The sequence below is a fragment of the Chromobacterium sp. Panama genome, from assembly GCF_003052555.1.
GTDB lineage: Bacteria > Pseudomonadota > Gammaproteobacteria > Burkholderiales > Chromobacteriaceae > Chromobacterium.
The window spans coordinates 4,528,119-4,585,789 of sequence record NZ_QARX01000001.1 but is presented as its reverse complement, the minus strand read 5'-3'; the positions used below and the strand labels follow the sequence as shown (position 1 = coordinate 4,585,789).

At 61.9% G+C, this 57,671-nt stretch carries 40 protein-coding genes (2 of these 40 cut by a window edge); 22 read left to right on the top strand and 18 right to left on the bottom strand.

The window, feature by feature from the left end:
* The 7 genes from DB032_RS20580 to rpmH form a co-directional block, all read right to left on the bottom strand.
* On the bottom strand, positions 1 to 525 hold the beginning of the coding sequence (locus tag DB032_RS20580; RefSeq protein ID WP_199225951.1) for an XRE family transcriptional regulator. It extends 546 nt beyond the left edge of the window; the window shows 525 of its 1,071 coding nt (coding positions 1-525); the start codon lies at positions 523 to 525; the stop codon falls past the left edge of the window.
* Between the two features lie 380 nt (positions 526 to 905).
* On the bottom strand, positions 906 to 2,111 hold the full coding sequence (locus tag DB032_RS20575) for a tyrosine-type recombinase/integrase (RefSeq protein WP_107801095.1): 1,206 nt from the start codon (positions 2,109 to 2,111) through the stop codon (positions 906 to 908).
* 445 nt (positions 2,112 to 2,556) lie between these two features.
* Complete coding sequence (gene mnmE, locus DB032_RS20570; protein WP_019102217.1) at positions 2,557 to 3,909, bottom strand: tRNA uridine-5-carboxymethylaminomethyl(34) synthesis GTPase MnmE; 1,353 nt, start codon at positions 3,907 to 3,909, stop codon at positions 2,557 to 2,559.
* 124 nt (positions 3,910 to 4,033) lie between these two features.
* A complete protein-coding gene (yidC, locus tag DB032_RS20565) occupies positions 4,034 to 5,686 on the bottom strand; it encodes a membrane protein insertase YidC (protein ID WP_107801094.1) in 1,653 nt (550 codons plus the stop codon).
* A 21-nt stretch (positions 5,687 to 5,707) separates the two neighbouring features.
* Positions 5,708 to 5,917 (bottom strand): membrane protein insertion efficiency factor YidD, encoded by a 210-nt coding sequence (gene yidD, locus DB032_RS20560; RefSeq protein WP_107801093.1) that lies wholly within the window; start codon positions 5,915 to 5,917, stop codon positions 5,708 to 5,710.
* Complete coding sequence (gene rnpA / locus DB032_RS20555) at positions 5,893 to 6,258, bottom strand: ribonuclease P protein component (protein WP_039753648.1); 366 nt, start codon at positions 6,256 to 6,258, stop codon at positions 5,893 to 5,895. Before rnpA ends, yidD begins: the two co-directional genes overlap by 25 nt.
* Before the next feature lie 4 nt (positions 6,259 to 6,262).
* Positions 6,263 to 6,397, bottom strand: a complete 135-nt coding sequence (gene rpmH / locus DB032_RS20550; protein ID WP_048408088.1) for a 50S ribosomal protein L34 — start codon at positions 6,395 to 6,397, stop codon at positions 6,263 to 6,265.
* Between the two features lie 457 nt (positions 6,398 to 6,854).
* On the opposite strand from rpmH, the gene dnaA reads away from it, so the two are divergent.
* The 12 genes from dnaA to DB032_RS20490 all read left to right on the top strand — a co-directional run bounded on the left by dnaA (position 6,855) and on the right by DB032_RS20490 (position 26,900).
* Positions 6,855 to 8,249 (top strand): chromosomal replication initiator protein DnaA, encoded by a 1,395-nt coding sequence (gene dnaA / locus DB032_RS20545; protein ID WP_107801092.1) that lies wholly within the window; start codon positions 6,855 to 6,857, stop codon positions 8,247 to 8,249.
* A 54-nt stretch (positions 8,250 to 8,303) separates the two neighbouring features.
* On the top strand, positions 8,304 to 9,413 hold the full coding sequence (gene dnaN, locus DB032_RS20540; protein WP_048408090.1) for a DNA polymerase III subunit beta: 1,110 nt from the start codon (positions 8,304 to 8,306) through the stop codon (positions 9,411 to 9,413).
* A 148-nt stretch (positions 9,414 to 9,561) separates the two neighbouring features.
* Complete coding sequence (gene gyrB, locus DB032_RS20535) at positions 9,562 to 11,952, top strand: DNA topoisomerase (ATP-hydrolyzing) subunit B (RefSeq protein ID WP_107801091.1); 2,391 nt, start codon at positions 9,562 to 9,564, stop codon at positions 11,950 to 11,952.
* Between the two features lie 214 nt (positions 11,953 to 12,166).
* Positions 12,167 to 13,507 carry a DNA cytosine methyltransferase gene (locus tag DB032_RS20530; RefSeq protein ID WP_107801090.1) on the top strand — a complete coding sequence of 447 codons (1,341 nt, stop codon included), beginning with the start codon at positions 12,167 to 12,169 and terminating at the stop codon, positions 13,505 to 13,507.
* Positions 13,508 to 13,509: 2 nt separating this feature from the next.
* Positions 13,510 to 15,072 (top strand): ATP-binding protein, encoded by a 1,563-nt coding sequence (locus tag DB032_RS20525; protein WP_199225950.1) that lies wholly within the window; start codon positions 13,510 to 13,512, stop codon positions 15,070 to 15,072.
* On the top strand, positions 15,069 to 17,330 hold the full coding sequence (locus DB032_RS20520; protein WP_107801089.1) for a Z1 domain-containing protein: 2,262 nt from the start codon (positions 15,069 to 15,071) through the stop codon (positions 17,328 to 17,330). Before DB032_RS20525 ends, DB032_RS20520 begins: the two co-directional genes overlap by 4 nt.
* A complete protein-coding gene (locus DB032_RS20515) occupies positions 17,327 to 18,328 on the top strand; it encodes a PD-(D/E)XK motif protein (protein WP_107801088.1) in 1,002 nt (333 codons plus the stop codon). The genes DB032_RS20520 and DB032_RS20515 overlap by 4 nt, the downstream gene beginning before the upstream one ends.
* 144 nt (positions 18,329 to 18,472) lie before the next feature.
* Complete coding sequence (locus DB032_RS20510; protein WP_107801087.1) at positions 18,473 to 21,316, top strand: type VI secretion system Vgr family protein; 2,844 nt, start codon at positions 18,473 to 18,475, stop codon at positions 21,314 to 21,316.
* Positions 21,317 to 21,321: 5 nt separating this feature from the next.
* Positions 21,322 to 22,554, top strand: a complete 1,233-nt coding sequence (locus tag DB032_RS20505) for a VRR-NUC domain-containing protein (protein WP_107801086.1) — start codon at positions 21,322 to 21,324, stop codon at positions 22,552 to 22,554.
* Positions 22,555 to 22,576: 22 nt separating this feature from the next.
* Positions 22,577 to 23,773 (top strand): DUF3396 domain-containing protein, encoded by a 1,197-nt coding sequence (locus tag DB032_RS20500; RefSeq protein ID WP_158274381.1) that lies wholly within the window; start codon positions 22,577 to 22,579, stop codon positions 23,771 to 23,773.
* Between the two features lie 81 nt (positions 23,774 to 23,854).
* Positions 23,855 to 26,293, top strand: coding sequence for a DUF3396 domain-containing protein (locus DB032_RS20495; RefSeq protein WP_107801084.1), 2,439 nt, complete (start codon positions 23,855 to 23,857; stop codon positions 26,291 to 26,293).
* Between the two features lie 130 nt (positions 26,294 to 26,423).
* The gene (locus DB032_RS20490; protein ID WP_146176754.1) at positions 26,424 to 26,900 is read left to right on the top strand and encodes a hypothetical protein; all 477 of its coding nucleotides are present in this window, start codon (positions 26,424 to 26,426) and stop codon (positions 26,898 to 26,900) included.
* Positions 26,901 to 26,961: 61 nt separating this feature from the next.
* Here DB032_RS20490 and DB032_RS20485 read toward each other — a convergent pair whose 3' ends face one another.
* The 3 genes from DB032_RS20485 to DB032_RS20475 form a co-directional block, all read right to left on the bottom strand.
* The gene (locus tag DB032_RS20485; protein ID WP_107801082.1) at positions 26,962 to 27,288 is read right to left on the bottom strand and encodes a hypothetical protein; all 327 of its coding nucleotides are present in this window, start codon (positions 27,286 to 27,288) and stop codon (positions 26,962 to 26,964) included.
* Positions 27,289 to 27,870: 582 nt separating this feature from the next.
* The gene (locus DB032_RS20480) at positions 27,871 to 29,034 is read right to left on the bottom strand and encodes a histidine decarboxylase (RefSeq protein ID WP_107801081.1); all 1,164 of its coding nucleotides are present in this window, start codon (positions 29,032 to 29,034) and stop codon (positions 27,871 to 27,873) included.
* A gap of 442 nt (positions 29,035 to 29,476) precedes the next feature.
* Entirely contained in the window at positions 29,477 to 29,773 is a 297-nt protein-coding gene (locus tag DB032_RS20475; protein ID WP_107801080.1) for a phosphopantetheine-binding protein, read from the bottom strand.
* Between the two features lie 124 nt (positions 29,774 to 29,897).
* Here DB032_RS20475 and DB032_RS20470 point away from each other — a divergent pair, with 124 nt between their 5' ends.
* Both DB032_RS20470 and basC read left to right on the top strand, forming a co-directional pair.
* A complete protein-coding gene (locus tag DB032_RS20470) occupies positions 29,898 to 34,280 on the top strand; it encodes an amino acid adenylation domain-containing protein (RefSeq protein WP_107801079.1) in 4,383 nt (1,460 codons plus the stop codon).
* A gap of 463 nt (positions 34,281 to 34,743) precedes the next feature.
* Positions 34,744 to 36,060 (top strand): putative histamine N-monooxygenase, encoded by a 1,317-nt coding sequence (gene basC / locus DB032_RS20465; protein ID WP_233246752.1) that lies wholly within the window; start codon positions 34,744 to 34,746, stop codon positions 36,058 to 36,060.
* Between the two features lie 1,265 nt (positions 36,061 to 37,325).
* Here basC and DB032_RS20460 read toward each other — a convergent pair.
* Positions 37,326 to 39,482 (bottom strand): condensation domain-containing protein, encoded by a 2,157-nt coding sequence (locus tag DB032_RS20460; RefSeq protein WP_107801077.1) that lies wholly within the window; start codon positions 39,480 to 39,482, stop codon positions 37,326 to 37,328.
* 361 nt (positions 39,483 to 39,843) lie between these two features.
* Here DB032_RS20460 and DB032_RS20455 point away from each other — a divergent pair, with 361 nt between their 5' ends.
* From DB032_RS20455 to DB032_RS20420, 8 genes are all read left to right on the top strand, one after another.
* Positions 39,844 to 40,413, top strand: a complete 570-nt coding sequence (locus DB032_RS20455) for a sigma factor-like helix-turn-helix DNA-binding protein (protein WP_107801076.1) — start codon at positions 39,844 to 39,846, stop codon at positions 40,411 to 40,413.
* On the top strand, positions 40,410 to 42,209 hold the full coding sequence (locus DB032_RS20450; protein WP_107801075.1) for an ABC transporter ATP-binding protein: 1,800 nt from the start codon (positions 40,410 to 40,412) through the stop codon (positions 42,207 to 42,209). Before DB032_RS20455 ends, DB032_RS20450 begins: the two co-directional genes overlap by 4 nt.
* The gene (locus DB032_RS20445; protein WP_107801074.1) at positions 42,203 to 43,972 is read left to right on the top strand and encodes an ABC transporter ATP-binding protein; all 1,770 of its coding nucleotides are present in this window, start codon (positions 42,203 to 42,205) and stop codon (positions 43,970 to 43,972) included. Before DB032_RS20450 ends, DB032_RS20445 begins: the two co-directional genes overlap by 7 nt.
* On the top strand, positions 43,969 to 44,913 hold the full coding sequence (locus DB032_RS20440) for an ABC transporter permease (protein ID WP_043592528.1): 945 nt from the start codon (positions 43,969 to 43,971) through the stop codon (positions 44,911 to 44,913). Before DB032_RS20445 ends, DB032_RS20440 begins: the two co-directional genes overlap by 4 nt.
* Positions 44,910 to 45,860 carry an iron chelate uptake ABC transporter family permease subunit gene (locus DB032_RS20435; protein WP_107801073.1) on the top strand — a complete coding sequence of 317 codons (951 nt, stop codon included), beginning with the start codon at positions 44,910 to 44,912 and terminating at the stop codon, positions 45,858 to 45,860. The genes DB032_RS20440 and DB032_RS20435 overlap by 4 nt, the downstream gene beginning before the upstream one ends.
* Positions 45,857 to 46,639, top strand: a complete 783-nt coding sequence (locus DB032_RS20430) for an ABC transporter ATP-binding protein (RefSeq protein WP_107801072.1) — start codon at positions 45,857 to 45,859, stop codon at positions 46,637 to 46,639. Before DB032_RS20435 ends, DB032_RS20430 begins: the two co-directional genes overlap by 4 nt.
* On the top strand, positions 46,636 to 47,628 hold the full coding sequence (locus DB032_RS20425; RefSeq protein WP_107801071.1) for a siderophore ABC transporter substrate-binding protein: 993 nt from the start codon (positions 46,636 to 46,638) through the stop codon (positions 47,626 to 47,628). The genes DB032_RS20430 and DB032_RS20425 overlap by 4 nt, the downstream gene beginning before the upstream one ends.
* Before the next feature lie 603 nt (positions 47,629 to 48,231).
* Positions 48,232 to 50,466, top strand: coding sequence for a TonB-dependent siderophore receptor (locus tag DB032_RS20420; protein WP_107801070.1), 2,235 nt, complete (start codon positions 48,232 to 48,234; stop codon positions 50,464 to 50,466).
* Between the two features lie 89 nt (positions 50,467 to 50,555).
* Here DB032_RS20420 and DB032_RS20415 read toward each other — a convergent pair whose 3' ends face one another.
* The 7 genes from DB032_RS20415 to DB032_RS20385 all read right to left on the bottom strand — a co-directional run.
* Positions 50,556 to 50,870, bottom strand: a complete 315-nt coding sequence (locus DB032_RS20415; RefSeq protein WP_107801069.1) for a hypothetical protein — start codon at positions 50,868 to 50,870, stop codon at positions 50,556 to 50,558.
* A 416-nt stretch (positions 50,871 to 51,286) separates the two neighbouring features.
* Positions 51,287 to 52,279 carry a fimbrial protein gene (locus tag DB032_RS20410; protein ID WP_158274380.1) on the bottom strand — a complete coding sequence of 331 codons (993 nt, stop codon included), beginning with the start codon at positions 52,277 to 52,279 and terminating at the stop codon, positions 51,287 to 51,289.
* Positions 52,280 to 52,455: 176 nt separating this feature from the next.
* Complete coding sequence (locus DB032_RS20405; RefSeq protein ID WP_107801067.1) at positions 52,456 to 54,870, bottom strand: fimbria/pilus outer membrane usher protein; 2,415 nt, start codon at positions 54,868 to 54,870, stop codon at positions 52,456 to 52,458.
* A gap of 23 nt (positions 54,871 to 54,893) precedes the next feature.
* The gene (locus DB032_RS20400) at positions 54,894 to 55,625 is read right to left on the bottom strand and encodes a molecular chaperone (protein ID WP_107801066.1); all 732 of its coding nucleotides are present in this window, start codon (positions 55,623 to 55,625) and stop codon (positions 54,894 to 54,896) included.
* A gap of 64 nt (positions 55,626 to 55,689) precedes the next feature.
* On the bottom strand, positions 55,690 to 56,265 hold the full coding sequence (locus tag DB032_RS20395) for a fimbrial protein (RefSeq protein WP_107801065.1): 576 nt from the start codon (positions 56,263 to 56,265) through the stop codon (positions 55,690 to 55,692).
* 319 nt (positions 56,266 to 56,584) lie between these two features.
* Positions 56,585 to 57,181 carry a TolC family protein gene (locus DB032_RS20390; RefSeq protein WP_107801064.1) on the bottom strand — a complete coding sequence of 199 codons (597 nt, stop codon included), beginning with the start codon at positions 57,179 to 57,181 and terminating at the stop codon, positions 56,585 to 56,587.
* Positions 57,174 to 57,671 carry the final stretch of an efflux RND transporter permease subunit gene (locus tag DB032_RS20385; RefSeq protein WP_107801063.1) on the bottom strand. Its footprint extends 2,649 nt past the window's final position, so 498 of the gene's 3,147 nt are visible here — the last part of the coding sequence; the start codon falls outside the window, past its right edge; it ends in the stop codon at positions 57,174 to 57,176. Before DB032_RS20385 ends, DB032_RS20390 begins: the two co-directional genes overlap by 8 nt.

Below are 57,671 nucleotides of genomic sequence, written 5' to 3'. Positions count from 1 at the left end.
TGCAATGGCAAATCCTCTGAATTCTTTAACACTAAGAATACGTCTAGTATTACTTCCAACCATACTGCTACGCATCACTAAAATGCCTAAGGCTTCTATTCTACGTAGCAGATCATTAAAATATGTATCCCACCTACCCCTATCAGGCCATCGCCCCACCCCTAAATGGCTGCGCATATTTTCAACAATGCTCATTACAGACATATTCGGAGAGACAGAGCCTACTACAGTAATAGGGTCTCTTCCTTGATCAATTTGATATTCTCGATACCAAAGTTGGCGGCGTAAAACTTCTCGTACAGTATCTCTTAAATCAAGGCTTATCTCTAATGGGCCATGACTACCAATAGTTCTGAGATCTGGTATTGGTAGCTCATCAGCAGGGGGGGTGTTTAAAAACAAATACCCAAATGGGATGTGGGTATGATGCGCAAAATCTTGTGCTTGACGAAATGTTGGTTTCTCTTCCCCAGCTTCCCACCTCTGTAGTTTTTCTTCTTTGACATGAAGCTTTTCGGCTAGCACAGACGTGCTTAACCGAGCCCTATTCCGAGCCCAGCTGAGAATGTCAGAATTAACATGTGCCTGTGCCATTTAATTTCCATAAGACAAACTGACAACATACGTTACTACATTTCACAAATAGCGCATTGACGGACATAAAAAAAATCAATCGACAAGCAACATTGCATTACGTTGGTTGAAAGGGATGCTGCAACTTAGGCTGGAACAGCCGAGGAAAGCAAGCAAATTCGTAGATCGTTGTACTACGATCTCTACAATGTTTTCTGGCCCACTTGACTTTACCAATAGCGCAATGACATTGGCAACACAAGTCGAAAATTTGCCTCATACTATATGCAATCAAACTGCCAAACCAGTCTCCAGCTTGGCCTCACTCCACTTTAGAGGCGTGTTGCCTTAGCAGCATCTATCTGCGTCTGCACAAAGTCCGACCAGGCTTGCATGATGGCTTTGCGTTGCTCGGCATACTCCGCGCGGTTATACACGCCTTTGATTCCGACGATCTTGTGTGCCAGCGCCATTTCAATGGCGTCAGACGAATGGCCCATCTCATGCAAATGAGTGGATGCCGTGCGACGGAAGTCATGCAAGACAAAGTGCTGCACATCCAGCGATAGCGAATTCACTGCTTGATTCAGCGTGCTGCGGCCAATTGGCTTGTCTTCACTGCTGCGGCTGCTGGGGAGCAGATAAGCGGAGCGCCCGGCCAGCATCTTCAGCTCTTGCAGCATTTCCAATGCCTGTCGGGATAGGTACACCCGATGGGGCTTATTTTTCTTCATACGCTCAGCGGGGATGTCCCATATCCCAACATCCAAATCAAACTCAGACCAAGTCGCTTGAATCAGCTCGCTCTTTCTAACCATAGTGATTGCTAACAAGTGTAGTGCCAGGCGTAGAGATCGGCGGACGTCTGATTGGTACACGGCCCGTAGTACTTGGCCGATTTCCTCGCCTGACAGCACCCGGTCTCGGCTTTCTTCCACTGCGATAAAGCGGGCCACCAGAGCTGCGGCAGGGTTGGTTTCCGCTAGTTGCCGGGCTATCGCATAGTCGTACATGCGCTTAAGTGCATTGCGCGTAACAAGGGCCATCTTTGGAGCTCCGCGAGCCTTGATCCTGTCGCAAAGTTCCAGAACATCAGACGGCTTCACTTCCGCCAGCGGCATGCCCCCTAACCAAGGTAATACGTCCTTGTCCATGATCCGGCGCATCGTCTTCTGATAGCTGCCTGATTTTCCCTCTAGCTGCTCCTTTAACCAATTGTCGGCGAAGGCCGCAACCGTATTGAGCCGTTCTACTTTGGCCGCTTGGACTGCACGCTTAGGTGATTCTCCATGAGCGACTAGCTCTGCCCACGCATCCCGCTGTTTGCGTGCAGATTTCAGGCTGATTTCTGGGTAAGGCCCAATAGTCAAAGTCGGCTGCCGAACCCCGTGCAATTGATAACGATAGCGCCAGACCTTGGTGCCGCTAGGCATCACTTCCAGCAGCAAGCCACCCGAGTCCGTGATCCGGTAGCGAGCATCTTTTGGCTTCAATGAATTGATATGGGCATCGGTCAGTAGTTTGGCAGCTCTTGGCATAGTCTCCTCTTTGGTACACGGTCGAAACCAAAGGTACACGATAGTGGCTATAAGCCATGCTCTATGTAGGTTTCAATATTTATGCGCGAAATTTAGCAAGAAACCCCCGTGAAAACGGAGTTGATTCTGTATAAAACTTAAAATCAAATGCATTGCAAATCATTGAAATATAAAGAATTTATCGTTTATGGTACACGTAAATAGGTGTTGAAACTTGTGTACCAAATTGATATGACCTTGTGCTTGTAGATTGATCTTGAGGATAGGAAAAGCCGTTGGTATAGGTACACATAAAAACCTACACTGTCGAGTGTGTGCCTAAGTGTGTACCTAAAACCATTGGCTGTCTATGGATGTTGCTGGATGCCACTGGACGAAAAAACGTAGTAATAGCAGGGGTTATGAGAGGTTTTTTGGATGTTAGTGGATGTCGTTGGACATCCAGTTATTTGCCGATGCAGAAGCGGCTGAAGATCACGCCCAGCAGATCGTCGGCGCTGAATTCGCCGGTGATCTCGGACAGCGCGTTTTGCGCCATGCGCAATTCCTCGGCGAAGATTTCCACTTGTTCCCAGTCCGCGTGGGCCAGTTCCAGGTGCTCGGCGGCGCGGCGGATGGCGTCCAGGTGGCGCTGGCGCGCCAGGAACACGCCTTCGCCGCCGCCGCTGTAGCCTATCATCTCCAGCAGCTTGGCCTTGAGCAGCTCCACGCCGGCGTGGGTGCGCGCGGACAGGCGCACCAGCGGGTGGCCGTCTTCATCGGCCAGGCCCGGCGCTTCGCCGGACAGGTCCACCTTGTTGAACACGTGCACGCGCGGCAGCGCCGCCGGCAGCCGTTGCAGGATGGCCTGCACCTCGCCGGTGAGGCCGTCGCGGCTGTCCGCCAGCACCAGGGCCAGGTCTGCGCGCTCCACCGCCTGCCAGGTGCGTTCTATGCCTATCTTCTCCACCACGTCGTCGGTGTCGCGCAGGCCGGCGGTGTCGATGATGTGCACCGGCACGCCGTCGATGACGATCTCCTCGCGCACGGTGTCGCGGGTGGTGCCGGCGATGTCGGTCACGATGGCGATGTCGTCGCCGGCCAGCGCGTTCATCAGGCTGGATTTGCCGACATTGGGCTGGCCCACCAGCACCACGTGCATGCCCTCGCGCAAGATGGCGCCCTGCTTGGCGGTGGCCTGCACCTGCACCAGCCGGCCGCGCAGCCGTTCAAGCTTGCCCAGCGCGTCCGCCTGTTTGAGGAAGTCGATCTCCTCCTCCGGGAAGTCCAGCGTCGCCTCCACCAGCATGCGCAGGGTGATCAGCTCGTCCACCAGCACGTGGATTTCCTTGGAGAAGGCGCCCTTCAGCGATTTGAGCGCGCTCTTGGCCGCGGTTTCGCTGCTGGCGTCGATCAAGTCCGCCACGCTTTCCGCCTGGGCCAGGTCCAGCTTGTCGTTGAGGAAGGCGCGCTTGGTGAATTCGCCCGGTTCCGCCAGCCGCGCGCCCAGCTCCACGCAGCGCGCCAGCAGCATTTTCAGCACCACCGGCCCGCCGTGGCCTTGCAGCTCGATCACGTCCTCGCCGGTGAAGCTGTTGGGGCCGGGGAAGTAGAGCAGCAGGCCGTTGTCCAGCGGCTGGCCGTGGGCGTCGACGAAGTCGGTGTACAGCGCATAGCGCGGCTTGGGCGTTTTGCCGCCGCTGACGGCGGCGGCGAAGGGCAGCAAATCCTTGCCGGACACGCGGATCACGCCGACGCCGCCGCGGCCGGGTGCGGTGGCGATGGCGCAGATGGTGGCGGGGGTGTAGCTAAGGCTCATGGGCATTCCTTGGAATCTGGGCCGCGGCCCCCGCGCGGCGGGGCGTCGTGGCGAGTACGCTTCAATTATCCAGCAAAAAACCCGGCCATGCGGCCGGGTTTGGGGTTCAGAGCGCGCGGGGCAATCAGGATTGCAGCGCGGCCTTGCTTTTCTTCTCTATGCTCTTGTTGATCTGCCACTGCTGGGCCATCGACAAGATGTTGTTGACCACGTAGTACAGCACCAGGCCGGACGGGAAGAAGAAGAACATCACCGAGAAGGCCACCGGCATGATCTTCATCATCTTGGCCTGCATCGGGTCCGCCGGCGGCGGGTTCAGGAAGGTCTGCAGGAACATGGTGGCCGCCATGATCACCGGCAGCACATAGTACGGGTCCGGGCGGGCCAAGTCGGTGTACCACAGAATCCACGGCGCCTGGCGCAGCTCAACCGAAGCCAGCAGCGCCCAGTACAGGCCGATGAACACCGGGATCTGGATCAGCATGGGCAGGCAGCCGCCCAGCGGATTCACCTTCTCGGACTTGTACATCTCCATCACCGCTTGCTGGAACTTCATGCGGTCGTCGCCGTACTGCTCCTTCATGCGCTCAAGACGCGGCGCCAGCGCCTTCATCTTGGCCATGGAGCGGTAGGACGCGGCGGTCAGCGGGTAGAAGATGGCCTTGACGGTCAGGGTCAGCAGCACAATGGCCCAGCCCCAGTTCTGCACCAGCAGGTGCAGCTTGGTCAGCAGCCAGAACAGCGGGGAGGCGAAGATGTGGAAGATGCCAAAGTCCTTGGCGTATTCCATGCCGTCGGCCAGCTTGCTGATTACGTCGTACTCTTCCGGGCCGGCGAACAGCGGCACGGACACGCTCAGGCTCTGGCCCGGGGCGATGGTGGCGTAATCCACCAGCGCGGCGGCGGAGTTCAGGCCGTTGCTCTGCTTCAGCTCAAAGCGGCAGGACTTGTCGTCCTTGCACACGCTGGCGCCGTCCAGCGGCTTCAAGATCCACGCGGACATGAAGTAGTGCTGGATCATCGCCACCCAGCCGTCGCTGCCGGTCTTGGCGTAATCGCCCTTGCCCTTGGCCAGATCGTCGAAGCTCACCTTCTGGAATTTGTTTTCCGAGGTGTACACCGCCGGGCCGGTGAAGGTGTGGGCCAGGCGGCCTTCGCCTTCCGGCGTTTGGCTGTCGCGCAGCAGGCGGTAGTAAGCGGTGGCGGCCAGCGGGGCGGCGCCGCCGTTGGCGATGTCGTAACGCACGCCAATCTTGTAGCTGCCCTTGGTGAAGGTGTAGATCTTGCTTACCTTCACGCCGTTGGCTTCCGGCGCGGTCAGCTTCACTTCCAGCTTGTCGCCGGAGAGCTCGTAGCTGGTTTTTTCCGCGGTGAACACGGTTTTGTGGGTGGGCAGCGCCGGGTTGCTGGCGGCCACCAGGCCGGTTTGCGCCACATAGACGCGGCCGTTCCGGTCCGTCAGCAGATCAAGCGGCTTTTTGCTGTCCACGGCGGAATCGTGCTTCAACAGCGTCAGCTGGCGCAGATCGCCGCCCACGGTGTCGATTTCCGCTTTCAGCACATCGGTGTTCACCGTGATGCGCTGGCCGGAAGTCAGCTTGTTGGAATCCACCGGCTGGGCGTTGTGGGACGCGCTGTTGGCGGCCTGCTGCTGCGTGGCGGCCTGTTTTTGCGCGGCCACCTGCTGCGGCGTCGGCTTGGGCGCGAAAAACTCCTGCCAACCTAGCAGGATGCCCAGGGACAGCATGATGAAGATTATGAGGCGCTTGGAATCCATCTCTCGATACCGGATTTAAGTTCAGGGAACTGGGTCGTAGCCGCTGCCGCCCCAGGGGTGGCAACGTCCGATGCGTCTGGCGGCCAGCCAGCCGCCCTTGAGTGCGCCGTGCTTTTTCATGGCCTCGATCGCGTAGCTGGAACAGGTGGGCTGGAAGCGGCAACGCGGTGCCAGCCACGGGCTGATAGCCAGCTGGTAAAAACGGATCAGGAGGATGAAGAGGCGCGACATCGTGCCAGTTTAGCAAACAGAGAAGACAAAGCCGTGATCACTTCAGTTCGCTCGGCGCGCGTAAAAGGCACCTTGGCGCGGACCACGAAGTCCATGTCCGGCAGCGTTTGCCGGTTCAGGCGGAACCACTCGCGCACCGTGCGCTTGATGTAATTGCGGCGCACGGCCCGCTTGTGGACCTTGCGGCCCACCACCAGGCCCAGCCGCGCGTGCCCCAATTCATTGGGCCGGGCCGATACCTGGAACGTGGCGTTGCTGCGCGACATCCGCAAACTAAAAACGGATGAGAACTCATCCGTTTTTAATAGCCGGTGCGCACGGCGAAAGCGGTAAGCCGACAAAGGCTTATACGGCCAGACGCTTGCGGCCTTTGGAACGACGGGCTGCGATCACTGCGCGGCCGCCGCGGGTCTTCATGCGGACCAGAAAGCCGTGGGTGCGTTTACGACGGGTATTGGAGGGCTGGTAAGTACGCTTCATGATTGGAATTCCTGTTTCGAAACGGAAATAAACACGTGATTTGACAGGATAAACGCCGGTTTGTCAATGAGGAATTTTCTAGACACCTGTGGATAACTTTGAGAAAAACCGTTAGAATGCCAAGGCTTACCGTTCCGAGTCCGCTGCGCAATTATTGAACGCGCGCCGGGGCGGAACGCCAACCCAGAGAAGCACTGCCAAAATTCAGCCCCACCCACTGGAGCAACGCGCGCCCGCGCAAGCGCGGCGCGTGCCGGATCCAGGAATTTTGCCAGCGGTTCTCGGGGGCCGCCCCGTCCATGCCTGGCCCGCCTTGCGGCCCGGCGATGCGCGGAACGCGGCCCTTGAATCATGCCGAACACACGTCGTCCGCCCCAAGCGCGGGGCGCGGCGGCTTCTCCCGCCGCTTGGCCTTAAAGCCGACAGCGGGTTTTTCGCTTTTACTTGCGTATATGTAATGACCGAACTGGATCAATTTTGGCCTGGCTGCCTGGCCCGCCTGGAGGCCGAACTGTCTTCGCAACAGTTCAATACCTGGATCAAGCCGCTATCGGCCGAAACCACGGAAGAGGGCATCGCGCTGTTTGCGCCCAACCGCTTTATCATGCAGTTCATCAAGGACCGCTTCCTGGCGCGCATTGAAGAACTGGCGGTGGAGCTGGTGGGGGAATGCCTGGTGGAACTGCGCCTGGGCGCGCCCGCCGGCCGTCCGGCCGCCGCGCCCGCGGTGATGCCGGCCAAAGCCAAGCCCGCGCCCAGCGTGCCGACGCCCAGCGCGCCGTCCCAGGCCAAGCAGGCCGCGGTCAAAGCCATTGGCGGCAGCCACGAAAGCACCCGGCTCAACCCCTCGTTCACCTTCGACACCCTGGTGACCGGTAAGGGCAACCAGCTGGCGCGCGCCGCGGCCATGCAGATTGCGGAAAACCCGGGTGACCAAGCCTACAACCCGCTGTTTGTTTACGGCGGCGTGGGCCTGGGTAAGACCCACTTGATCCAGGCCATCGGCAACCACGTGTTCCAAAAGAACCCGCAAGCCAAGATCCGCTACATCCACGCCGAACGCTATGTAGCCGACATCATGCGCGCCTACCAGCACAAGGCCTTTGACGAATTCAAGCGTTACTACCACTCGCTGGACCTGCTGCTGATCGACGATATTCAGTTCTTCGCCGGCAAGAACCGCACCCAGGAGGAATTCTTCTACGCCTTCAACGCGCTGATCGAGGGCGGCAAGCAGGTGATCATGACCTGCGACAGCTACCCCAAGCAGATAGAAGGCATGGAAGAGCGGCTGATCTCCCGCTTCTCCTGGGGCCTGACCGTGGAAATCCAGCCGCCGGAGCTGGAAATGCGCGTGGCCATTCTGATGAAAAAGGCCGAGGCCGACAGCATCAAGCTGGACCACAACGTGGCCTTCTTCATTGCCCAGAACGTGCGCTCCAACGTGCGCGAACTGGAAGGCGCGCTCAAACGCGTGGTGGCTTACGCCCGCTTCACCAATCAGAACATCTCGCTGGAACTGGTCAAGGAAGCGCTCAAGGACATCCTGGCCGCCGGCAACCGCCAGGTGACCGTGGACGCCATCCAGAAAACCGTGGCCGAGTACTACAAGATCAAGCTGTCCGACATGCACAGCAAAAAGCGCAGCCGCGACATCGCCCGGCCGCGCCAGGTGGCGATGGCGCTGGCCAAGGAACTGACCCAGCTGTCCCTGCCCAATATCGGCGACGCCTTTGGCGGCCGCGACCACACCACCGTGCTGCACGCGTGCAAGACCATTGCCGAAATGCGCGGCAACGACGCCGATATCGCTCACGATTACGACACGCTGCTGGCCATGCTGCGTAACTAAGACCATGAAGCCTAACTTGAACCGACTCACAAACACCCAACGGGAGCCCGCCCCATGCTGATCCTGCAAGCCGAACGCGATGCCCTGCTCAAGCCACTGCTGGCAGTCACCGGCATTGTCGAGCGTCGTCACACCCTGCCCATCCTGTCCAATGTGCTGATAGAGAAAAAGGGCGGACAAGTGGGCTTCCTGGCCACGGACCTGGAAATCCAGATCACCACCGCCAGCAGCGACGAATTGCCGGGCGAAGACTTCCGCCTGACCACCTCCGCCAAAAAGCTGCAGGACATCCTGCGCGCCATCCCGGGCAACGCCACCGTGACCCTGGAACAACTGGACGGCGGCCGCCTGACCCTGAAAGCCGGCAAGAGCCGCTTCAACCTGCAAACCCTGCCGGCCGACGACTTCCCGCTCTTGTCCGTGGGCAGTGCCAGCGACTCCAGCTTCAGTCTGAGCCAGCGCGAACTCAAGCGCCTGATCTCCCAGGTGCAATACGCGATGGCGGTGCAGGACATTCGCTACTACCTGAACGGCCTGTTGATGCAGACCGACGGCAACCAAGTGCGCCTGGTGGCCACCGACGGCCACCGTCTGGCCTTTGCCAGCGCGGACGTGGAAGCCAACCTGCCCAAGTCCGAAGTGATCCTGCCGCGCAAGACCATCATCGAACTGTACAAGCTGCTGCAGGACATCGACGACCCGATCAATATCGAAGTGCTGGCCAACCAGGTGCGCTTCAGCTTCGGCTCCACCGTCATCATCAGCAAAGTGGTGGACGGCAAGTTCCCGGACTACAACCGCGTCATCCCGCTGGACAACGACAAGATCTTCTTGATTGAACGTCTGGAATTCCTGCACGCCTTGCAGCGCGCCGCCATTCTGGCCAACGAGAAATTCCGCGGCGTGCGCCTGGTGCTCAAGCCCGGCTCCATGTCCATTCTCTGCACCAACAGCGAGCAGGAAGAAGCGGAAGAAGAACTGGAAATCGCCTACCAGGGCGGCGAGCTGGAAATCGGCTTCAACATCAACTACCTGATGGACGTGCTGACCAACCTGCCGGCGGACACCCTGCAACTGGCCTTTGGCGATTCCAACCGCAGCACCCTGGTGACCATACCGGACGTCAGCAACTTCAAATACATCGTCATGCCCATGCGGATTTGACGCCGGCCGCCACCCGGCAGCCCGCCGGCGGCGGAGGCCCCGCCCCGCCCCGGCAAACGGATTTTCAGATTGACCGGCAGAGGCCGGCCGCGCGGCGCCAGGAGTCACTCCCGGCCCGCCCGGCCCCTCTCCATACAGAAAGCAGCAGATGAGCGAACAGGAATACGGCGCGGATAGCATCAAAGTCCTCAAAGGATTGGATGCGGTACGCAAACGCCCCGGCATGTATATTGGCGACACCTCGGACGGCACCGGCTTGCACCACATGGTGTTTGAAGTGCTGGACAACGCCATTGACGAAGCGCTGGCCGGCCATGCCGACACCATCAAGGTCATCATCAACCCCGACAACTCCATCACCGTGGAAGACAACGGCCGGGGCATCCCCACCGACATCCACCCGGAAGAGGGGCGATCGGCGGCGGAAGTGATCATGACCATCCTGCACGCCGGCGGCAAATTCGACAGCAACAGCTACAAGATCTCCGGCGGCCTGCACGGCGTGGGCGTCTCCGTTGTGAATGCGCTGTCCGACTGGCTGCGTCTGAAAATCTGGCGCGACGGCAAAGTCCATGAAATGGAATTCCGCCGCGGCGACGCCGTGGCCCCGCTCACCGTGACCGGCCACACCAACCACCGCGGCACGGAAGTGACCTTCCGCGCCAGCGAAGAAACCTTCGGCCTGGTGGAGTTCCACTTCGACATCCTGGCCAAGCGCATCCGCGAGCTGTCCTTCCTGAACCAGGGCGTGGGCATCAACCTGATAGACAAGCGCAGCGGCAAGGAAGAAAGCTTCGCCTTCTCCGGCGGCGTGGCGGGCTTCGTGGAATACATGAACCGCAACAAGAACGTGCTGCACCCCAAGGTGTTTTACGGCCTGGGCGAAAAAGACGGCATGACCGTGGAAGTGGCGATGCAGTGGAACGACTCCTACCAGGAAAGCGTCCAGTGCTTCACCAACAACATCCCCCAGCGCGACGGCGGCACCCATATGACCGCGCTGCGCCAGGTGATGACCCGCACGCTGAACCAGTACATTGAAGAGAGCGAAGTGGCCAAAAAGGCCAAGGTGGACACCACCGGCGACGACATGCGCGAAGGCCTGACCTGCGTGCTGTCCGTCAAACTGCCGGACCCCAAGTTCTCCAGCCAGACCAAGGACAAACTGGTCTCCAGCGAAATTGGCCCGGTGGTCAATGAAGTGATCAGCGAAGCGCTGAAAACCTATCTGCTGGAACACCCCAACGACGCCAAGATCATCTGCGGCAAGATCGTGGAAGCCGCCCGCGCCCGTGAAGCCGCGCGCAAGGCCCGCGAAATCACCCGTCGTAAAGGCATCATGGACGGCCTGGGCCTGCCCGGCAAACTGGCGGACTGCCAGGAAAAAGACCCCACCCAGTGCGAACTGTACCTGGTGGAGGGCGACTCCGCCGGCGGCTCCGCCAAACAAGGCCGCGACCGCAAATTCCAGGCCATCCTGCCGCTGAAGGGCAAGATCCTGAACGTGGAACGCGCCCGCTTCGACAAAATGCTGCAAAGCCAGGAAGTGGCCACCCTGATCACCGCCATGGGCTGCGGCATTGGCAAGGACGAGTACAACCCGGACAAGCTGCGCTACCACCGCATCATCATCATGACCGATGCCGACGTGGACGGCGCCCACATCCGCACCCTGCTGCTCACCTTCTTCTACCGCCAAATGAGCGAACTGGTGGAGCGCGGCCACATCTACATCGCCCAGCCGCCGCTGTACAAGGCCAAAGTGGGCAAGCAAGAGCGCTACCTCAAGGACGACTCCGAGCTCAACCAGTTCCTGCTGCAACTGGCGCTGGAAAAAGCCGAGCTGATCCCGGCGGAAGGCGCCGCCGCGCTGTCCGGCGACACCCTGGGCGAGATTGCCCGTCAGTTCCTGCTGACCCGCTCCGTGATTGAACGCGAAAGCCGCGTGATTGATCCGCTGGTGCTGGAAGCCATGCTCAAGACCGGCCCGCTGTCTCTCAGCAGCCAGCAAGAAGCGGACGCCGCGCTGGCCAAACTGAGCGAGCTGCTGCCGGCGGAAGCCATCGAACTGGAACTGCTGCGCGATGAAAAGAACGACGGCCACCTGATCAAAATCATCCGCAAACTGCACGGCAACGTGATGGTGACGGTGATGGACCAGGACTTCCTGGAATCCGGCGACTACGCGGAAATGAAGAAAACCGGCGACATGCTCAGCGGCCTGCTGCGCGAAGGCGCCCACGTCAAACGCGGCGAAACCGTGAAACCGGTGGCGGAGTTTGGCGAAGCGCTGGACTGGCTGCTGGCGGAAGTGAAGAAGGGCATGAACATCCAGCGCTATAAAGGCCTGGGCGAGATGAACCCGGAACAGCTGTGGGAAACCACGATGGACCCCACCGTGCGCCGCCTGCTGAAGGTGCGCATTGAAGACGTGATGAGCGCGGACGACGTGTTCACCACCCTGATGGGCGACGAAGTGGAACCGCGCCGGAACTTCATCGAGGGCAATGCCTTGATTGCGCGGAATATTGATGTGTAGGTTTGTTTGTAGATAGACGCATAAGCTGAGAAAAAAAGGCCCATAAATTGGGGAATTTATGGGTCTTTTTATATGAATAGCACGGATTTATTACATCAAAGTCCCTTCGACTCTTCCAAGAACTATGCATATTAGCTAGGCTACCTATGGGCGAGTCATGTTCGCCTTGCAACGAGCCTTAGGTTACACGGAAACAAGTTTTTAATACGTTTCGATGACAAAGTTCAAATTCATTGACCTATTTGCAGGTCTAGGTGGTTTCCACGTAGCGCTCGAGGCGCTCGGGGGCAAGTGCGTCTTCGCTGCCGAGATACAGCCACACTTACAAACTGTCTATGAAGAGAACTTCGGGTTAAGGCCTGCCGGAGATATTCGGACCGTAGTTCCCTCGGAAGTACCAGACCATGATGTTCTGTGCGCAGGTTTTCCATGCCAAGCCTTCTCAAAGGCTGGGGACCAGGCTGGCTTCAATTGTTCCCGCCAAGGAACACTATTTTTTGATGTGGTCGCGATACTTCAGGAGAAACGTCCACGCCATTTCATCCTCGAAAACGTACCCAATCTTCTTAAGCATGACGAGGGTAAAACCTACGAGCGTATCAAGCAGGACCTTGAAGCCTTAGGCTATTGTGTGACTGAGAGGCAGTTCTCCCCGCATCATTTTGGTATCCCTCAGATACGTGAACGGGCCTATATCATAGGCAGACTTGGCTCACTAGAGGGATTTGCCTGGCCAGAACGGGAATCGAACCCAACTGACATCACCGATGTGCTGCTGGATTCACCGGACGATGCGAAACCTTTGTCCAAACAGACGCGCCTATGTTTGGAAGTATGGAACCAGTTTTTGGAACTATCTCCACCTGAAGTCCACCTACCGTCGTTTCCCATCTGGTCCATGGAATTCGGGGCTACATATCCGTTTGAGGATACCACCCCGTATGCCGAGAGAACTCGCGGCGGTGCAGAAGCCTTGGGTGTCTATTTGGGAACACATGGCAAGCCACTTAAAGAACTGCCGCTGGACGAGCAATGGAAAGCGCTACCAAGCCATGCTCGCACAGCCCAACTACAGTTCCCGAAATGGAAGAAGGATTTCATTCGAGCTAATCGTAAGTTTTACGAAGACAACCGGCACTGGATTGACCCATGGCTGCCCTCTGTCAAATCCTTTATCTCGTCTCATCAAAAATTTGAGTGGAACGTACAAGGCGGTGAGCGGGACCTTTGGAAGTATGTTATCCAGTTTCGCGCATCTGGTGTCCGCGTCAAGCGTCGCACTACATCGCCCAGTTTAGTGGCAATGACCGACACGCAAGTACCTATCATAGGGTGGCAGGGACGGTACATGACACCGCGTGAGTGCGCAAATCTCCAGAGCCTGGGAGCCCTTAGGCATTTACCCGAACCTCAGGGGAGGGCCTTCGCAGCCCTCGGAAATGCGGTTAATGCCAGGGTTGTTGAGAAGGTTGCTCGGGCGCTGCTCTTCCAGTCTGTCTGTTGCTTGGAAGAACTGATTATCACTGAATGCGCCCCCTCCCCAGAAGCAGTGTAGCTATGGACACATTACTACAGGAGGTTCCAAGCATTAACATTCGCCCGGAAGTAAGCATGCTTTCGGTGCTGAAACACCTAAATTACAAGGCGTGGTTCGCTGTCGCAGAATTTATCGACAACAGTATTCAAAGCTACCTTGCCAATGAGGACGCGTTGAGGGAGTTAGGCGGAGCAGACTTCAAGTTACGTATCCACATTGGACTCGACGCGACCGCGGGGCGAATCGAAATTTGCGATAACGCTGCTGGTATATCGCTAGCAGATTTCCCTCGAGCTTTCCGACCCGCTGAGGCACCGCCGGATAATTCTGGCTTGTCAGAGTTCGGTATGGGCATGAAGGCCGCTGCGTGTTGGTTCACCGATTTATGGCAGGTCCGAACCAAAGCTCTCGGTGAGCCGGTTGAGCGAATCGTGCGCTTTAATATCAGTGACATTGTTAGCCACAAGACTGAGGCCATTCTTGTGGAAGAGGTTCCAGCGGCCCCTGCTTCTCACTACACAATCATTACGCTGGAACAACTTGGTCCACGCTTCCCGTCAGCCCGGACCCAGAAGAAGCTGAAGGACCACTTGACCAGCATTTACCGCATGTTCCTGCGGCGTGAGGATGTCGAACTCATTTGGGATGCTGATGGGCGAACCTTAGAGTTCGCTGAGGTTGCTATACTTGATGCCCCGCCTGGTAACAATCCTCATTTGCCGTCTGTTGAGTGGAAAAAAAATCTACATCTGGACTTCGGTGCTGGCCGCACAATTAGCGGCTTTGCTGCTCTACGCGCTGAAGGTTCTACAACGCATGCCGGCTTCGCTATTTTCCGAAGAGACCGGTTAATAATTGGTAGTGACGACGAGACTTTCCGCCCACAAGAAATTTTCGGCAACACTAATAGTTACCGATACCAGCGGTTGTTCGGTGAATTGCAGGTAGATGGCTTCGATGTCACTCACACAAAGGATGGTGTCAAGTGGAACGAACTCGAGCATGAAGTACTCGAGCGCCTTCGAGCTATCCTGGAGGAAGAGCCGCTGAATCTACTCCGACAAGCCGAGCAGCACCGCACACGACAGACCCGAGCCTCAGCAAAACCGGCGGCTCAAAAAGCGACAGAGGTTGTGACCAACGACCTGAAGCAATCTGCCGGTCCGGTTCTAAGTGACGCCTCTGAACTGGAATTTATTCCGCAGGTTCCGGAGCAAGGCGGTTTCGAACCTGTATCGCAGCGTTCTGTAGAAATTCTAGTGGATGATAAACGCTGGCAAATCACCTTGCGCATGATGCTGAACCCTGAAGTGAGCGAATGGCTGCGCTTTAGCAATGAGACTGTTTCCCAGCTGTTCGATGACCTTGAGGAACATCGACTCACCGTGGATGTTTCCTTAGCTCATCCTTTTGTTGAACAGTTCGTCGGACCGGGCAATGAGAACACTGAACTTATGCTCCGTTTTGCGACGGCTATTGCCGTGGCACTGACAAAGATGAAGCACAGTGGTGCAGACCCACGCTTGCCGCTGCATTACATCAATCGTCTCTTACGCGATTCCCTATCAGGTAACCTTCAATGACCATCACCATAGAAGAACTAAGTGGAATTAAGCCCGACCTGCGTTGGCAACCGAAGCAGGGCGAGGCCACTGCGGATTTCCTACGACGAAAGGAAGCCGCAGGTGAAGCTAAGGCTGACGAGCTTCATACGGTAGCCTTCGAGGCACACCGGATACTGGGGCGTTGTGTCCCACCTAGCGAGCCCCAGGGTGATGCCACGGGGCTAGTAGTTGGCTATGTGCAGAGCGGGAAAACCCTTTCTTTCACTACCCTCACCGCCCTCGCCCGTGACAATGGTTATGGCATTGTTGTCCTCATTGCAGGCACGATTGATACACTGAAAAGCCAGTCAGAGGAGCGGTTAGTCCAGGACCTTGGCCTTGCCGGCGACAATCCGGGACAGCCGTGGGTGCATATTGCCAATCCTGCCACTGGAACAAGTGACTTCGATGCGCTCAAGCTCATGGTATCCCGCTGGAAGTCCTCAGCAGTACCATCTCGGAAAAAGAAAACCATCCTAATCACAGTGCTTAAGCAGCATCAGCGTCTTGCCAGCCTCGTCGAATGCCTCGGACACAAGTCGCTCAACTTAGAAGGTGTACCTTGCCTCGTTATTGACGATGAGGCAGACCAAGCGAGTCTTAACAATTTTACCGCTAAGAACCTGAAAACGAGGCAGAACCGAGTCAGTGCCAATTACCGTGAAGTCACTAATCTAAAGGCTGTGCTCCCACATCACACATATATCCAGTACACAGCAACACCACAGGCCCCTCTACTCATCTCCCTCCTAGATGCCCTCTCGCCGGATTTCGCAGAAACCCTTACACCCGGTGCTGCATACGTCGGAGGCAGCGTACTCTTTGCGCGCCACTCACACTATGCGCGCGAAATCCCTGCGGTCGAGGCTACTGCTGTGGCGGCCACCTATCCGATGACGCCGCCAACCCTGTTAGTAGCACTACGCGTATTTCTACTTGGCGCGTGTGCTCATGCTCTGTCTGGCGCAAATTCCAACCGCTCAATGATGGTACACCCTTCGCAGCAGACCGCACCGCATACACAGTATCTCTCATGGATAAAGGCTCCTCTGCTCGCTTGGAAAGAGCAGTTGTGTAATGACGAATTGCGTGAACTCTTGCAAGAGGACTTCAAGACCGCACACCAGGATCTGCAGAGGACCGTTGGTAGTGCTTTGCCATCACTGAAGGACCTGTTCGAGATGATGGATGAGGTCTTAGCTACTGTGATGGTTCGGGAGGTGAACTCCACCGGGAAGGGTGCGGACCCCATACGCTGGGGCGACAACGAATACTGGATATTGGTAGGCGGGCAAAAGCTGGACCGTGGCTACACGGTCAAAGGCTTGACAGTGACCTATATGCCGCGCCCACTGGGTGTTGGCAACGCTGACAACCTGCAACAACGCGCGCGGTTTTACGGTTACAAGCGTGGCTACTTGGGGTTCTGTCGTGTGTATGTTAGGGATGATGTGAAGAGGGCATTTGAGGCTTACGTCGAGCATGAAAACTTCATTCGTACTGAACTCGACTCAACCCGTGGTCAGCCGCTGAAGGATTGGCACCGTAAGTTTATGCTTGCAAACGGCTTGCAGCCGACCCGTCGTAACATCATGGGCATCCAACTTGATGAGGTAGTGATGTCTGAGTGGCTGCATCCGAAAGCGGCCTATGCCAACAAAGATGCAGTTACTGCTAACCGCAGATGTTTTACTGCCTTCGTATCTTATCTCCGCGCCTACTTTGATGAAATTGAAGCACAGGACGTGGACCCGGACCGTTACTTGGACAAGCGGGCAGATTCTCCACCTAACAAACTCTTTGAAGCCGTACCCTTGTCGGAGGCTTACTCGTGCCTGCTAGAAGTAATCCGTCTGGATGATGTGCGAGATGCAGCGGAGCGAACTGCTCTCCTCGTTGCATTGGGTAGATTGCTGACAGCGACGCCTGAAACAAAATGTGATGTATTCCTCATCGGGGACTTGCAATCACAGAACCGCTCCCTGACAGCTAAAGGCTCCATTAAGCAGGTCTTCATGGGTAAGAGTCCCAACACTGATGACCGGGGGCGGCTTCGTTATTGTGGTGACCGAGACCTGCGCTCAGAGGAACGCATTACGTTGCACTTGCGTAAGTTTAGCTTTCCAAAATCGCCAGTTTCGCCTGAAGATGACAGCCTCGATGTGCCTTGGTTTGCTCTACACATCCCTGACACAATGAAACGGCGAGTTCTGCTCGAGCCGGAGCGCGCAGCATGACTGCAACTTCTCTTTGGGAACAATTCGATGCGCTGGGACAGCATGATGGAGTCGGCACAATGACCGCCCTCCGTTTGCCTGGGGCGGGCACTCATTTCTTGGCCAAGGGGTTGGCAGGTGAGCCGGTCCTACTGTTGCGCTCAAGAAGACGTAAGGTGCCGCGTATTCCACTCGGCTTACGCCATATGCAGGTTGAATTTGACGTCGATTGCTCTGTGCTTGATACCGCCAAGGGTGCAGCCGCGGTTCCGGTCTCTGCTACTTTCTGCCGCGCCACTTGCGACCCTGGCACTCCAGATTTGCATCTTTTGTTTGTGCATGCTTTAGCTGGAGCGACTGGTAGCCTTTCCGCCGAGTTGCCTCCCGGCGAAGCTGACTGCTTCTTTGACGATGCAGTGGAGTTATTTCGTGCGTTCTCTGCTCCTACTCGGAAGTCGGTGCTCGGTCTCTGGGGCGAACTTTTCATCATTGCAGCATCCTCTTGCCAAGAGACCTTAATGTCGGGATGGCATGTTTCGCCCGACCAAACATTCGATTTTTCTTTTCCGAACGCCTGTGTAGAAGTCAAAACTACTGCCCGGCACAATCGCCAACACGACTTTGCGCTGACTCAACTGCGTAGCACTTCTTTGCCTGTGTTCGTAGCAAGCATCATTACAGAGCAAAGCGATGCAGGGGAGTCTGTTTTCGACCTAGCCTCCATCATTCAGGTGAGACTGACCGCCGCCAATCGTGCCAAGCTATGGCGACTAGTAGCAGAGTCTGTCGGTGGCGACGCAGAAGGAGCTGCAGACCATCGCTATCTGAGAACATCGGCAGCCAACTCGCTACGTTTTTACTCGGCGGCTGCATTACCTGCACCTGAGATACCAATCGCCTTAGCATCGTGTGTATCCGCTGTTAGGTTCAGCCTAGACCTGGACCGTGCATTGACCTTGGAGCCGCTCTCCAAAAACGAAGTCTGGCAGACATTGAAGGCACCGGACCAAACTTTATAGCCCCTCCCCCTAACCTGTCCTTTAGTCCAAGAGAACACATTCCCGGACCACGCCGGCTTGTGACTGTCTTCCTAACTTCATAAAATTTCAGGCTTATTTTCAATGTCATAACGCCGCTTGGCGGTGTTTTCGTTTGGAATGCCGATGGACCTGAATGCACTGTTGGCCAGCTTTGCTTCCGCCTTTGGCCAAGACAACCGGATGTTGACCTTGCAGCTTGGAGAGGGGCAATTTGCCGCCGAGCAGCTGCCGCCGCTCAGCCTGGAGGGCGAGGAGGGGGTTTCCCAGCCTTATCGCTATACGCTGACCTGCCTGTCGCCGGATGGCAATATCCCGCTGAAGTCGCTGTTGGGTCAGCCGGCCCGCATTGGCATCCAGGGCGCGGAGGGGGGAGAGGCGATCCGTTGCGGCGTGGTCAGCCAGGCCAGTTTGGCGGGGTCGGATGGCGGCTTTGCTCGTTACCAGCTGACCGTGGAAGCGCCGTTTGCCTTGCTGCGCCACCGCAGGACCTCCCGGGTATTCCAAGACCTGTCCGTGCCGGACATCGTCAAACAGGTCCTCAGCGAACATCAGCAAGCCAACCCTATCTTCGCCCGCGTGCAAACGCTGGCCTTGCAACTCAAGCCGGCGGCGCCGCGCAGTTATGCGCTGCAATACCGTGAGAGCGATTACGATTTCATCGTCCGCCTGTTGCATGAAGAGGGTTACGCCTGGCGTTTCCGCCATCTGGAGGAGGACGGGCCGCGGGTGGAGCTTGCCATCTTTGACGATGCCCACGCCTTGCCGGCCTCTCCGCTGCAGCGGGTGCGCTTCCACCGCAGCGACGCCACCGAGGAAGAGGACGGGCTGACGGGCTGGGAAGCCGCACGTCAGATTGTGCCCGGCGCCAGCGCATTGGCCAGTTACGATTACAAGCCGGTGCTCACCCAGCAAGGCCGGGAAGCCAGCCGGGTGGAGCAGGGCCAGTTTGGTCAGGCCTTGCAAAGCAGCCTGGGCCATTACGATGCGCCGGGCCTGTATTACGCCGGGGACGAGGAGCAACTGGGCCGCTATGCCGTGCTGCGGCAACAGGCCAACGATTTGCAGGCCAAGACCTTCAGCGGCAGCGGCGCGGTGCGCGGTCTGTTGCCGGGTGAGTGGTTCCGCCTGGACGACCACCCTGCACATGAGGACGACGCGGAGGAGAAACGCCAGTTTGTTGTCACCGGCCAGCGTTTCCAGGCACGCAACAATCTGCCGCGGGATCTGGCGCAGCACTTGGGCGCGGAGGCCGACGCCGCGCCGTTCAGCGCCGCCATCCAGGCCCAGCGCCGCGGCATTCCGCTGACGCCGGCTTATGCCGGCACCGCTCACGCCAAGCCCACCAGCCTGGGTGTGCAAACCGCCACCGTGGTGGGGCCGGCCAGCGGCGATGCCGGGGCGGAGAGCCCCGGAGAAGTGCATACCGACGAGCACGGCCGCATCAAGATTCAGTTCCATTGGCAGCGCCCGGAAGAGCATCCCGGCATTGGCGCGGGCATGGACGACAAATCCTCCTGCTGGGTGCGGGTGGCGATGCCGTCCGCCGGCGCCGGCTGGGGCCATCAGTTCCTGCCGCGCATCGGTCAGGAAGTGCTGGTGGACTTTATCGAAGGCGATATTGATCGCCCGGTGGTCAAGGCCGTGGTCTACAACGGCAGCCATCCCGCGCCGGACTTCAGCGGCGCCGGCAGTCTGCCGGCCAATAAGACGCTGTCCGGCATCAAATCCAAAGAGCACCAGGGCGGCGGCTATAACGAGCTGCTGTTCGACGACACCCCCGGAGAGGTGCGTGCCAAGCTGTCCAGCGAGGCGGGCAAGACCCAGCTCAACCAAGGCTTCCTCACCCATCCGCGCAGCAACGGCCAGGCCCAGCCGCGCGGCGACGGTTTTGAGCTGCGGACGGACCAGCATGGCGCCATCCGCGCCGCCCACGGCCTGCTGCTGTCCACTGAGGCGCAAGGCGGCGGTGCGGGCAAGCAGCTGGCGCGGGAGCAGGCCGGCAGCCAGCTACAAGCGGCGGTGGCCTTGAGCCAGGCGCTGGCCGAAACCGCCACCACGCAGCAGGCCGACACCATGGAAACCGGGCCGGACGGCATTGGCGATGACAACGCCAGCAGCGGCAAACGGGAACAAGGCCATGTGCTGCACCAGTTGCAGGCGCTGGAGGCCTGGGAGGCCGGCAGCAATACCGATCCAGACAGCAAAACCGCCAAGGAACAGGCCGGCCAGCAAGCCTTGCTGGTGTTGTCCGCGCCGGCCGGCATTGCCAGCCTGTCTGGGCAAAGCCAGACCCTGGCCGCGGAAACCCATCTCAATCTGGTGGCGCAGCGCGACGCCAATCAAAGCAGCGGCCGGCGCTGGATTCATAACGTCGGCAAGCACATCAGCCTGTTCGTGGCCGGCGTGGCGGATCAGGTGGCGATGAAGTGGATAGCCGCCAAGGGCAAGATTCAGCTACAGGCGCAAAGCGACAGCATTGAGCTGACGGCGGACAAGGACGTCACCATCACCTCCTGCAAGGAACGCATCACCATTGCGGCCAAGGACGAGATTCTGCTGACCAGCGGCGGCGGCTATATCCGCCTCAAAGGCGGGGACATCGAAGTGCACTGCCCGGGCACGGTCAGCATCAAGGGCAGCAGCCATGTATTGAGCGGGCCGGCCAGCCTGAACTACAGAATGCCCACCTTCGGCCAAGTCTACAGTGGCCGTTTCCAGTTGCAGGACCAGAAAACCGGCGCGCCGCTGGTTGGCCGGGCTTACTCCATTCAGCAGGCCGGCGGCCGTACTCTCAGCGGGTATAGCGATAAGGATGGCTGGACGCTGACCGCCATGAGCCGGCAGCCGGAAGGCATGAAGTTGCAGGTATTGGAGCCCGCGCCGGCCAAAACCGAGACATTGCACCTGGCCGGCGGCGGCCAGCACGAGTTGGAACTCGAGATGCGCAATGACGCCCCGCAAGGATAAACCTCATGACCTCTACCCAAATAGTCGGTAACGGCCTTACGCGGCTGGAAGAAGATCAGCAGTATGCCAAGCTGCCCTCTGAGAAAAACAAGCTCTATCTGCAACCCAAGGCCGAGGCCGCGGTTAGAGTGCCCGATGTGCGCATTGGGGTCAGCAAGCTGGGAAAGAACTTCACCATCCATGCGCGGCAAGCGGTGATGAGCGCAGAAATCCGCGCTGATGAGATGCGGTATGAATACCTGTGGTACTACAAGGCCGAAGTTAGCTTTGATATGCCTATCGAGCCAACGGGTGTGCCCACACCTTTCTTGAGTAGTTCGGCAGGAAAAGACCCTAACCGCCGCCATTCGCTGACGCCGTTTCCGAAAGGCATGCGCAAGGGATTGTTGCGGCGTCCTGACCTGATCATCGTGAAAAACAAGGCTGTACGTTGGCCAGGAAGAGCGACGGCGGATCATGATGGTATTCCGCATGGTGATAATCTGCACCGAGTAGTCGAGATTAAGTTTCCGCGCGACTCTTTAGACATGGAGCAGGAAAAAACCTACAAGCAAATCGCCGGAGGGGCGGACCGCTTTACGCTACTGCATGTGATCCCGCCAGGTGAAAAGCGGAGGCAGACCGAGCCGGTGAAGAAGCCGGCGCCCGTGTTCGCGCCCAGGGCGGATGGCATACCGCGCGGCGAGAACCGGCGGGTGCCGGTGTATGGCCCCAAGCCTTTGCCTGATCCCGCCTTTTATGAAGAGTGGCTGGATGACGCCAAGCAGTTGGTGCATAGCTTGGCGGAAGACGGCAAGGCATTGGCCAAAAACTTACGTCAGGCCGTTGGCCAGCTTTCGGCCAAGGTGCAGGCGGAGCTGAAGCAGCATGCGCCCTGGTTGTTCACCGCCGGCCACTGGCTGCAAGACAAGGCCAACGATACCTGGCACTTCGTCAATGAGCAGGGGCAGCGTATTGCCAGTTGGACCAGTGCGCAATTACGCGCGGCCTGGGCGGAGATTCAGCGCGTGACCGATCTGACCCTGGAAACCTTGCGCCAGATAGACTGGACTCAAGTGTTGTTGGACATTGGCAAGGGTTTGCTTGCCGTCGCGGTGGTTATCGCCGGGGTGGTGGTGGTGTTCGTATTGGGTGGTTGGTTAGTGGCGGCATTGGCCGCGCTGGTGGAAATGGGGGCGGCCGCCTGGGCCGCGGTTGCAGTCATGTTGGGCGGTGGCGCCATGGCCGCCGCTTCTTGATGGCAGGATGGATGAAGCAAAGATGAGTGCACAAGAATATCAACGCATGCAGGCTTATGCGCGCATTGCCAAGCAAGTGGATTTTATTGAAGGGGTGACTCCAGAGGGGGTGGTGTTGGTCCGGCTGGGGCTGATTTGCACCGTGTACTTCCGTAAAGGCGGGCAGCGGGACATCGGCTACAAGGTGCTCGGCTGCTTCGACCGTTTTACTGAGCAGTTTGGCGAGCACCTGCAAGGACAGTTTCATAGCTTGAGTGGACGTAGGTTTACCAGTCTGCGCAAAGACAGCATTGCGAAGGCCAAGGAGAACCTTCGAGAGCTGATAGATGACGGGATGACGTTTTCTTGGACATTGCAAAGTGAAAAAAATGGGGAGCGGGCTGCTGAATACTCCATCCAAGCAATGACAGCACATCCCGAAAGCGATCCTTATGGTGTGTTGTCTTACGTCAAAATCGTGCTGCCATGGCCGTTGCTGGAAACCCCTGATGGGGAGCAGCGGTTCAAGGACTGGGTGCGTTATTTGTGCGAGACGCTGGATATTGACCATGGTTATGCCGGGCTCGCTTGCACGCTTCCCTATGATCGCCATCAGTTTCAGCCTTATGAATTCCAGATGGCGCAGCGTTATAGCGGACTGATGGTGGATTCCGCCCCCCACATGGACCTGACTGAGTTGAGAGATGGCATCAAAGGCGTCAACTGGCTGACGCTGCTGGGTCCTCGCTATATCGAGCAGCTGGGAGGTATGGCCGCACTCAAGCAGCAACTTCAGTTACCCGATGTCAGCGTGCAGGAAACCGATAACGGCAGATTGATGGTTCAGGCGGGCGTGTTGCCGGATGTCGGCGCACCGGAAGATGGCCATCCGCCGGCCTATGTGGCGGTGAACCGGGTGCTCAAGCGGGTGCGGGTGCCTCATCCGGATCAACTTCATACCTGCATGGACGATGCGGAGGGCTTCACCAAGGCCAATACCTTGGCGTGGTATGCGCGATTTGACGATGCGATACCGGCGGCCAGCGTGCCGCCGCAGGCGCCAGCCGGTGGTTTGCGCTGCGAAGCCGGGCTGCCTTGCCCGGAAAGCGGGATCTGGTGGACACCGGCGAAAGACAGCTCGCATCAACACTTTAAGAAAGGGGACCTCATGCCGGATTTCCCTGGATCCAGTTATGGCAGCACGATCTGGTATCGAGAACCGGCCCCCGACGCAAGATGAGTGCAGAGATGTGGGGCGTGCTGGTGGCCATGCTGGCGGGGGCTTTGGGTAAGCGCTAATCCAACGATTGGAGATCGTATTGTGGGAGATGTCCAGATAGAAACAGTGGCGCAGCTACAAGCTCATCTTAAGCAGTTGTTGAGCCTGGACGATGACAGCTTTACTGCTACTGGAACGCAGACGATTTGTTTTGTTGACATGCCTGTAAAAAAATTATTGGCGCTCTTCAAGGACAGGCAAGGCCCGCTGGGATGGGAGAAAGTAGGAATGGAATGGGCCTACTCTAATAAAGAGCGTAATGTAAGCTTTTATATCAGGGGGGTTGGGTCTAACTCGTTGCTTATTTCCACTGTTATGACGCTACATAACAAATATCTAACGCGATTTGGTGGTGGCGTAGTGGATGAAAATATAAATGAGCAGCAACTAAGATATTTGAACGCCTATGGCTGTATTCTCAATCAGGCGGATTACATTGATGGCGTAAGCCCGGAAGGCGAGGCGCTGGTTAAACTGGGTTTGATTTGCACCGTGTATTTCCGTAATGGCGGGCAGCGGGATGTCGGTTACAAAGTCTTGGGCTGTTTCGACCGTTTTGTCGAGCAGTTTGGCGAGTATCTGCAAGGACAGTTTCATAGCCTAAGTGGTCGTAGTTTTACCAGCCTCCGCAAAGACAGCATCGTGAAGGCCAAGGAGAAGCTCCGCGAACTGGTGGATAAGGGAGCTATGTTTTCCTGGATTCTGCAAAGTGAAAAAACAGCTGAGGTAGCTGCAAGCTATTCGATTTCAGCGTTGACTTCCAATGCGGAAAGTGACTCCTATGGTGCGATGTCTTGCGTCAAGATCATGTTGCCTTGGCAATTGCTCGAGGATGAGGACGGGGAGCAGCGGTTCAAGGATTGGGCGTGCTATCTGTGTGAAAACTTGGATGTGGAGCATGGTTATGCGGGCCTCGCCTGCAACCTACCCTATGACTATCATCAATTTCAGCCTTACGAGTTCCAGATGGCGCAGCGTTATAGCGGGTTGATGGTCGATTCGTTTGCGCTGATTGATGGGGGTAACCTTTCCGAGCATATCAAAGGCGTCAACTGGCTGACGTTGCTGGGTCCTCGCTATATCGAGCAGCTGGGGGGTATGGCCGCACTTAAGCAGCAACTTCAGTTACCCGATGTCAGCGTGCAGGAAACCGATAACGGCAGATTGATGGTTCAAGCTGGCGTGTTGCCGGATGTCGGCGCTCAGGAAGACGGCCATCCGCCGGCCTATGTGGCGGTGAACCGGGTACTCAAATCGATCCGCGTGCCAAACCCCGATCAGTTGCATAGCTGCATGGACGATGCGGAGGGTTTCACCAAGGCCAATACCTTGGCGTGGTATGCGCGTTTTGACGATGCGACGCCGGTGGCAAGCCTGTCTCCTTCCGCGCCGGCCGGTGAGTTGTGGCGTAAAGCTGGGCAGGCCAGCCCGATTCCATCAGACCAAATGATGAGAGATGCCCAAGCACCCTCGCACAAGCAAGCCTATGCCCGTATTGCCAAGCAAGTGGACTTCATTGAAGGGGTAACCCCTGAAGGCCAGGTGCTGGTCCGGTTGGGGCTGATGTGCACCGTGTACTTTCGCAATGGCGGGCAGCGGGATATGGGTTACAAGGTATTAGGTTGCTTCGACCGTTTTGTCGAACAGTTCGGCCCGCACCTAAAAGGGCAGTTTCATGACTTTAGTGGAAGAGGGTTCACCTCTCTGCGCAAAGCCAGTATCACGAAAGCTAAAGAAAAACTGTCCGGATTAGTAGACGATGGGGCCATGTTTTTCTGGATTCTGCAAAGCGAAAAAAATGGTGAGTTGCCCGCTGAGTACGCCATCAAGGCGATGACCTGCAATATTGATCATGACTCCGAGTGGTTGTCCTATCTGAAAATCACATTGCCATGGCAGTTGCTGGAAGAGCCGGATGGCGAGCAACAGTTCAAGGACTGGGTGCGTTATCTGTGCGAAACCTTGGATGTGGACCAGGGCTATGCGGGTCTGGCCTGCAATCTTCCCTATGACTATCACCAATTCCAGCCTTATGAGTTCCAGATGGCACAGCGTTATAGCGGCTTGATGGTGGACTCTGCTTCTTACCTGGATAAGGCGGCTTTAGAGGATGGCATCAAAGGCGTCAACTGGCTGACGTTGCTGGGCCCTCGTTATATTGAGCAGCTGGGCGGCATGGCCGTGCTCAAGCAGCAGCTTCAGTTGCCCGATGTCAGCGTGCAGGAAACCGATAACGGCAGATTGATGATTCAGGCGGGCGTGTTGCCGGATGTCGGCGCTCAGGAAGACGGCCATCCGCCGGCCTATGTGGCGGTGAACCGGGTGCTCAAGCGGGTGCGGGTGCCTCATCCGGATCAACTGCATACCTGCATGGACGATGCGGAGGGCTTTACCAAGGCCAATACCTTGGCGTGGTATGCGCGTTTTGACGATGCGACGCCGGTGCTCAGCCCACCCTCTCCCGCGCCGGCCGGTGCTTGAGCGGCGAGGCCGGGCTTCCCTAGATCAAGTTATGGCAGCACACTGTCTGGTATCGGCAGCGCGAGTAGCGGTGATCATTAGGCTTAGCTTGTAGGCGCAGTATTAATACGAAAAATGCGAAAGACAGTAAATGAATGCACGAGTGGATTTGAATAATCAGGATGTCACCTGGGAGACAAAAGAGCTTGTTGCGGACCCGGCTCGCTTGCTGGCGAGAATGCGGAGCGCGGGTTTGCCCTTGCAGGATGGCGTTGCCGGGGAGGTGGAGGGCGAGTCCGACGGCAGCAAGATCACGGCCTTGGTGGCGGTCAGCGCGGACCGTTTGGCGGCGATTGTCGCGTCGCCAAGCGGCTTGGTATACCGGCTGGAGCCGGAGATTATTGAGCAGGAGTGGTGGTCGTTTGCCGCTCGGTATTACTACATCGTGACGGGCAATCTGGCGGATCGGCAATTGTTGGCCGAGCATGCCGGCGTTGAGCTCAGCGCCGTCAAAGGTAAAACGATTTCCAGGAAGAAGCTGGCCGAGCCTTCCGGACTGACTCTGGACCAGTTGTTGGATCAGGCATGCCCGGAACTGGCGCAACGGCAAGAATCGTTATTTGATTGATGGTTTTGGCTGTAACAGCATAGTCGGCAACGCCGCAGCGCCCGCTGCGGCGTTTTCACATCTACATCACCTCGGATATCTGCGTGAAGCCGGTCAGCAGTTCCTGGCGGATAGGTTCCAGCAGGGCGGCGATCTGTTCGCAATGAATTTGCTTGTCCTCTGGGCAGGCCAACAGCAGTGTCATGATTGCGTGCAGGCTTTGGTTGGCGGAGTGGATATGGACAATGCCCCGGATCAGGCCTTCATCGGCGAGGAGGTAGTACTTCTCCAGGTTTTGGGCGAGTGCGTAGAGGGTGTCCTGGTCGGCAGTGGCGAGACGCAGCAGTTTGATCTGCTCGTGCATGTTCTGCAGCAAGGACTGTTCCCGTTTGACGGCCGGGGCGTTCATATCCGTCCCTCCATGATGACCGGGGTGATACGGCGGTGGGGCTGACGGTAGATATTCAATATATTCACTATGGCCTCCACAAACATTTGCTTAAGGAAGCCTGCGCGGCACGCACGGAAGGCGTGGGCAGGCACATGACAAAGTGGGAGGACCGGATATCCAACGGCAGCCCCGGAGGGCTCAATGCCATGCGCCCGCCCGGTGGTGGCAGACGCAACGGCACATAACGAATCGCGGCCAGGCGATTTGCTACGGGATACCAAAACGGGCCTCCCAGCCCATGGCTGCGTTATTTGGCGCAGCGCATGGGCAGAGTAAGGGGGGCAAGGCCCAGCGTCAAGGCGGCGGCGGGCCGGGGTGGGGATTACAGCAGAAAGCCGCCCTTTACGGGCGGCTTTTGGCATTGCAGCGCCGCGGCGCGGCGGTCATACGCCGGTTCTAAGAAGGTGTTTACGATCTTGCGAGCTAGAGCGAGACAGGGCGTTGCGGCTAAGAAAGCGGAATGTAGCTCCGGTACATGAGCATTTCGGAGCGGTGCCACCGTGTCACGTCTTACGACGCGCAGCAGATCGTCAATAGGCTCTAAGCCGCGTTCATGGCGGCGCCGGCCTGGGCCGGGACGGCGCCCAGGTCCTGGATGATGTCGTCAATCAGGCGGTCCAGCCGCTGGCTGTCGTGGTGGTGGGGCGTGGTGATCAGGTGGGCCGCGCCGCCGGATCTGGCCAGGCCGTGTTTGTTGCACACCGGTTCAGACGGGCTGGGGAACACCACGGTGATGGAGTTCTTGCAGCGCCAAGCCTGGATGCCGGCGGACTGGAAACGGTCTATCGCGTATTGGGCCATGTCCAGGCAATGGCGCACTTTGCGGCGCCATTCCGCCAGCGGCCGGCTCTTGATGGCCGCCCACAACATCATGGGGGTGTGGCCGTTGCGGGAGCCGCTGATGGTTTGGTCGTTGGCGGAGATGTAGTCGATTTCCACGGAGATGCGCGACACATTGCTGCGTTTGGCCAGCACGATGCCGCACGGCATGGGCGAACCTATCATCTTGTGGCCGGACACGCTGATGGAGTCGATGCCGTCGGCGAAGGAGTAAGGCTGCGGGCTGTCGACAAAGGGCAGGATCATGCCGCTGAGCGCGGCGTCCGCGTGCAGGTAGTAATCCCGCCGCGGGATGCCGGCCTCAGCCAGCTTGTGCTGGATGACGCCGATGTCGTCCACGGCGCCTTTCATGGTGGTGCCGACGTTGACGAAGACGATGGGGTGGCGTTCCTGGTCTTGCTGGATTTTGGCCACCAGATCGTCGTAGTCGATTTCGCCGCTGGGCAGGGAATCCACCGCGCGGGATTTGATGCGCAGCAGCTTGATGATCTTGGCCACGGAGTAGTGGCTGTCCTTGGAGTAGTACAGGGTGGCGTCCGGGAACAGTTCGCGGGCGAGGTAGCAGCCGAACATATTGCCTTCGGTGCCGCCGTTGGTCACGTAGCCCCAGCTTTGGTCAAAGGGGATGTGGAACAGTTCGGCGAAGAAGTGCATGACTTCGCGTTCGAAGTCGAAGGAATTCAGCAGGTAGTTGCTGCTTTCGTTCCAGTCGCCGCAGTTGTTGATGGAGAAGCGCAGGAAGCGGTGCAAGGGGGCGTAGTCGAAGTCGGCTGACTCTGGATAAGCGAGATTGAAATATTGGTGTTGCAAGCAGTACTGCCAAAAAGATTCGATACGGTTTTGGTCAAGTTGGGACAGCGACATGGGTGACTCCGTGGTTTCTCAGAACCTGTTCACGATCCGCTGCGCGGCGACGGGATAGTTTAGACAGGGCGTTGAGAACGCTTTCGAAATGCTCACGCACTCTGCGCGCATTCCGCTTTCTCGGCTGTTCTCGCCTTGTCTTGTCGGCTTGCAAGATCGTGAATGGGTTCTTGGTGGGTGGGTATTGCTGGTGTTCTTCCTTGTTGGCTGGGCGTGGGTTGGCGCCCGGTTTTGTCTGTTTTAGGGTTTTGTTAGTGGTTTTTAGTGCGTGTTTACGCTCTGGCGAGCAAGGGCGAGACAAGGCGTTGCGGCTGAGGAAGCGGCATGCACTCGTGGTGCATGAGCATTTCGAAGCCGTACTCACCGTGGGGCGTCTCACGACGCGCGGCAGGTCGTAAACCGGTTCCAAGGGCCGGTTCTGCGCGCCGGCCTCGGCCATGCTTCAAGCGTCCGCTTGCCGCGCGTCCAGCAGCGCTTCCCAATCCGCCAGCGTGGGGGAGCGGCTCAATTCTTCCGTGCGCACGGGGATGCCGCGGGCGTTGAGCTCCGCGGCCAGCGTCATCAGGCGCAGGGAATCCAGGCCGTAATACATCAGGTTTTCCGTGGGGTTCAGTTCCCCGTCTTCCGCCAGCAGCTGCCGCAGCCGGCCATGCAGCCATTGGCGCGGGTTGGCGGCTTTTGCTTGAGGCGCGCCGCCGGCTTGCGGCGGGGTGGTGCTGATTGTTTTTTCATTCGTCATGACGATTTCACCTGGATCATTGCATCACGCTAAAAATGTAAATTATAATCATTCGCATTTAGAGATGCCATATGGAGATGGAAGAAATGCAAGAAATCCATTTGTCAATTTTCATGGGTGCGCAATGAGAGAGCTGACTTCAATGCAGGCGGCCTGCTGGATGGGCCGGGGCGATCATTCCGATCTGGGTGGCGTCTCTGCGCATTTGTATGCGGAGTTCGACGGCCAGGCCATTGAGCTGCCGCGTTTGGTGGCCGCGCTGGCTCGGTTGGGCCGCGAGCACGCCATGCTGCGCGTCTGCGTAACGGCGGACGGCATGCAGGCGCTGGCGGCGGCGGACAAAGCGCCCCATCTGGAGGTGGAGGATTTCACCGCCTTGGAGGGCGAGGCGCTGGCGCAGCGCCTGGAAGCCAAGCGCCAGCAGTGGACTCATCAGCGGCTTGACCTGGCAACCGGTCAAGCCGTTCGTTTTTCCATCAGCCTGTTTGGCGCGGGCGATAGCCGGCTGCATGTGGACGCGGACATGATCGCCGTGGACCCGTCCAGCTTCCGCGTGCTGATGGAGGATTTGGCGCTGTTTTACGAATCCCCGGACGCGGAGACGCCGCCCACGCCGTCCTTCTTTGAGTGGTGCGACCGGGCGCGGGACGAGCCCTGGCTCAAGGCGGCCCGGGAGCGGGACCGCGATTGGTGGCGCGCGCAGTTGGCCGATATCGCGCCGGCGCCGTCCTTGCCGCGCCGGGAGGGACCGGCGGGCGCGGCGTCCAGCCAGCGCTTGTGCGCCTGGCTGGCGCCGGAGCAGCGCCAGGCTTTGCGGCGGCTGGCCAAGGCGCAACGGCTGACGCTGTCCGGCCTGATGTTGGGCGTGTTCGCCCAGGCTTTGGGCGCGGCCACCGGGGACAGGCGCTTCCGGCTGAATGTGCCGGTGTTCTGGCGGCCGCCGCTGCTGGAGGGCGCGGAGCGCATCATCGGGGAGTTCGCCAATCTGGTGTTGCTGGATGTGGATTTGGACGCGGCGCCGACTTTGGGCGCGCTGTGCCGAAACTTGGCCGCGCAGTTACTGGAGCGCGCCGGCCATTGCGCTTATCCGGGCGTGAACCTGATGCGGGATCTGTCCCGCCATCACCGTTCGCCGCAGATCGCGCCGGTGGTGTTCACCGCGGCGCTGGACATGCCGGGCGGGGAGCTGTTCTCGGAGCGGGTGCGGCGCGCCTTCGGCGCGATGAACTGGGTGATTTCGCAGGGGCCGCAGGTGGCGCTGGACGCGCAGATCGTCAGCGCGGACGGCGGGGTGTTGATCAATTGGGACATCCGCCTGGACGCCTTGCCGCAAGACTGGATCACGCAGCTGTTCAACGATTTCGTGGCCCTGGCCACCGCCGTGGCGGCGGACCCGGCCGCGCTGGAGCGCCCGCTGGCGCAGCCGGAGGCGGAAACGCCGCTGTCGGTGTTGCAGCAGGCTTACCTGTTGGGCCGCACCGCGCAGCTGCCGCTGGGCGGGGTGGCGATGCAGGAGTTCCGCGAATACCACGGGACGATGGACCCGGCGCTGCTGCGCGCCCGGCTGGGCGAGATGGCGCGGCGTCACGATTGCCTGCGCACGGTGATAGACGTTGCGCGCTTGCGGCAGCGGGTCCGCGCGCAGCCGCGGGTGAATCTGCGGGAGGTGGATTTGCGCGCCTTGTCGCCGGCGGCGGCCCTGGAGCGGGTGGCGGCGGCGCGCGAGGATTACGCCCACGCGCTGTTTGATCTGGAGCACGCGCCTTGGGAGCTGACGCTGTTCCTGCTGCCGGACGACAGCTTGACGGTGTTTGCGCGTTTTGATGCCTTGATTGTTGACGGCCGTTCCATCGCCGCGCTGATGCTGGAGCTGTTCCAGGGCGTGGCGGAGCCGAGCAGACCGGCCGCCGCCGCGGCGGCCGAGGCGTCCGCTGAAGCCCGCAAGGCGGATGCGCTGTATTGGAAAAACAAGCTGGCCGATTGCGGCGGCGCGCCGCGGCTGCCTTGGCGCAAGCCCTTGGATCAATTGGGCGTGGCGCGCTATGAGCGGCAAAGCCTGACGGTGAGCGCGGAGCGTTTCGAGCGGCTGGGCAAGCTGGGCAATGGGCAGCGCTTTTTCAAGAACACCACGGTGATGGCGCTGGTGTTGGAGGTGTTGTCGCACTGGCTGGACGAGGGCGGCTTGTGCGTGGCGGTGCCGGTGGCGCCGCTGCCGTCCGGCGGTTTCTCCAACCGTTCCAGCTTTATCGCGGTCACGTGGCCGGCAGGGCTGGACAGCCTGGCCGAGCGCGGCCGCCGCTTGCAGGCGGACGTGATGGAGGGCTTGCAGCACCTGGCCTTCTCCGGCGTGGACCTGGCGCGGATGTTGTTTGAAAGCCATGGCCCCGGCCCGGCGCTGCCGGTGGTGGTGACCAATGGCTTGTCGTGGCCGACGGCGGCGGACGGCGCCATGCGCCAGATCGGCGGGCTGACCCAGACGCCGCAGGTGGCGATGGATCTGCGCTTTTCCGCGCGGGCGGACGGCGCGCTGGTGTTTGACATCGATTACGCCCGCGACGCGCTGGAACCGGCGCTGGTGAGCGCGGTGCTGAGCGCGCTGGAGCGGGCCATCGAGCAGGTGACGGACAGCGGCGTGTTCGAGGCTCCGGCCGGCTGGGTGCTGGATTACGGCCATTACCGGCTGAACAGCGTGGAAGCCGAGGCGCGGCGCGAGAATTTCCTCGGCCGCATCGCCGCCCATATCTTCGACCCGGACAACGCCCGGGTGGCGCTGATCAGCGGTCAGCGGCGGATACGCTACGGCGAGCTGGGCGAGGCGGTGTCCCGAGCGATGGCGGCGCTGAAGGCGCGCGGCATCAGCGCCGGCCAGGTGGTGGCGGTGTGCCTGCCGCGCAGCCCGGAACACACCATCGTCACCCTGGCGTGCGCCTTCAGCGGCGTGGTGTGGGTGCCGATAGACGCGGCGTCCCCGGAGGAGCGGCTGCGTTATTTGCTGGACAACTGCCGGCCAAACCTGGTGGTTGCGGCCCAGCCGCTGCCGACGGAGCATGCGCGGGCCACGCCGGAGCAACTGCTGGCCGAGGCCGCGCCGCTGGCCGTGCGCGGCGGCTGGCAGGCGCTGTCCCTGAGCGAGACGCCGGCGTATTACCTGTACACCTCGGGCACCACCGGCAAGCCCAAGTGCGTGGTGTTGTGCAACCGGGCCACGGCCAATGTCATCGGCGCCACGCTGGAGCATTGGCAGGTGACGCAGCGCGACGTATGTATGTCGGTGACGCCGCTGCACCACGATATGTCGGTGTTCGACGTGCTGGGCAGCCTGAGCGCCGGCGCCACGCTGGTGTTGCCGGAGGCGGGCGAGGAGAAGGACGCGGTGCGCTGGAACCAGCTGGTGGACGAGCACGGGGTCACGCTGTGGTGCACGGTGCCGGCCATGCTGGAGATGTTGCTGTCTTGCCGGCGCGACGGCGGGCTGCACAGCCTGCGGCTGGTGGCCCAGGGCGGGGATTACATCAAGCCGTCCATCATCGCGGACTTGCGCGCCGCCTTGCCGGCGGCGCGGCTGCTGTCCTTGGGCGGGCCGACGGAAACCACGATCTGGAGCATCTGGCACGACATCGTCGCGGAGGATAGCGCCAAGGTGCCCTATGGCCGGCCGCTGCCCGGCAACCGCTATTGGCTGCTGAACGAACGCGGCGAGCATTGCCCGGCCGGCGTGGCCGGACGCATTCACACCGCCGGCGTCAATCTGGCGCTGGGCTATCTGGAAAACGGGGAGCTGACCCAGCACGACTTCGTCACGGTGCGCGACGAGGCCGGCCAGCAGGCGCGCGCCTTCCGCACCAGCGACTGCGGCCGTTACCGGCCGGACGGGGTGATGATGTTCGACAGCCGGGTCAACGGCTACATCAAGGTGCGCGGGGTGCGGGTGTCGCTGCCGGACATCGAGATGGAGCTGATCAAGCATCCGGCGCTGGCCCATGTGCTGGTGGTGGATGTGGGCGATGAACGGCAGGGGGAGTTGGGCATCGGCGCGCTCTACGTGGCCAAGCCCGGCGCGGAGGCGAGCGCGGCGGATCTGCGCGAGCATGCGCGCCGCGTCCTGCCGCAATCCCATGTGCCCACGCGTTTCTTACAAGTGGCGCAACTGCCCTTGTCGCAAAACGGCAAGCCGGACCGCCGCGGCGCGCGCGCCTTGTTGCAGGCGCCGGCCCATGCCCCGGCCCCGGAGCGCGTGGCGGCGCCCGCCGTTGTCGAGGCTCCGGTCGCGGCGACGCGGCACCGGCGTCCGGTGCTGGATATTTACCTGGGCGTGTTGGGGCGTTCTTACCAGGAGCTGGCCGACGAGCTGCTGGATTTCAGCAGCATGGGCTTGCTGCCCCAGCATCTGAAAGCCATTGCGGCGCGCCTGCGGGAAAGCTTCGCCGTCGAGCTGTCGCCCGGGCAGTTGCTGCGTTGCCGCAATGTGGCGGATGTGGAGCGTTTGCTGGTGGCTGGTCAGCCTTAAGGGCTTGTTCACGATTTTTTAAGGGCAGGCAATGCCAAGGCATTGAATCCGCTGCGCGGATGATGGTTTGCATTGCCGGGGCTGCCCGGCGGGCAGGAAGGGGAATTTGCTCGGCCAAATTCCCCTTCACCCCAAAGGCCGCCCTGCAAGCCTGGCCTGCGGCTTCCCGCCGGATCCCGTCAGGCCCGAGGCGCGGCTGAACTCGCACCGCGCTAACGTCGCGGTGCTCGAACAAGCAGCCGCTTAAAACCTCGGGCCTGCCACCCGACGGCAGGCTTGAAGGGAGTTGGGGCGCGTCGGGCACGTGGTTTTCTTCGCGCCGAGCAAGCTGAGTCCCGTTGGACTTGGTAGTGCAAAAGATCGTGGACAAGTTCTAAACACTTTTACCCCGGGGCGGCGATCCCGCCCTGGGGACAATCGATAGAACCTTTGATAGAACCTTGGGAGTTTTTCGCATATGGAAATGGCGAACGTAGATGTTGCCGGCGTCGGCATCGGGCCGTTCAATCTGGGCTTGGCGGCTTTGTTGTCGCGTCACTCGGATATCAAAGGGGTGTTTCTGGAGCGCAAGCCGGCGTTTCGCTGGCATGAGGGTTTGCTGTTGCCGGGCACCACGCTGCAAGTGCCGTTCCTGGCCGATCTGGTCACGCTGGCGGACCCCACGCATCCGCTCAGCTATCTGAACTATCTGCACCAGCATGACCGCCTTTACCAGTTCTACTACTACGACAACACCCTGGTGCCGCGTATCGAATACGACGATTACTGCCGCTGGGCCGCGCAGCAGCTGCCGGCCTGCCGCTTTGGCGAGGAGGTGCGGGACGTGGCTTACGACGCGGACGCGGGGCGTTTCGTGGTGGACAGCGAGTCGGCGTCGGGCGGGATGCGCCGCTACGCCGGCCGCGATCTGGTGGTGGGCGTGGGCACTTCGCCGTGGCTGCCGGCGTGGGCGCGCGCCAGCCGTCACCCGCGGGTGATTCATTCCGCCCAGTTCATTCCCAATCAACAAGCGCTGTCGCAATGCCGGCGCGTCACCGTGATCGGCTCCGGCCAGAGCGCGGCGGAGTGCGTGCTGGCGCTGTTCCGTGAGCTGAGCCCGGAGCAGGCGGCGGCCGGGGCGTCCATACAGTGGATCACGCGCGCGCCGGGCTTTCACCCGATGGAGTTTTCCAAGCTGGGGCAGGAGTGTTTCACCCCGGCTTATATGCAGTACTTCCACAGCATCCCGCGCGAGAAGCGCCGCGAGGTGGTGGCCGGCCAGGGCCTGCTGTACAAGGGCATCAGCTTCTCCACCATCGGCGATATCTTCGATCTGCTCTACGAGCGTTCGATAGGCGGCCGCGAGCCGGGCCTGAAGCTGTATTCCAATTGCGATGTGGAGGCGCTGGAGGAGCAGGGCGCGGACGGCGCGCTGCGCATGACTTGCCATCACCGGCAGCTGGGCCAGCGTTGCCAGCTGGAGACGGACGCCATCGTCGCGGCCACCGGTTACGCCCACGCCTGGCCGCAGTGGTTTGAGCGCTTGAAGGAGACGGTGCTGGAGGTGGACGCGCAGGGCGATTGCATCGTGGAGGAGGATTTCACCGCCCGCCGCCGCGATCAGGGGCCGGGCCGGGTGTTTGTGCAGAACGCGGAGATTTTCCAGCACGGGGTGGGCTCGCCGGACCTGGGCATAGGCCCGATCCGCAACGCGGCCATCATCAATCAGTTGCTGGGTCAGCCGCGTTATCGCCTGCCGCAGCGTTCGGCGTTCCAGCATTATGGGCTGCCGCAGGGCTAGGTTCTAAACCGGCCGGTGGGTATCGCCTTCGGCTCCACCCACCCTACGAAGGCTGCTTGTCGCGGTAGGGGGGGCGCAGCGATACCCACGCGGATCGGGGCCGGGGCGCGTCGGGTACGGGGTTGCCTGAGCGCTAGAGTCGTTTCAAAACACGGAACAAAGATTGTGAACAGGCTGCGCTGTTGGTGGGTATCGCCTGCGGCTCCACCCACCCTACAAAGGCTGCTTGTCGCGGTAGGGTGGGTGGAGCGCAGCGATACCCACGCGGACTGGGCCTGGGGCGCGTCGGGTACGCGGTTGCCTGTGGGTTAGCGGAATTTCAAAACACTGAACAAAAATTGTGAACAGACTGAGCTGTTGGTGGGTATCGCCTGTGGCTCCACCCACGCGGATCGGGGCCGGGGCGCATCGGGTGCGGGGTTGCCTGTGTGCTAGCGGAATTTCAAAACACTGAACAAAGATTGTGAACAGGCTGCGCTGTTGGTGGGTATCGCCTGCGGCTCCACCCACCCTACGAAGGCTGCTTGTCGCTGTAGGGTGGGTGGAGCGTAGCGATACCCACGCGGACCGGGGCCGGGGCGCATCGGGTGCGGAGTTGCCTGTGCGCTAGCGGAATTTCAAAACACGGAACAAAGATTGTGAACAGGCTGAGCTGTTGGTGGGTATCGCCTGCGGCTCCACCCACCCTACGAAGGTTGCTCGTCGCTGTAGGGTGGGTGGAGCGCAGCGATACCCACGCGGACTGGGGCCGGGGCGCGTCGGGTACGCGGTTGTCTGAGCGCTAGCGTCGTTTCAAAACACGGAACAAAGATTGTGGACAGGCTGCGCTGTTGGTGGGTATCGCCTGCGGCTCCACCCACCCTACGAAGGCTGCTTGTCGCTGTAGGGTGGGTGGAGCGCAGCGATACCCACGCGGATCGGGGCCCGGGCGCATCGGGTGCGGGGTTGCCTGTGTGCTAGCGGAATTTCAAAACACGGAACAAAGATTGCGAATAGGCTGAGCTGTTGGTGGGTATCGCCTGCGGCTCCACCCACCCTACGAAGGTTGCTCGTCGCTGTAGGGTGGGTGGAGCGCAGCGATACCCGCGCGGACTGGGCCTGGGGCGCATCGGACGCGGGGTTTCTTGGGGCCAAGCTAAGGTGAAATAGATTGCGAATAGGCTCTGAAGCCGAATGGAATTGACGCCCCCGCTCTCGTTTGAGGGCGGGGGCGTCAAGGTTTTGCGCGCCGTATCACCGACGCGCAGCGGACCGTGAGCGGCGGCTTAGCCCAGCAGCTCTTCCAGCCTCCGCTCGCTGGCGTCGCCCGCGCTCAACAGCGCGAACAAGCGGTGCAGCGTGGCGCAGATGGCCTCTAGCTGGGCGGCGGAGTAGCGCTCCGCGCGGTAGGTGATGACCAGGCGCAGCGAGCCGTCGTGCGCGTCTTCCATGATCTCGAACTGCAGGCCGAACATGGATTCGCTCTTGTCCGGGTCGATCTGGCGGTAGCGGATCTCGCCGCCGTCCGGGGCCGGCAGCGCGCCGTTGAGCGCGTTGTTGGCGTGGACCTGGACGTAGACGTCGAACAGCAGGCCGTCCGCCGGCGTCATGCCCAGCGCATCTTGCACCAGTTCCAGCGGAATGTCGGCGTAGGCCATGGTGTCGTTGATGGTCAGGGTCACGTCCTTGAGCAGGCTGCCCAGCGATTGCCCGCGGTCGAAGCGCACCCGGTGCGCCACCATGGTGGTGAAGTAGCCGACGGTGTCGAAATACGCCGCGTCGGTGCGGCCGGAGGACGAGGTGCCGATCACGATTTCCGGCAGATCGCCCAGCTTATGCAGGGCCAGCGCGATGGCGGTGTAGACCACGCTGAACAGCGAGGAGTCATGACGCTTGGCGAAGGCGGTGATCGCTTCCTGCGTGCCCGGCTCGGGCTTGAACTCCAGCCATTTGGCCTTGAAGCCGGCGGCTTGGTCGGGCGCGGCGGCCGGCGCGGCCGGGTCCGGCAGGCGCAGGCCCGGCGTGGCGCCGCGCAGCATGGCGGTCCAGTAGTCCATGTGGCGCGGGTTGACGCCCTGGCTTTGTTGTTCCAGCGCGAAGGCGTGGAAGGAGGGCGCCGGGGCGGCCCATTGCGGCGCCTTGCCGGCGGCGCGGGCGCGGTAGGCCAGCGCCAGCTCGTCCATCATCACATTGAGCGACCATTCGTCGATCGCCATGTGATGCACCAGGAAGGACAGGGTCTGGCGGCCGGTGGCCGGGTGGCGCAAGAAGCGTATCCGCAGCGGCAGTTCCCGGCTCAGGTCGAAGCGGTGGGCGGCTTCGTCCGCCAGCGTCAGCCCCTCGCTCTCCGCGCTGCTCCAGAACCACTTGTAGCCGCCGATTTCCGTCAGCGGCACGATGCGCTGCAGCGCGGCACCGTCTTCTTGATGGAAGGTGGCGCGCAGGCTGGCGTGGCGTTCCAGCAAGTCCGTGAAGGCCAGGCGGAACAGGTTTTCGTCCACCGGATCGAGGAAGTCCAGCGCGAAGGGCAGGTTGAAGATGGTGCCGAAGTCGTAGGCGGCGTAGGCGCGCCACAGCGAGGCTTGCGCCAGCGCCAGCGGCGCTTGCCGCACTTCGGCGGACGGCGCGGCCTGACGGCGTTGTTCGCTGACGGTGGCGCGCGCGGCCAGCGCGGCGGCGGTGGGCGCTTCAAAGAAGTCGTTGAAGCGGATCTGGATGCCGTGCTTGCTTTGCAGCGTGCCGATGATGCGGGTGGCCAGCAGCGAATGGCCGCCGAAATCGAAGAAGTTGTCGTCCGGCGTCATGCCGGGCTCGGCCAGCACGGCGCGCAGTTCGCTCAGGATGACGGCGGCGATCGCGTCCTGGCCGTCGGCGGCGGGCTGGGCGGCCGCCGGCGGGCGGTAGCCGGTCTCGCCGGCCTGCAAGGGCAGCGGCGTCAGCGTCAGCGGGCGGCGGGCGGCGTCCAGTTGCCGATAGCCCCGGGCCAGCGCGTCCGCCAAGGCCTTGAAGGGCTGGGCCGGCTCCAGGATGGGGTGCAGGCTCAGCGCCAGCACGGCGCTGTGTTCGGTGTGGACGATCAGGGCCTGGAACGGCGGCTGCGTCTCCGCGTCCCAGGGCGCCGCGCGCAGCGCGAGCAGGCGCTCGGCCAGCTGGGCTTCGCTCATGCGCGGGAAGGCGATGCAAGGGTGCCAGCCGTCCACATGGGATTTGCGCAGATCGCCGTCGTCGCTGAACTGGTAACGGGCGTTCAGGTCCGGCCGGGCCTGGATCAGCTGTTGCAGCGCCAGGGTCAGCAGGGCGAGGTCCGTTTGCTCGTCCAGCCGCCAGGCGTCGACAAGGCGGTTCAGGCGTTCCGGGTGTTGCTGCTGCAATAGCCAGCATTGTTCTTCGTGAAGGCTCAGGGGCAGGCGCTGCGACGGGATGTCGGGGTGGGGGTGCGACAAGAGTGGTCTCCTTCTGAAATTCAACAGCCAATAATCGTTGCGGGCGGCGACGGGAGGCCTTTGACGGTCGCCAGTCAACAGGACGCGTCGTCGGGGGATGACGGCCCTGGGAATGCGTGCGGCGGGTTCTTGCGATGAGATGTCTACGGCATGGCAGGCGCGGGATTCCGGCCGTGTCAGTCATGGCCCCATCGGGCTGAGGGGGCGCTTATGCGTCATGCCCGGCGGCCGTAAACTGGCTTTTCGGCATAATTCATGCAAAGGACATTGGTTGATTACGTCTTGTATGACGTATTGACAATGTCGGTGATAATAATAAAAATGATTATCATTTGCAAATACAAGTGAAAAGGAGAGGGGCGTGGACAATGGCCCGATCACTTTTCAGTCGCAATTGCGGAGCTTGTACCTGGATCACCACGGCTGGCTGTGCGGCTTGTTGCAGCGCAAGTTGGGCAATCCGAACGATGCGACGGAGCTGGCTCACGACATTTACCTGCACCTCATCCAGAAAGGCCGGCTTCCGCCGGCGGACGAATCGCGCTGCCATTTGGCGCAGATCGCCAAAGGCAAGGTGATCGATCTGCTGCGCCGCCGCCGGCTGGAGGCCCGTTATCTGGAAAGCCAGGCCTTGCAGCCGGAGCCGCGCGCGCAGTCGGAAGAGGCGCGCGCGTTGCTGAAGGAGGAGATCAAGGGCGTGGACCTGGCGCTGATGGGCAAATCGTTCAAGGTGCGCCAGGCCCTGCTCTTGTCCCGGCTCAACGGCATGAGCTACGGCGATATCGCCGCGGAGCTGCAGGTGTCGGTGTCGTCGGTGGAGAAATACGTCGCGCTCGGCCTGCAGGCTTGCCGCCGCAGCGTGGAGGCCGGCCTGGGGCAGGGCGCGTGCAAGCCGCATTCATTAATTCGTGTCGTAGAGGAGTTGTCATGAGTGTTGAGGAAGAGGTTTTGGGAGAGGCGGCCGCGGCCGGGCCTATCGCCCGCGTGTTGGCGCCGATACGCGGCCGGCTGATCGCCGCCGGCTTGCTGGCGGGTTTGGGGTCCATGCTGAGCCTGGCGCCGCTGGCCGGCGTCGCTCATATCGCGCAGCTGGCGCTGGGCCAGGGCGCGGCCGCCTTGGGCGGCGATGTCTTGTGGCGGGTGGTGGGCCTGAGCCTGCTTTGCCTGTTCGCCGGCATGACGCTGATCCTGGCCGGCGACGTGGTGGCCCATCTGGCGGACAACCGCATCACCGGCCTGCTGCGTCTGGCCATCACCCGCCGGCTGGCCAAGGTGCCGCTGGGCTGGTTCACCAGCCGCGCCTCGGGCGAGGTCAAGCAGGCGATGCACGACGATATCGGCACCCTGCACAGCCTGACGGCCCATTTCTACACCACGCTGGGGCGCAGCGCGGGCGCGGTGCTGGCGTCCATCGTCTATCTGTTCGCGATGGACTGGCGCATGGCCATCGCCTCGCTGCTGCCGTTTCCGCTGTTCTTCCTGTTCTTCGCGCGGGCGCACAAGGCCAGCGCGGCCAATATGGAGAGCTTTGGCGCCGGCATGGCGCGCATCAACAACGCGGTGGTGGAGTTCGTCAACGGCATTCCGGTGGTCAAGGCCTTCGGCGCGCAGCACAAGGCGCACGGCAGCTACCGCGCGGCGATAGACGCCTTCGCCAGCGCCTTCACCGATTTCACCCGGCCGCTGGTCAGCGCGATGGCCAACGCCAACGCCATCATCGCGCCGGTGTCGGTGCTGGGCGTGGTGCTGGCTTTCGGCGCGCTGATGGTGGGCCTGGGCTGGATCGCCCCGGTGGACGTGCTGCCCTTCGCTCTGGTGGCGCCGGGCCTGAGTTCGCCGCTCTTGATGCTGAGCTACATCACTCATGATTTGAACCACGCCACCGGCGCGGCCCAGCGCGTGCACGCGCTGCTGCAGACGCCGGTGCTGGAAACCGCCGCCGGCGCGGCGCGGCCGGCCGACGCCGAAATCCGCGTGGAAGGGCTGAGCTACGGCTATTCCGAGCAGGAGCCGGTGCTGTCCGACATCGACTTCACGCTGGCCCCGGGCACGGTGACCGCCATCGTCGGCCCCTCCGGCGCCGGCAAGTCCACGCTGGCGCGGCTGCTGCTGCGCTTCTTCGACCCCAGCGCCGGGCGCATCACCCTGGGCGGCGTGGATCTGCGGCAGCTGGACAGCGCGGAGCTGTATCGGCGTATCGGTTTTGTGCTGCAGGACGTGAGGCTGATCCACGCCAGCGTGCGCGACAACATCGCGCTGGGCCGGCCTTCCGCCAGCCAGGCGGAAATCGAGGAAGCCGCGCGCATGGCCAATATCCATGATCGCATTCTCGAGCTGCCGCGCGGCTATGACGCGGTGATCGGCGAGGACGTGCAGTTCTCCGGCGGCGAGGCCCAGCGGCTGAGCATCGCCCGCGCGGTGTTGCTGGACCCGCCGGTGCTGGTGCTGGACGAGGCGACGGCGGCCGCCGACGCGGAAAACGAGGTCAAGCTGCAGCAGGCGCTGTCCGCCTTCGCCCGCGGCCGCACCCTGGTGGTGATCGCCCACCGGCTGGACACGGTGATGCAGGCGGACCAGATCCTGGTGGTGGACAAGGGCCGGCTGATCGAGCGCGGCCGGCACCATGAGTTGCTGGAACAGGGCGGCTGCTACGCGCGGCTGTGGGCGCAGGGTCATTACGGCAAGGCCGGAGAAGCAGAACAGGAAGGATTGGTGCCGCAATGTTGAAGACTTTTATTCGGCTGCTGGGGGAGGACGCGGCCAAATTGCGCCGTTACGCGTGGCTGGCGCTGACCTACAGCCTGCTGTGCGGCGTGACCATCGTGATGCTGGCACCGGTGCTCAGCCATCTGCTGGCCGGCGAGGCGCGCGCGGCCGGCGCGTGGCTGGCGGCGCAGGCGCTGGGCGTGGCGCTGTGCTGGGGCTTGCGGCGCAAGGTGGAGAAAGCCGGCATCGCGGTCGGCATCGCCGTGCTGCAAGGCGGACGCCACCGTTTGGCCGAGCATGTCGGCGGCCTGCCGGTGGGCTGGTTCAGCGCCGGCAACACCGCCCGGCTCAATCACATCGCCACTCAGGGCATGATGGAAATGGCCCAGCTGCCGGCCCATGTGTTCACCCCGTTGTTTGTCGGCGTGGTGACGCCGGTGGTGGTGCTGGGCGCGCTGTTCGCCGTCAATCCGCTGATGGGCTGGGTGGGGCTGGCCAGCCTGCCTTGCCTGCTGCTGGTGTTTGGGCTGACCGCGCGGCTGAGCCAGCGCGCGGACCAGGCCTATCAGCAGCACGCCGGCCAGAGCAGCCAGCGCATGGTGGAGTTCGCGCAGGCGCAATCGGTGCTGCGCGCCTTCAACGGCGAAAGCGGCGGCACGCGTTTCCTGGAGCAGGCCATCGCCCAGCAGCAGCGCTCCGGCCGGCGCCTGATCCGGCTGTCGGCCTTGTCCTCGGTGCTCAACGTCTGGGCGGTGCAGGCCAGTTTCGCCGCGCTGCTGCTGGTGGCCGCGCTGTGGCTGAGCGACCATGCCGGCCTGGGCCTGACCCCGGCCACGGTGATTCCGGCGCTGGTGGCGCTGATGCTGATGAGCCGCTTCATCGACCCGCTGCTGGACGTGGCCGGCTATAGCGAGGTGCTGCGCGGCGCGCGCGGCCAGCTGCAGGCGGTGGCCAAGCTGTTCGAGGTGGAGCCCATGGCCGAGCCGGTCCGTTCCGGCGAACCGGCGGACGCCTCGGTGGAGTTGAACCGGGTGGGCTTCCGCTACGGGCCGGAACAGGTGCAAGTGCTGAGCGAGCTCAGCCTGCGCATAGCGCCGGGCAGCATGACGGCGCTGGTGGGCGCGTCCGGTTCCGGCAAAACCACGGTGTTGCGCCTGATCGCCCGCTTCTTCGACGTGGATCAGGGCGAGGTGAAAGTGGGCGGCGTGGATGTCCGCGATCTGTCCAGCGAACGGCTGGCCGGCCAGATCAGCCAGATCTTCCAGGACGCTTATCTGTTCCAGGGCAGCATCGGCGACAACATCCGCATCGGCAAGCCGGACGCCAGCGACGCCGAAGTGCTGGCGGCGGCCAGGCTGGCCGGCGTGGAGGAAATCATCGAGCGCCTGCCGCAGGGCCTGGACACGCCGGTGGGCGAGGGCGGCGCGCGCTTGTCCGGCGGCGAACGCCAGCGCATTTCCATTGCGAGGGCGCTGATCAAGGACGCGCCCATCCTGCTGGTGGACGAGGCCACGGCGGCGCTGGACACCGAGAACCAGGCCGCCATCGCCGAGGCGCTGGCCCGGCTGCGCGGCAAGCGCACCCTGATCGTCATCGCCCACCAGCTGTCCACGGTGGAGATGGCGGACCAGATCGTGGTGTTGGAGGACGGCAAGGTGCGCGAGCAAGGCAGCCATGCCGAGCTGAGCGCGCGCGCCGGCCTTTACGCCCACTTCCTGGAGCAGCGCAGAAGCGCAAAAGGCTGGCGCATCACCGCGGCGCCGGCCGCAGAGGCCCTGTCTTGAAACGACTCGCCTTGCCGCTGCTGCTCTTGGCCTGCAGCGGCTTGTCCTTGATGGTGGGGGCCAAACAGATGGCCTGGACCGGGCCGCTGGCCCTGTCCGACGACAGCTGGCTGACCCTCACCGCCAGCCGGCTGCCGCGCTTGGCGGCGCTGCTGCTGGTGGGGGTGGGGCTGTCGGTGTGCGGGGTGATCCTGCAGCAGATCGTGCGCAACCGTTTTGTGGAGCCGGCCACCTCCGGCGGGCTGGACGCGGCCAAGCTGGGCATTCTGGTGGGGCTGAGCCTGGTCCCGGAGGCCGGCAACCTGGGGCGGATGCTGTTCGCGCTGGCTTTCTGTTTCGCCTCCAGTCTGGTCTTCATCGCCATCATCCGCCGCATCCAGTTCAAGAACACCGTGCTGGTGCCGGTGATAGGGCTGATGTACGGCAGCGTGCTCAGCGCGGTGGCCGAATTCTACGCCTACCGCCACAACATCCTGCAAAGCATGCAGGGCTGGCTGCTGGGCGATTTTTCCAAGATCGTCGAAGGCAATTACGAGATCGTCTACCTGATCCTGCCCATCGTCGCGCTCGCCTATTGCTACGCCCACCGCTTCACCGTGCTGGGTATGGGCGAGGAGATGGCGGCCAGCCTGGGCCTGAGCTACGCGGCCACCGCGGCGCTGGGCCTGGTGTTGGTGGCGGTGACGGTGGCCGCCACCGTCATCACCGTGGGCGCCATTCCCTTTGTCGGCCTGGTCATTCCCAATCTGGTGGCGCTGCGCTGGGGCGAGAACCTGCAGCGCACGCTGCCCATCGTCGCCGCCTGCGGCGCCTTGTTGATGTTGGTCTGCGACATCATCGGCCGCCTGCTGATCTACCCGTTTGAAGTGCCCATCGGCCTGACCGCGGGCAGCGTGGGCGGCGTCCTGTTCCTGATGATGATTCTATGGAAGCACAAATGAGGGACGCCCTGATCCGCCGCGGCGTCTGGGCGCTGGCGGCGGCGCTGGCGCTGGCGTTCCTGCTGCTGGGCTCCGGCCTGGATTTCGATTACGTGATTCCCAACCGCCTGATCCGCCTGGCGGCGATGGGGGTGGCCGGCGTCTGCATCGCCGTGTCCGCGCTCACCTTCCAGACGCTGACCGGCAACCGCATCCTGACCCCGGCCATTATGGGTTACGAGGCGATCTACCTATTGCTGCAGGCGCTGCTGGTATTGCTGCTGGGCGCGCAAAGCCTGGCGTTGCTGGGCCGCCACGGCAATGCGTTGCTGTCCATCGCGGTGATGCTGGCCTATTCCTGGGCCTTGCACCGCGCGCTGTTCCGCAAGGAGCGCAACGATCTCTACCTGCTGCTGCTGAGCGGCCTGGTGCTGACCATGGTGCTGGGCACTTTCACCCAGTTCATCCAGCTCAAGACCAGCCCCGGCGAGTTCGCCATCCTGCAGGGCTTCAGCTACGCCTCCTTCAACCGGGTCCAGCCCGGGGCCTTGCTGTTCGCCGCGCTGCTGACCGCGGCCGCGGCCTGGCTGGTGCGCCGGCGGCTGGCGGTGCTGGACGTGCTGCTGCTGGGGCGCGAGCAGGCCATTTCCCTGGGCGTGGATTACCCCGGCAATGTGCGCATGCAGTTGGCGCTGATCGCGGTGCTGGCGGCGGTGTCCACCAGCCTGGTGGGGCCCACCGCCTTCATGGGCGTCTTCGTCGCCAACATCACTTACGCGCTGGCGCGCACCTTCCGGCACCGGGTCACGCTGCCGCTGGCCTGCGCCGTCGCCATCGCCATCTTCATTGCTGCCCAACTCCTGGTGGAGCAGCTGTTCAATTACAAAACCACCGTCAGCATTCTGGTCAACCTGGTGTGCGGCGCCTATTTCCTGGCGCTGATGGTGCGCAGCAGAGGACATGCATGATCACGCTTGAGCGCGTCTACAAAGCCTACGGCGACAAACAAGTGCTGCGCGACGTCAATCTCAATTTTCCCTCCCGGCAAGTCACCTCGCTGATCGGCCCCAACGGCGCCGGCAAGAGCACGCTGCTGATGTCCATCGCCCGGCTGCTGAAGCCCAGCGCCGGCCGCATTCTGATGGACGGCGAGGAGATAGAGCGGATTCCGCTGCGCAGCTACGCCAAGCGCGTGGCCACCTTGCGTCAGCATCCCAATATCGGCCTGCGCCTGACGGTGGAGGAACTGGTGGGTTTCGGCCGCTTCCCTTACAGCCAGGGCCTGCTGAGCCGGGACGACCGCCGCGCGGTGGACGAGGCGCTGGCCTTCCTGGGCTTGCAGCCGCTGCGCGCCCGCTATCTGGACGAGCTCAGCGGCGGCCAGCGGCAGATGGCTTTTCTGGCGATGAGCATCGCCCAGCAGTCCGACTACCTGCTGTTGGACGAGCCGCTTAACAACCTGGACATGAAGCACGCGGTGCGCATCATGCAGGCCATACGCCGGCTGAGCGAGGAACAAGGCCGCACCGTGATCCTGGTGGTGCACGACATCAACTTCGCCGCCAATTACTCGGACCACATCGTCGCGATGAAGGCGGGCGCGGTGCATGGCTGTGGCCCGGTGGCCGAGGTGGTCACCCAGGCGCGGCTGCGCGATCTCTACGGCCTGGCCGTGGACATCCTGCCCAGCGAGCGCGGCTTCGTCTGCAATTACTTCAATCCCTCACCCACTGGAGAAACCGTATGAGCATTCATAAGACGCCGCGCGCGCGCGCGGCCCTGCTGGCGCTGGCCGTGGCCGGCGGCTTGCTGGGCTGCGACGCCCGACAGGCCGCGCCGGAAGCGGCCGCCGCCGCGCCGGCGGCCCAGGCCGCCTACGCCCCGGTCACCGTCAAGCATGAGCTGGGCACCACCCAGATCAAGAAGCGGCCGGAGCGGGTGGTGGCCTTCGATATGAGCGAGCTGGACGCGCTGGACCAACTGGGCGCGCCGGTGGCGGGCATCTCCAAGGACTATGTGGCCGGCTTCCTGAAGAAGTACGAGCAGGACCCCAAGGTGATGGACGTGGGCACCACCATCCAGCCCAATCTGGAACGGCTGCACGCGCTCAAGCCGGACCTGATCCTGATCTCCCCGCTGCAGGCGCAAAGCTATCCGGAGCTGAGCCGCATCGCGCCGACGCTGCATTACGACATCGACCTCAACAACCGCCCCGGCCATACCCTAGACACGGCCAAGGAGCATTTGCTGACCCTGGGCCGGATTTTGGGCAAGGAAGCGCTGGCGCGCGAGAAAGCCGGCGAGATCGACGCCAAGATCAAGCAGGTGCGCGAGGTGACCGCCGGCCGCCCGGAGAAGGCTTTGATCGTGCTGCACAACAACGGCGCTTTCACCTCCTACGGCGTGCGCTCGCGCTATGGCTACATCTTCGACACCCTGGGCGTGAAGCCGGCCAGCAATGAGACCAATAGCGGTCTGCACGGCCAGCCCATCTCCAATGAGTTCATCCAGCAGGCGGACCCGGACATCTTGTACGTGATAGACCGCACCGCGGTGATGGAGCGGCGGCCGGCCTTGAATCTGAAAACCCTGGACAACCCGCTGCTGCGGCAGACCAAGGCCTGGCGCAATGGCAAGGTGATCTTCGCCGACGCCGAAACCTGGTATCTGTGCACCGCCAGCCTGAGCTGCCTGAACCGGATTGGGGATGAGGTGATCAAGGGCTATCGCGGCTGAAAGCCGGTTTATGATCTTTGCTGCCGTGTTTTGAAATCCAGCGCGGTACGCGGAAAACCGCGCAGCCGATGTGTCCCGGCTCTTCAAGAGATTTCCGCGTGGGTATCGCTGCGCTCCTCCCACCCTACTGATGACGAGCAAGCCTGTGTAGGGTGGGAGGAGCCGTAGGCGATACCCACCAGCGGTCTCTATGTTCACCAAGGTAGCTCTTGAAACCAGCTTTCATGATTTGCTGCGCGTCGTGAGGCGCGCGTTCAAAATGCTCCTACCCCTTGCACATTCCGCTTTCTCAGAACGTGTTTACGATCTCGCGAGCTAAGGCGAGACAAGGCGAAAACGACCGAAAAAGCGGAATGTACGAGTGGTACATGAGCATTTTGAGGGCGTTTTCAACGCCGTATCGCCGACGCGCAGCAGATCGTTAACAGGTTCTCAACGGTTTTCGCTCTTGCTCGCGTGACGTTGAACAAGCGCTAAGCCGGGCGCGAGTTGACTTGACGATATGCTATCAAAAATGATTTTCATTTCTATTTGAGGGTTTCGCACTTTGCTTCGGAATACATAGTGAAGTGAAACAATCTCCTCACGTAGAAAGGAATCTGGATGTTGAGTCAGAAACGGTCGGCCTCCCCCATATCAACTACACGCCGACTCGCGCCGCAATCCGCCTTCCCCCTGAATACGCTGCGCGCCGCCACCCATCTGGCCCTGATGGTGGGCTTTGGCGGCGCCGGCCTGAGCTTGGCGCCGGCGGCGCTGGCGGCGGACAATGCGCCGGCCCAGGCCAGCAACGGCGCGCCGGAACGGCTGGCGCCGGTGGTGGTGCAAGGCCGCCGCGTCTACGCCGGCGGCCAGCTGGCCACCGATAGCCGGGTGGGCGTGCTGGGCAATCTGGACGTGATGGACACGCCGTTCAGCACCATCAGCTACACCGAGGACTATGTGGCCAACCAGCAGGCGCGCGAGATAGGCGCGCTGATCGGCGCCGCCGATCCCTCGGTTCACGTGGCCAGCAAGGGCACCATCCTCGAGAAATTCAATATCCGCGGCTTCCCCACCTCGGCCAACGACATCACCTTCAACGGCCTGATCGGCATGGCGCCCAATCTGCGCGGCTCCACCGAGATGGCGGCGCGGGTGGAAGTGCTGAAAGGGCCGTCCACCCTGCTCAACGGCATGCCGCCGGAAGGCAGCCTGGGCGGCAGCGTCAACATCGTGCCCAAGCGCGCGGGCAACACGCCGCTGACCTCGGTCACCGCGACTTATGAATCCGACAATATGCCCGGCGTGCACGTGGATGCGGGCCGGCGCTTTGGCGACAGGCAGCAGTGGGGCGTGCGCTTCAACGGCGTTTACCGTAACGGCGACACCGCGGTGGACAAGCAGAAACAGGGCATGAACCTGGCCTCGCTGGGCCTGGACTGGCGCGGCGAGCGCGCCCGCGTCTCGCTGGACCTCTACCGGCAGCGCGAGAAGATGGACGGCATCAATTACTTCGGCATCTTCTCCATCGCCCCCGGCGTGACCCAAGTGCCCACGCCCAAGAAAGGCGATTACCAGTTTGCGCCGGATTGGGCCACCAATACCAACACCACCCAGGTGGCCTTGTTGCGCGGCGAATACGAGCTGAGCGAGGCGCTGACCTTGTACGGCGCGTATGGCCATCGTAAGGCGGACTTCGACGCCACCATCACGCGCGACCGCTTGCTCAATAACGCCGGCGACCTCAGCGTGAGCGCGTTCCGCCTGATGAACGAGGGCACGCAGAAATCCGGCGAGGCCGGCGTGCGCGGTCATTTCGACACCGGCAAGATTCAGCATAAGTGGTCGCTGGCGGCCACGCGCTTCACCTCGGAGCGCAGCTACCGGGATGGAATGGGTCCCACCTTCAACACCAATTACTATGCGCCGTCCTTCGGGTCCATGCCGGCGTTCCGGTATATGGGCAGGAGCGTTCAGGACAAGCTGGGCAGCATCGCCCTGGCGGATACGCTGTCCTTCATGGACGGCAAGGTGCAGTGGACGGTGGGCACGCGGCGTCAGAACGTGCAGAGCAGCAACTACGACGCCGCCGGCGCGCAAACCTCCAACTACGACCAAAGCCGTTGGTCCCCGGCCACCGCCTTGCTGGTCAAGCTTTCGGACCAGCTCTCGGTTTACGGCAACTACATCCAGGGCCTGAATCAGGGCGGCGTGGCGCCGGACACGGCCAAGAACGCCGGCGAAAGCCTGCAGCCGTATCAGACCGAGCAGTACGAACTGGGCGCCAAGCTGGATTGGGGCGGCCTCACCCATAGCCTGAGCCTGTTCCAGATCGCCCGGCCCAGCGCTTACACCAGCCCGGACAGCAATGTGTTCGGCGTGTACGGCGAACAGCGCAACCGCGGCCTGGAGTGGAGCTTCTGGGGCGAGGCCAGCCGCGGTCTGCGTCTGATGGGCGGCGCGTCCTACACCAGGGCCGAGCTGACCAAGGCGCTGGACCCGGCGCACCTGGGCAAGCAGGCCTCCGGCGTGCCCAAGGTGATGGCCAAGCTGGGCGTGGAATACGATATCGCCGCCCTGCCGGGCCTGACCGCCACCGGCAACGCCCAGTACGTGGGCGAGCGCTTCGTCCGCGACAACAACCAGCTGTCCTTGCCGTCCTACACCACGTTTGACCTGGGCGCCCGTTACACCACCAAGCTGGCCGCCAAGGAAATCACCTTGCGCGCCTCGGTGCAAAACGTCGCCAACCGCGCTTACTGGGTGGGTTCGTGGAGCGGCGGCGACGGCAGCGGCTTGTCCGGCGGCTTGGGCGCGCCGCGCACCTTCCTGCTGTCCGGCACCGTGTCGTTCTGAGCATCCGCTTCGCGGACTCTGAGCCTTGCCCTGCCGGCCATGCGGGGCGTTTGACCGACGCCGCGGCTTCCGCCGCGGCGTTGTCGCGTTTACATCACCTTGCAAATCAGCTTATGGGCGGCTTGCAACTCCTGCCGCACCGGCTCCAGCAGCGCCGCGATCTGCTCGCCGTTCAGCGTCTTGGTGTCCGGGCAGCTCAGCAGCAAGGACATCAGCGCTTGCAGGCTTTGGGTGGCGGAGTGAAAACGCAGCACGCTGCGGGTCAGGCCCTCGTCCACCTCCAGATAGCGGCGGTCCAGCTTGTGGCACAAGGCCTCCAGTTCCGGCCGACCCTGGGCGTTGGCGCGCAGCTCTTGCAACAGGTCTTGCAGTTGCAGCAGGACCGGGGTGGCTTGGGCGTTCATGGCCGCTCCTCCCCGACAGTGACAAAACGGGGATGCCGCCGGTGCAAATTAAATATATTCATTATGAGCTCCACAAAGATCTGCTCTAAGAAACGCCTGCGCGGCGCGGAGGACGCGGGCAGGCTCATGGCCGCGCTGTCGGGCGCGGCGCATGGCAGCCTGAGTGGGGAAGGAGGGAGCGTCAAGACGACAGCCGGGCCGGCCTTGGAACCTGTTCAAAGTCTGCCGCGCTTCGCGAGACGCGGCGCGGGGCGTATCGCCATCGCGGATGCCCAAGCGGGAGCGGAAAGCGCCGCGGGACACGGTTTCGCCAAAAATCTGCTCCTAAGTGCGTTGCAGCTGGGTGAGGGTGAACCGTTCGGGTAGCAGCCAGCAGGGCAGGGTGGCGCCGCTGGCCTTATTGCATTGTCGGGGACTCAATTAAAGCTCAGCTCCACGGTGGCGGCGGCATTGACCAGGCCGGGGCGGATGGCGGGGCCGCTGGCGGCGTAGCGCACCACCATGGGCAGCGCGTGCTGTTGCCTGGCCGCCAGGCTGGTGAACTCGGTGCCCAGCGTATAGGCGCCGGTTTCGCCCTGGCGCTGCAGCTCCAGCCCAATGCCCTGGGCGCTGCCAGGCCCGCCGGCAATGCTCAGCAGCGTGCCGGCGGCGCCGGGCGCGTTGGCGTCGCTCAATTTGGCGCTGACGCTGGTGCCGGGCGCGCAGTCCAGATCGATGTTGAACGGCTTATCGCCGGTGCGGCCGGCGCCGGCGAAGTCTCGGGTGCTGGCGTCGGGCAGGCGGACGGTTTGGCCGGCGTTTTTGAACGAGCAGCCTATCACCCTGATGGCGGGCTGATTGAAGGAGTAGGTGTAGAGCGGCTGTCCGTGATCGCCGCCTTTCTTGTTCTTGTAGTTGACGGCATGGCTTTCCGGATTGAGCCGCCCAGATGTCACCGGGCCGGTTGTGAGCAGTTCGATCGTGTCGGTAATGGTGACGGTATCGTTCAAGGGCATGCCGCGTAGATTGGTACGGCCATTGTTCAGACTTGTGGTGCTGAAGGTCTGAGATTTTCCGGAGTGGGTATTGCTGTTTATCCAGCGAATGCCGATGCCGGAAGTTTGGGTTTTTCTGACGCTACTAAGCGATGAGCCGCCGTTGTCGGTGTTGCCATAGGACAAAAAGGCGTACCAGTTGTGTTGGCCGTTGGCGCTGCGCTTGTCGCATTTGACCGTGGTTTTCAGCACCTGCTTGGCGATCAGGTGCCCGGCGGGCGCCAGGTATGGAATTACCAAGGGATCGGGAAGCGCTGGAGTGATGGTTGATGAAACCACTTTGCAATCGGCGTGGCTTGGGCGGCTGCAGCTTCCCAGCGTCAATAGCAAGACGAGGCAGGCCAGCAGCGGGCGGCGGGTAGGCGGCGTGTGCATTTGGGTATCCTTTTCTTTGTTTAAGAGAAGTTCTTCGAGCCTGTTCAAAGTCTCGCGAGCTAAGGCGAGGCAAGGCGAAAACAGCTGAGAAAGCGGAATGTACGCGTGGTACATGAGCATTTCGAAGCGGTTTTCAACGCCGGATCGCCGACGCGTAGCAGACATTGAACAGGCTCTTAGAGGCAGGGCAACTCTAGCCGTAGGTAATGACGCCCCGGCTTGGCGGGCGGCAGCCGGTAGCGGGCGTTGCAGCTGCCGTCGCTCCATTTCACGGCCAGCAGGCCTTGCGGCTGCGTGAGCAAGAGCAGCGTCCGGCCTTGCGGGTCCACGATGCCCAAGGGTTGGCCGGCGTCGTCCTCCACGCTGGCGCCAAACGGCGCCGCGCTGCCGTCGCGGCGGCGCAGGCTGAATTGAACGCGCCGGCCGCTGCACGCCTTGAACACGGCCTTCACCACCGCGCCGCGGCGCGGCACCACTTGCTTGACGCCGTCCTCCAGTTCCAGCCCCGCACCCAGTTTGAGGCTGTCCAGGCTCAGGCTGTTGGCGCGATAAGGCTGGGCGTCGGCGCGCACGCTGTAGCCGTTGCCGTTCAGACCGGGGGCGCCGTCCACTTGCAGCAGGGCGAAAGTGTCGCCGACGGCGCGGCTGAGGTTGACGCCGCCGCCGTGGACGACGATGGCGCCGTTGGCGCCCAGGCTGGCGGACTGATGGCCGCGGGCGGCGCTGTAGGTGGCGCTCAGCTGCGCGACATCGCCCTGATGGACGCCGCTGGCGTTCAGGCTGGTGTCGCCCTGGCTGTCGCGGCCCACGGAGACGGTGTAGCTGTCGGCCTCGCCCAATTGGCCGCTGAGGCTGGTGTGCAGGGCGTCGCGGCCAAGCTGGGCGCTGAGCTGGGGGGCGTGTCGCCCGCTGTCCAGCGGCAGGCTGAAGCCCAGCGTGATCTGGCTGTCGCCTTGGCCGCGGCCGTCGCGGCTCCGGCTGAGGCTGAGGTGGTAATGGAATTGTTTCCAACGGTGGCTGTAAGCCAGGTTGAGGCTGTGGCTGGCGCCGGGCCGGCCCCAATCATTCTGTCGGCTGAGGCTGAGATAAAGGCTGCCGCGGCGGCCTTCCCGGCCCAGCGTCTGTTGGGCGCTGAGGTCCATCCGGGCGCGCGCGCGGTGTTGGTTGGCGCGCTGGGCCAGGTCCGCCGCATGATCGTTGAAGCTGCGATAGCCGGCGGTGGAGTAGCGGTAAGCGGCCAGGGTGAGCTGGGTCTGGGTGTGGGGCAGGGCCTTGTGGTACAGCAGGCGCAGGCTTTGCCCCTGGCTGCGGCCGCCTTGGGCGCGGCTGAGGGATTGGCTCAGGTCCAGCGACAGCGCGCCCAGCGGGGTGTTGGCGCCCAGGCCCAGCTTGACGGCCTGGAAGCGCGGCGAGAGCTGGAAGCCGGCGGCCACGGTGCTGTCGTCGCTGAGGCCGTAAACCAGCGCGCCGGCGGCCAGCGCGGGACGGGCCGCTTCGCCGCCCTGGTACTGGCCCAGCGCGGCGTGGTATTTCCAGCGGCCTTGGGCTTGCATCAGCGGCAGGCTGGAGAAGGCTTGATGGCTGACGCGGCGGCTGCCGTCGGCTTCGGTCACCGTGATTTCCAGTTCGCCGTTGGAGCCGGAGGGGGCGATGTCGCTGAACTCGAAGGGGCCGGGCGGCACGTCGGCGCGGTGTAGCACATAGCCGTTCTGACGCACTTCCACCGTGGCCTGGCTCCGCGCCTGGCCGCGGATCACCGGACGGTAGCCGCGCTCGCTGTCCGGCAACATGGCCTCGTCCTGGCTCAGTTGCGCGCCGCGGATGCGCGAGCTGTCGAACAGCATGGCGTCGGTGTATTGCTCGCCCAGCGCCAGCTGGCTGCGCAGCGTGGTGATGTCGCGCTGCAGCAGGGTGCGGTTACTGCGTATTTCTGTCGCTTGGCCGGTATTCCCGTTGAGGGTGGCGTCGTTGCGCAAGCGCCAGTCGCCCAGATTGAGCCCGTTTTGCAGGCCGAGATACCATTGGCGGCTGGCGCGGCCGTGCTGGCCCCGGCGGTATTGGCCGCTGAACTGATAATTGGCGTAAGCGGCGTTGACGCCGGCGTCCCACAGCGAGGGGTCGACATAGCCGTCCGCGCGGCGCAGCAGATGGGCTTGCGGCACGGAAAGCTCAAGTTGCAGCCGGGTGGAGTCGTAGCGCGCTTGCGCGTGTTCCAGGCGTTGGGGCAGGTCCACGCAGGCCTCGTCGCCGGGGCCGGACGGCGGCAGTTTGACGCCCAGCTTGCGCAGCAGCGCGGCGTCCAGGCAGGGGCGCACTTTGCCGTCCCGTTCCTGGCGGAACAGGATGTCGCGGCGGTCGGCCAGCTGGCGGTTGAGCAGGATGTCCACGCGATAGCGGCCGGGCAGGATGTCGTTGCCGGCGCTCAGCACCGCTTTGAGGTCCGCCGCCTGTCCGTCCAGCTTCAGAAAGCGGGTGTTGAAGACGGACGCGTCCGCCGCCAGCGCCTGCGCGCAGGCGATCAGCCCGCAGGCGCAGGCCAGCGGGATCGCGGCGCTGCGGCGGGCAGGGGACGTCAGCGACTTGCTTCTCATCGCCTTGCGGTCCGGCGGCCGGCTCAGGGCTCCAGCCGGCGCGGCTGGGCGGGCGCGGCGCCTTGCAGCCGGACTTCAAAAGCCTGGCTGGCGCCAAAGTCGTTGATGATCTGGTAGCGCAAGCGCGCGTCGCTTGCGGCGTCGGCGGGCAGCGGCCATTGCTCGCCGGCGCCGGGCGCCAGCATCCGGGCGCGGCTGATCTCCTTGGATTTTCCGCCGGACAGCAGGCTCAGGCCGGTCACGGTCACGTGGTAGCGGCTGGGGTTGTCCGCTTGCAGCCAGCTGCTGCCGCGCTCGCGCCGCAGCCGCCAACGCAGGCGTTCCGGCGCTTGCAGCGCGTCGCCGTCCAGGCCCGGCGGGCGGTAGAACACCTTGACGCGCTGGCGCACCGCCAGTTGCAGCACATTGCCTTGCCCGGCGGCTTGCGGGATTTCCTGCACATTGAGCCAGAAGGCGGTTTCCCGTTGATCGGCCGCGCCGGCGCCGGCGTAGAGGATGCGCAGCAATTGCTCCTGCCCGGCCGGCAGCCGCGTCAGCGGCGGGGTGATGGCGAAGGGCAGTTCGACCTTGTCGCCGTCCAGCGCTTCCAGCCAGGACTGCACCAGGATGTCCGCGCCGTGGTTGCGCACGGTGACGGCGGCTTCCAGATGCGCGCCGTCGAAAATGACGCGGGTGCCGTTGAGACTGATGCCGGCGTTGGCGTGGGGCATGGCCAGCCAGGCCGCCAAGCCGGCGGCTTGCAGCAGGGTTTTCATGATGGAGGCCCTGAAAATAGACAACGGCGGGAAACCCGCCGCTGTGGGTGGAGGAGGTGAGGGCTTAGTCGTAGCTCAGTTCGAAGGGGAGGGCGGCGGTGACAGTGCCTGCGCTCATGCTGGCGCGCAAAGCGCTGGTGGTGACATAGACGGCGTCAAGATCAATGGTTTCCGAGGTATTGAGAGCCGCTTTGGTTCGAAAGACTCCTGTGCTCAGGTCCAGCGGAGTGCCGCCTTTATAGACGGCGATGCCCACGCCTTTAGCCCCACTGCTTGCGGTATTGGCTAAGGCTGTAGCGTTGCTCGCAAGCCTCGATCCAGGGAGTGCCGTGAATTTGGCTTCGACATTGCTCGCGCCGCTGCATTGAATCTTGATCTGAAAAGCCTGTTTCTCCAGTGGCGCTTTACCCAGATCGACGATTTTGTCCATGGTGATAGGGGACATGCTGACTGCGAGAACGGGCGCGATGGCCGTGCCGCTTCTGGTTGCGCCGGTACCATTATCTATTGTGCAGGTGGGGGCGGTGACGCTGCCGGTGAAATGGATGCTGCCCTTTTGGGTGACGGCGGCCTGAGACGCCAGCGGAAGCGCGGCGGCAAAGACGGCCGCCAGGGCCAGCAGGCTGTGTTTTTGTTTCATGGTGGTCTCCAGTGGTTGCGGCGCGCAGGTGCTTGGCCTGGGCCTTGAGTGGAGACGGCATGATAAAAACACATTCAATTCAGGTCTTTAGCCTGACTTTGAGCGTTTCTTACCTTTTCTTACCAAGCCATAACTTTTCTTGTTTGGACTTTTTGATATCGGCAAACAAGGTTTAAGCCGCTCATGGGGATTGATAAGAGTTTAAACCTGTCCTTTTGGACAGGTTTGTGAAAATGGCAATTTTCTAGGATTGTCTGCTAAGTGCCGGTTATCTAAAATGTTTTGACTCAAATTTTGTCATCTCCACCCTCATTACGCCTCAAGGCCCCCATCCGCAGACCAGGTCGAAGCCCGTCGCCATGGGGGCTTTGCATAAGGCTGGTTTGGGGGTGTTTTGATTTTGGATAGTTCGAAGGACCGCCCCATGGACCTCAGCACCCTTCGAGCTGTCGCGGGCGAAGCGGCTGGCGGCAAAGTCGGCGCGGGCCGCTTCATTGCCGCGGCGCAGCTTGCCCCACAGGTCCAGTTCCCAGGACGCGGTCAGATTGGCGTTGCGCACGTCGCTGACCAGCGGCGCGCCCGGCGTGCTTGTCGCGCTGGAAGCGCGGCCGCGTTGGTAGCCGGCGTTGGCGTTCAGCGCCGGCAGCAGCTGGGCGCGGGCGATGCCGGCCTGGGCGGCGGCTTCGTCGACGCGGGCGGAGGCGGCGGCCAGGTCCTGGTTGTGTTCCAGGGCTTGGACGATCAACTGATCCAGCACCGGATCGTTGAACTGCTTCCACCAGTCCAGGGCGATGGCCGGGTTCTGGGCTTGGGCGCTGTCCGGCAGCTCCAGTTTGGGGCGGCTGTAGTCGGGGCCGACCGCGCAAGCGGTCAGCGCCAGCGCCACCAATGAGGGAATCAGGGCGCGTTTAAGCATCGGCCTTGTCTCCTGCCTCGGCCGCGGGCTGAGGCTGTTTCGGTTTGCTGAACTTCATGATGAGCATGAAGAACATCGGGATGAAGAAGGTGGCGATGAAGGTGGCGGCCAACATGCCGCCCACCACGCCGGTGCCGATCGAGTGGCGGCTGGCGGAGCCGGCGCCGCTGGAGATGGCCAAGGGCATGCAACCCAGCACGAAGGCCAGCGAAGTCATCACGATGGGGCGGAAGCGCAGTTTGGCGGCCTCGATGGCGGCTTCGACCACGCTGAGGCCTTCTTCTTCCATTTGTTGGACGGCGAATTCCACGATCAGGATCGCGTTCTTGGCCGATAGGCCGATCAGCGTCACCAAGGCCACCTGGAAGTAGACGTCGTTGGCGAGCCCGCGCATCCAGTTGGCCATCAGCGCGCCGAACATGGCGAAAGGCACCGCCATCAGCACGCTGATAGGCAGGCTCCAGCGTTCGTACTGCGCCGCCAGGATCAG

Excerpts from the sequence above, each read along its gene's own strand:
- DB032_RS20575 (WP_107801095.1), bottom strand. The coding sequence starts at position 2,111 with ATGCCAAGAGCTGCCAAACTACTGACCGATGCCCATATCAATTCATTG.
- mnmE (WP_019102217.1), bottom strand. The coding sequence starts at position 3,909 with ATGAGCCTTAGCTACACCCCCGCCACCATCTGCGCCATCGCCACCGCA.
- yidC (WP_107801094.1), bottom strand. The coding sequence starts at position 5,686 with ATGGATTCCAAGCGCCTCATAATCTTCATCATGCTGTCCCTGGGCATC.
- yidD (WP_107801093.1), bottom strand. The coding sequence starts at position 5,917 with ATGTCGCGCCTCTTCATCCTCCTGATCCGTTTTTACCAGCTGGCTATC.
- rpmH (WP_048408088.1), bottom strand. The coding sequence starts at position 6,397 with ATGAAGCGTACTTACCAGCCCTCCAATACCCGTCGTAAACGCACCCAC.
- dnaA (WP_107801092.1), top strand. The coding sequence starts at position 6,855 with ATGACCGAACTGGATCAATTTTGGCCTGGCTGCCTGGCCCGCCTGGAG.
- dnaN (WP_048408090.1), top strand. The coding sequence starts at position 8,304 with ATGCTGATCCTGCAAGCCGAACGCGATGCCCTGCTCAAGCCACTGCTG.
- gyrB (WP_107801091.1), top strand. The coding sequence starts at position 9,562 with ATGAGCGAACAGGAATACGGCGCGGATAGCATCAAAGTCCTCAAAGGA.
- DB032_RS20530 (WP_107801090.1), top strand. The coding sequence starts at position 12,167 with ATGACAAAGTTCAAATTCATTGACCTATTTGCAGGTCTAGGTGGTTTC.
- DB032_RS20525 (WP_199225950.1), top strand. The coding sequence starts at position 13,510 with ATGGACACATTACTACAGGAGGTTCCAAGCATTAACATTCGCCCGGAA.
- DB032_RS20520 (WP_107801089.1), top strand. The coding sequence starts at position 15,069 with ATGACCATCACCATAGAAGAACTAAGTGGAATTAAGCCCGACCTGCGT.
- DB032_RS20515 (WP_107801088.1), top strand. The coding sequence starts at position 17,327 with ATGACTGCAACTTCTCTTTGGGAACAATTCGATGCGCTGGGACAGCAT.
- DB032_RS20510 (WP_107801087.1), top strand. The coding sequence starts at position 18,473 with ATGGACCTGAATGCACTGTTGGCCAGCTTTGCTTCCGCCTTTGGCCAA.
- DB032_RS20505 (WP_107801086.1), top strand. The coding sequence starts at position 21,322 with ATGACCTCTACCCAAATAGTCGGTAACGGCCTTACGCGGCTGGAAGAA.
- DB032_RS20500 (WP_158274381.1), top strand. The coding sequence starts at position 22,577 with ATGAGTGCACAAGAATATCAACGCATGCAGGCTTATGCGCGCATTGCC.
- DB032_RS20490 (WP_146176754.1), top strand. The coding sequence starts at position 26,424 with ATGAATGCACGAGTGGATTTGAATAATCAGGATGTCACCTGGGAGACA.
- DB032_RS20485 (WP_107801082.1), bottom strand. The coding sequence starts at position 27,288 with ATGAACGCCCCGGCCGTCAAACGGGAACAGTCCTTGCTGCAGAACATG.
- DB032_RS20480 (WP_107801081.1), bottom strand. The coding sequence starts at position 29,034 with ATGTCGCTGTCCCAACTTGACCAAAACCGTATCGAATCTTTTTGGCAG.
- DB032_RS20475 (WP_107801080.1), bottom strand. The coding sequence starts at position 29,773 with ATGACGAATGAAAAAACAATCAGCACCACCCCGCCGCAAGCCGGCGGC.
- DB032_RS20470 (WP_107801079.1), top strand. The coding sequence starts at position 29,898 with ATGAGAGAGCTGACTTCAATGCAGGCGGCCTGCTGGATGGGCCGGGGC.
- basC (WP_233246752.1), top strand. The coding sequence starts at position 34,744 with ATGGCGAACGTAGATGTTGCCGGCGTCGGCATCGGGCCGTTCAATCTG.
- DB032_RS20450 (WP_107801075.1), top strand. The coding sequence starts at position 40,410 with ATGAGTGTTGAGGAAGAGGTTTTGGGAGAGGCGGCCGCGGCCGGGCCT.
- DB032_RS20445 (WP_107801074.1), top strand. The coding sequence starts at position 42,203 with ATGTTGAAGACTTTTATTCGGCTGCTGGGGGAGGACGCGGCCAAATTG.
- DB032_RS20435 (WP_107801073.1), top strand. The coding sequence starts at position 44,910 with ATGAGGGACGCCCTGATCCGCCGCGGCGTCTGGGCGCTGGCGGCGGCG.
- DB032_RS20430 (WP_107801072.1), top strand. The coding sequence starts at position 45,857 with ATGATCACGCTTGAGCGCGTCTACAAAGCCTACGGCGACAAACAAGTG.
- DB032_RS20425 (WP_107801071.1), top strand. The coding sequence starts at position 46,636 with ATGAGCATTCATAAGACGCCGCGCGCGCGCGCGGCCCTGCTGGCGCTG.
- DB032_RS20420 (WP_107801070.1), top strand. The coding sequence starts at position 48,232 with ATGTTGAGTCAGAAACGGTCGGCCTCCCCCATATCAACTACACGCCGA.
- DB032_RS20415 (WP_107801069.1), bottom strand. The coding sequence starts at position 50,870 with ATGAACGCCCAAGCCACCCCGGTCCTGCTGCAACTGCAAGACCTGTTG.
- DB032_RS20410 (WP_158274380.1), bottom strand. The coding sequence starts at position 52,279 with ATGCACACGCCGCCTACCCGCCGCCCGCTGCTGGCCTGCCTCGTCTTG.
- DB032_RS20405 (WP_107801067.1), bottom strand. The coding sequence starts at position 54,870 with ATGAGAAGCAAGTCGCTGACGTCCCCTGCCCGCCGCAGCGCCGCGATC.
- DB032_RS20400 (WP_107801066.1), bottom strand. The coding sequence starts at position 55,625 with ATGAAAACCCTGCTGCAAGCCGCCGGCTTGGCGGCCTGGCTGGCCATG.
- DB032_RS20395 (WP_107801065.1), bottom strand. The coding sequence starts at position 56,265 with ATGAAACAAAAACACAGCCTGCTGGCCCTGGCGGCCGTCTTTGCCGCC.
- DB032_RS20390 (WP_107801064.1), bottom strand. The coding sequence starts at position 57,181 with ATGCTTAAACGCGCCCTGATTCCCTCATTGGTGGCGCTGGCGCTGACC.